The sequence below is a fragment of the Streptomyces sp. 4N124 genome, from assembly GCF_052245395.1.
In the GTDB taxonomy this organism is placed as follows: domain Bacteria; phylum Actinomycetota; class Actinomycetes; order Streptomycetales; family Streptomycetaceae; genus Streptomyces.
This window is the reverse complement of sequence record NZ_JBQQBS010000073.1, coordinates 1-45863: the sequence shown is the minus strand read 5'-3', so window position 1 is coordinate 45863 and position 45863 is coordinate 1. Positions and strand designations below refer to the sequence as shown.

Below are 45863 nucleotides of genomic sequence, written 5' to 3'. Positions count from 1 at the left end.
GAGACGGCGAACGCGCGGAGGCGCGAAGCGCTGAGCACGATCGCCGTCTCGACACCGGCATTCAGCGCCCCCGAAGGCGACCGAGCAATCAGATCAGCACGGTGATGTTGCCGCGTGTGGCCTTCGAGTACGGACACACGAGGTGGGCCTTCTCAACCAGAGACCTGGCCGTGGCGGCATCAACATTAGGAATGTCCGCCAAGATCTCCACGATGATCCCGAACCCGTCCGCGTTCTTCCCGATCCCCACCTTCGCGGTGACCGTAGAGCCAGAAATGTCAGCATTCTCCTGCCGAGCAACAACACCCAGCGCCCCCTGAAAACAAGCGCTGTACCCAGCGGCGAACAACTGCTCCGGATTGGTGCCAGAGCCACTCCCGCCCATCTCCTTGGGCGGGTTGACGACGACATCGAGCTTGCCGTCGTCGGTGGCGACGCGGCCGTCGCGGCCGTTCTCGGCGGTGGCGACGGCGGTGTACAGGACCTCGGACTGCTGGATGGGCATGCGGTTGTCTTCCTCCTCGTCCGCCGCGACTCGCGCCCACGATTGACGGCGGTTTCGGAAAGAAGTTATCGCATGCCGAAAACCAAGCATAGGGCTCAGGGTTCAGGGGTCTCCCGTAGATCCTGAGGACTACGGCGGATCACCACGCAGAGTGACGCGGTCTACACTCCGGGCCTCCTAGCCTCATCAGCATGAATCGTCTGCCTCGCGGCGCCACGGCCGCGTTACTCGGCCTGTCCTTGACCCTCCTCGGCACAGGCACAGGCACAGCCATGGCCGCGCCCACGCACACGCCCGCACCTACCGACCTCTCCACCCCCACCCAGAGCGACCAAGTGCGCCTGGAACTCCCCCGCCCCACAGGCCAGTCGCCCATAGGCCGCGACACCCTGCACCTGGTCGACAAGACCCGCCCCGACCCATGGGTCCCAGAGGCAGGCGCCCGAGAGCTGATGGTGTCGCTGTACTACCCGGCCCGCCCCGGACACGGCAGGACAGCCCCGTACATGACCACCGGCGAGGCGCGAGCCTTTCTGGAGGACCGCGACCTGGCCGACACCGTGCCCGCCGAGACGCTCAGCGGCACCCGCACCCACGCCCGCCCCGGCGCCCGCCCCGCCCAGGGGAAGTTCCCGCTGGTCGTGCTGTCGCCCGGGTTCACCGTCAACCGCTCGACCCTGACTCTGCTCGCCGAGGAGCTGGCGAGCCATGGGTATGTGGTGGCCTCCGTCGACCACGCCTATGAGTCGGTGGGTACGGCGTTCCCCGGCAACCGGCTGCTGACCTGCGTCGCATGTGAGAAGGCGCCCGAAGTCGGTTACAAGACCGTCGCCACCGGCCGCGCCCAGGACGTCTCCTTCCTGCTCGACCGGCTGGCCTCCCGCCATCCGGCCTGGCGCCACGCCGAGTTGATCGACCGCACCAGGATCGGCATGGCCGGTCACTCCATAGGCGGCGCTTCCACCGCGTCCACCATGGCCGGCGACCAGCGGGTCCGGGCCGGCGTCAATCTGGACGGCTCGCTGTTCGACCCCGTGCCCGCGAGCGGCTTGGACGGGCGGCCGTTCATGCTGCTGGGCACCGAAGGGGACGACGCCTCCTGGGTGCGCGACTGGCCGCACCTCGACGGCTGGAAACGCTGGCTGGCCGTGAAGGGCTCCGGGCACTTCACCTTCACCGACACACCGGTGCTCGCCGACCAGTTGGGGCTCCTGCCCCCGGAGGAGCCCCTGTCGGGCGAGCAGTCGCAGCGAATGACGCGCCGCTACGTCACGGCCTTCTTCGACCTCCACCTCAAGGGCGTCAGCCAGCCCTTGCTGGACGGCCCGTCAGCGGAGTTCCCGGAAGTGATCTTCCACAAATGATCTCCAGGTGACCGTCGACAACTGACCATGACCTACGGGTGATCGTCGACTCAGAGCTTGACGATCATCTTCCCGGTGTTGTCGCCGCGCAGGACGCCGAGGAAGGCCTCCAGGTTGTTCTCGATGCCCTCGACGACCGTCTCGCGGTACTTGAGCGCACCCGAGGCGACCCAGGGGCCGACCTCCTGGACGAACTGCGGCTGGAGGTCGTAGTGGTCGCCGACCAGGAAGCCCTCGATGCGGCCGCGGGTCTGGATGAGGCGGGCGAGATTGCGCGGGCCGGGGGCAGGCTCGGTGTTGTTGTAGACCGAGATCATTCCGCAGACGGCGATCCGGCCGTCCCGGTTCAGCTGGCCGATCGCCGCCTCCAGGTGATCACCGCCGACGTTGTCGAAGTAGACGTCGATCCCGTCCGGGGCGGCCTCCCGGAGCTGTTCACTGACCTTGCCGTTCTTGTAGTTGAACGCGGCGTCGAAGCCGTACTCCTCGACCAGCAGCTTGACCTTCTCGTCCGAACCCGCGGACCCGATGACCCGGGAGGCACCCTTCAGCTTCGCGATCTGCCCGACCTGGCTGCCGACAGCGCCGGCCGCACCCGACACGAACACGACGTCGCCCTCCTTGAAGGAGGCGGTGCGCAGCAGACCGGCGTAGGCCGTGAGGCCGGTCATGCCGAGCACACCGAGGTACGTGGACAGCGGCGCGGCGTCCGGGTCGACCTTGACGGCGTTCTTCGCGTCCACAGCGGCGTACTCGCGCCAGCCGAGGAAGTGCAGGACGTGGTCGCCGACGGCGATGCCCTCGGCGTTGGAGGCGACGACCTCGCCGACGGCGCCGCCCTGCATGACCTTGCCGACCTCGAAGGGGGCGACGTAGGACTTGGCCGCCGACATGCGTCCGCGCATGTACGGGTCGACGGAGAGGTACTTGTTCCGGACGAGGACCTGGCCTTCGCCCGGCGTCGGGACCTCACTCTCGACCAGGGCGAAGTCCTCGGGCTTGGGCCAGCCGACGGGGCGGGAGAGGAGGTGCCATTCGCGGTTGATCATGAGGGGGTGCCTTTCCGAGCGAGCGAGAAATACTTCAGTGCCAATACTTCAGCACCTGAAACAACCATGCTCCTGAATATTTCATGATGTCAAGTAACGGGGTACGCTGGATCGCATGGCCACTGACCAGAAGACCCGCCGTCCCGACGCCCTCACCATGGAAGTGGTCGAGCTGATCGGTGACGTCGTGGCCCGCTACCACGAGGACTTCGACGTCGCCGCCGCCGACCACGCCCTGACCGGCGCGCAGGCGAGGCTGCTCAGCCTGCTGTCCCTGGAGCCGCTGCCGATGCGCAAGCTGGCCCAGAAGCTGAAGTGCGAGCCGTCGAATGTGACCGGGATAGTGGACCGGCTGGAGTCCCGGGGACTGGTGGAGCGCCGCCCGGACCCGAAGGACCGGCGGGTGAAGCTCGCGGCCACCACGGACGAGGGCCAGCGTGTGGCGCGCGGACTGCGGGAGTCGCTGCGGTTCGCGCGTGAGCCGCTGGCGGGGCTTTCCGAGGACGAGCGACTGGCGTTGCGGGATTTGCTACGGCGGATGCTGGAACCGAGCTGAGCGCTTCGCTGGATGATGCGGGGACTGGATGGTGCCGGGATGTGTTGTCGTTCGGCTGCGGCGCCGTCGTGGCTGGTCGCGCCCACGCGGCGGAGCCGCATATGTCACAGCCCCGCGCCCCTTCGGGGCGCTCAGGCGCACCACCACAGGAAACGCTCGCACGTTTCCGAAGGCGTGGGATCCGGTGTCGGGTCCGAGGTGGGCGGGTTCGCGCTGGGGGCCGGGGTTTCGGCCGGGGCCGACGGGGCGGGGTCCGCGGTGGTCGGGTCCGGCGCCGGGGGCGCCGTCGCGGACTGGGAGTCCTGCTCGGTCTCTTCCTTTGTCGGCTTGTCGTCCTTGGCGGACTTGGACGCCGAGGGGGAGGTGGAGCCGGACGGACTCGCGGAATCCGCCGTTCCGGCGGTGCCCTCCGCGTCGCCTATCGGCTCGGCCGTCTCGCCCGCCTCCTTCGACGTGCCGCCGTCGGCGGACGCGTCGCCTCCCGCGGCGGCCGGTTTCGAAGGCGAACCCGGGGCATCTATGCCGAGCTCCGCGAGGCTCAGGCCGGCGGCAGCGAGGATGAAGCCCGCGGATATCAGCACGGTCCGGCGACGGCGGCGCCGGTGGGCCGCGGCCTTGCGATCGCGACGGCTCGCGCCCTCGGCGGCCGGGTCCTCGTCGTCGGCACCGTGGGGGTCGGCCTCGTCGTCGGGCTCGTCGTCGACACCCACCGCACCCACGGCGACCGTGACATCCCGCGCACGGCCCCGGCCCCGACGCCGACCACGACGCCGGGCTGCACGTCCGCGGGGCTCGTCCTCGTCGTCGTAATCGTCGTCATGAGCGTCGCCGTAGTCGTCGTCCCGACCCTCGGCGCGACCATTGCCGTACTCGCCATCGCGTCCGTCGTCGTGCCCCGCGCCGCGATCATCGCCGTGGGCGTCGCCCTCGCCGGCGCGTGGCGCCTCGTAAGACCCGCCGGACACCTCGTACGACCCGCCGGGCGCCTCATAGGACCCCCCGGGAGCGTCAAAGCCTCCCGATCCCCCGTACGCCCCCTGCGGAGCGCCGTACGCCCCGCTCGGAGCCTCGTACGCCCCCGCGTACGTCGCGCTCGCGCCCTCGCCGCGCGAGGCGGCCGGTGCGCCGCACCCCGGGCAGGCCAGGGCGCCGTTCAGGTGCCTTTGGCACGGGTGGCAGTAGTCCATGACGCGAGGAGACTAAGTTCCTCAGAGGCAACGTTCATAGTCACAGCTGTGAAAATTGTGTAGGGAACTTCCGCTTCCGGTATGGCGCGTTGACGACGGGGCATGGCGGGGCACCGAAAGCCCTTCTCGAAACTGTCGAAACTGTTATGTGTTCGACCCATTGACACCCAGACCGCCCCGTCCTTACTGTCACGCCAGCATTTCGAACGAGTGACGAAATATCGAACGAGCAGACCGAGCCGACGACGCAGCAAGGGGCAACTGCAGTGCGCATCACCGGAATCAGCACATACGTGGTCGGGACGCCGTGGCGCAATCTGACGTATGTCCAGGTGCACACCGACGAGGGGATCACGGGTGTCGGCGAGACCCGGATGCTGGGCCACACCGACGCGCTGATCGGCTACCTGCGGGAGGCCGAGAACAATCACATTCTCGGCTCCGACCCGTTCGCCACGGAAGACCTCGTACGCCGCATGAAGTACGGGGACTACGGGCGGGCCGGCGAGATCGTGATGTCCGGAATCGCCGTCATCGAGATGGCCTGCTGGGACATCAAGGGCAAGGCGCTCGGCGTGCCCGTGTGGCAGCTGCTCGGCGGCAAGGTCACCGACAAGGTCAAGGCCTACGCCAATGGCTGGTACACGACGGAGCGGACGCCGGAGGCCTACCACAAGGCCGCCCAGGAGGTCATGGCCCGCGGGTACAAGGCGCTCAAGATCGACCCCTTCGGAACCGGTCACTTCGAGCTGGACCACCAGCAGACCCTGTACGCCGTGTCGCTGATCGAGGCCGTGCGCGACGCCATCGGGCCGGACTCCGAGCTGATGCTGGAGATGCACGGCCGGTTCTCCCCCGCCACCGCCGTCCGCCTCGCGCATGAGCTCGCGCCCTTCAAGCCCGCCTGGCTGGAAGAGCCCGTGCCGCCGGAGAACCTGAAGGCTCTCGAAAAGGTTTCGGCGAAGGTGGACATGCCCGTCGCCACCGGTGAGCGCATTCACGACCGCATCGAGTTCCGCGAGCTGTTCGAGAGCCAGGCCGTCGACATCCTGCAGCCCGATGTCGGCCACATCGGCGGCATCTGGGAGACCCGTAAGCTCGCCGCCACCGCCGAGACCCACTACATGCTGGTCGCGCCGCACAACGTCGGCGGCTCCGTGCTGACCGCCGCCTCCCTCCAAGTCGGCTTCTCCACGCCGAACTTCAAGATCCTGGAGCACTTCAACGACTTCGCCGACGCGGAGATCAAGAAGGTCGTCAAGGGGGCGCCCCAGGTCAGGTCGTGGACGGGTACTTCGAGATCTCCGACGCGCCCGGCCTCGGCGTCGAGCTCGACACCGACGCGGCGGCCGAATTCCCGCAGCAGCAGGCCCGGTTCGACCTGTGGGCCGAGGGCTGGGAGCAGCGCAAGCCGAAGGGCAGCGAGCAGTGAGCACCGCCGTCGTCATCGAGGCACCCGGCGAGCACCGGCTCACCGAGCACACCCCGCGTGAGCCCGGTCCCGGCGAGGCGCTCGTCGGCGTGCACGCCGTCGGCATCTGCGGCAGCGACCGCGAGGTCTATCAGGGCAACCGGCCCGAGGGGTACGTCCGTTACCCGCTCACCCCCGGTCACGAGTGGTCCGGCACCGTGCACGCCGTCGGCGCCGGTGTGCCGGAGTCGCTCATCAGCCGCAAGGTCGTCGGCGAGGGCTTCCGCAACTGCCAGGTCTGCGACCGCTGCCACGCCGGCGAGACGACGCTGTGCACGGCCGGCTACGAGGAGACCGGGTTCACCCAGCCGGGTGCCATGGCCGACACGCTCACCCTCCCGGCCCGGCTCCTGCACGTCCTGCCGGACGCCGCCGACCTCACGGCCGCGGCCCTCCTGGAACCCGCCGCCTGTATCGCGGCCGCCGCGCTCAAGGCCAACGCCCGGCCCGGGGAGCGCGTGGCCGTCGTAGGCACCGGCACGCTCGGCATGTTCACCGTGCAGTTCCTGAAGGCGGGCTCCCCGGCCGAGCTGCTGGTCGTCGGCACCCGGGGCGACCGCGAGGCGCTGTCGCGCCAGTACGGCGCCACCGACTTCCGTACGAAGGACCAGCTGCTCCCCGACGACTTCGACGTAGTGATCGAGACCGCCGGGTCCGCGTCCGCCGCGCGCACCGCCGCCTCCCTGCTCAGGCGCGGCGGACGCCTGGTCCTGACGGGCATCCCGGCGCCGGGCGCCGAGGGTCTCGACCCGACCGATCTCGTCGTACGGCAGCTGGAGGTGCACACCGTCTTCGGGGCGCCGCCGGACGCCTGGGCGCACACGGTGCGGGTGTTCGCCGCCGGTCTCCTCGACCCGTTGCCGCTCGTCACGCACGAGCTGCCGCTGGCCGAGTTCGCGCAGGCCATCGAGCTGGTGGGGTCCGGCGATCCGAAGGTCGGCAAAGTGCTCCTGCGCCCCTAGCCGTACGCCGGTACGGGAGCAACCTGACGGCTCCCGTACCGGCGTACACCCAAGCCCCCCGCACCCTGAGCCGCGAACCTCGTCCGACATATCGAACAAGAAGGACAGCTTGTGACCGACGCTTCCGATACGGCAGCCCGTCGACCCGGTGAGCAGGCCCTCACCACGCTCGGCCTGGGTGCGCCCGCCCTCGACCCCGCCGACGCCTCGCCGCACTCCTTCCCCGGCGGTGGCGGCTGGCGCACCGAGGTCCCCTCGTGCGAGGGGCCCGAAGCGCTGGCCGTGATCCTGAAGGAGTCCTCGCGGCTCGATGTGCCGATCCACCGGATCAGCCAGGGCAGCGGCGTGTGGATGCTGACCGACGCCGAAATCACCGAGATGGTCGACGCGACGAACGCACGTGACATCGAGCTCTGCCTGTTCACCGGCCCGCGCGGCACCTGGGACATCGGCGGATCCACCCGGACCGACTCCCGCGGCGGCGGTCTGCGCGCCCGCGGCCATGACGCCGTCGCCGGCTGCGTCGAGGACGCCGTCCGGGCGACCGAGCTGGGCGTCAAGTGCCTGCTGGTCGCCGACGAGGGCGTGCTGTGGACCCTGCACCGGGCCCGTACGGCGGGCATCATCCCCGCCGACACCACCCTCAAGGTCTCCGCGCTGATCGGGCCGGTCAACCCGGCCGCGTACGCGGTCTACGAGAATCTGGGCGCCGACTCGATCAATGTGCCCAGCGATCTGACGCTCGACCATCTCACCGAGATACGGCGGATCTCCGCCGCCCCCATGGACATGTACATCGAGGCCCCCGACGATCTCGGCGGCTATGTGCGCATGTACGAGGTCGCCGAGCTGATCCGGCGCGGCGCACCGCTCTACCTCAAGTTCGGCCTGTCGAAGGCGCCCGGTATCTACCCGTACGGGCACCATCTGCGCGATCTGACCCTCACCACGGCCCGGGAACGGGTGCGGCGCGGCCGGCTCGCCCTGGACCTGCTCGCACGGCACGGAGCGGACGGCGACATGGCGCCGCTCGGCTCCCGGCTGCCGGGCGCGCTCCGTCGTTTCGAAACACCCTCATAACGTTCCGGCCGTCACCTCTTCACAAAAGAAGACGCAGCCGAACACAATCCCACACACCCTCTCTTCGGTCGTACCGCACCACCGACGGGGCCTCACCGCACCGCCAGACCGAGCCCAGACACAGACATCAAGGATGATGATCATGCGTACTCGCCGAGCCGCACTCGCCGCGATAGCCACGGCCGCCTCCCTCTCCCTCACCCTCACTGCCTGCGGTCAGAGCGGCGAGGGTGGCAGCGAGGAGGACTCCGGTAGCACCAAGGGCGCCACCATCGGCATCGCGATGCCCACCAAGTCGTCCGAGCGCTGGATCGCCGACGGCAACAACGTCAAGAAGGAACTGGAGTCCAAGGGGTACAAGACCAAGCTGGTCTACGGCGAGGACGACCCCGACCAGCAGGTCTCCCAGGTCGAGAACCTGATCACGCAGGACGTGAAGGCGCTGATCGTCGCGGCCATCGACAACAAGTCGATGAACAACGTGCTCCAGCAGGCCAAGGACGCGAACATCCCGGTCATCTCCTACGACCGTCTGATCCTCGGCACCGAGAACGTCGACTACTACGCCTCGTTCGACAACGAGAAGGTCGGCGAGCTCCAGGGCAACTACATCGTCGAGAAGCTCGGCCTGAAGGACGGCTCGAAGAAGGGCCCGTTCAACATCGAGCTGTTCGCCGGCTCCAACGACGACAACAACACCCGCTACTTCTTCGGCGGCGCGATGAAGGTCCTGCAGCCCTACATCGACAAGAAGCAGCTCGTCGTCCGCTCCGGCCAGACCAAGCTGACCCAGGTCACCACCCTGCGCTGGGACGGCGGCACCGCCCAGAAGCGCATGGACGACATCCTGACCGGCTCCTACAAGTCCGAGCGGGTCGACGCGGTCCTCTCGCCGTACGACGGCATCTCCATCGGCATCCTGTCGGCCCTGAAGTCCGACGACTACGGCTCCAAGAGCAAGCCGCTGCCGATCGTCACGGGCCAGGACGCCGAGCTTGCCTCGGTGAAGTCGATCATCGCGGACCAGCAGTCGATGACCGTCTTCAAGGACCTCCGCGAACTCGCCAAGGTGGCCTCGAACATGGTCGACTCGGCGCTCAACGACAAGGAGCCCGAGGTCAACGACACCAAGACGTACGACAACGGCTCGAAGGTCGTCCCCGCCTACCTGCTGGAGCCGGTGGCCGTCGACAAGTCCAACTACCAGAAGGAACTGATCGACTCCGGCTTCCTCAAGGCGAGCGACCTCTAAGACAACCGCCGCACCTAGGGATTGGAAGGCACGACCATGGCGGGACCCGTCCTGGAAATGCGCTCGATCGTCAAGACCTTTCCCGGCGTCAAAGCGCTGTCGGACGTCACTCTGACCGTCCAGCAGGGCGAGGTCCACGCCATCTGCGGGGAGAACGGCGCCGGCAAGTCGACCCTGATGAAGGTCCTCTCCGGCCTTCATCCGCACGGGACGTACGACGGTGAAGTCCTCTTCGAGGGAGAGGTCTGCAAGTTCAAGGACATCAAGGCCAGTGAGCATCACGGCATCGTGATCATTCACCAGGAGCTGGCCCTGATCCCCTACCTCTCCATCGCGGAGAACATCTTCCTCGGCAACGAGCACGCCACCCGCGGGATCATCAGCTGGACCGAGACGCTGCGGCACGCCACCGAGCTGCTGCGGCGGGTCGGTCTCAGCGATCACCCGGACACCCGCGTCGCCGACATCGGCGTGGGCAAGCAGCAGCTCGTGGAGATCGCGAAGGCGCTCTCGAAGAAGGTGAAGCTGCTCATCCTGGATGAGCCGACCGCCGCCCTGAACGACGAGGACAGCGGCAAACTCCTCGATCTCATCCTGGAGTTGAAGAAGCAGGGCATCACCTCGATCATCATCTCCCACAAGCTGAACGAGATCCGCAAGGTCGCCGACTCGGTGACCATCCTGCGCGACGGCCGCACCATCGAGACGCTGAACGTGAAGGCCCCGGAGACCACCGAGGACCGGATCATCAGCGGCATGGTCGGCCGGGATCTGGAGCACCGCTTCCCGGAGCGGTCGAAGCACGACGCCGAAGTGGGCGCCGCGGCGGCTCTGGAGATCCGCAACTGGACCGTGTTCCACCCGATCGACCAGCAGCGCAAGGTGGTCGACGATGTGTCGCTGTCCGTGCGGCGCGGGGAGATCGTCGGCATCGCGGGCCTGATGGGCGCCGGCCGCACCGAACTGGCGATGAGCGTCTTCGGGCGCACCTACGGCCGGTATGCGGGCGGTTCGGTCTTCAAGGACGGCCGGGAGATCCGTACGAAGACCGTCGCCGAAGCCGTGAAGCACGGCATCGCGTATGTCACCGAGGACCGCAAGCACTACGGCCTCAACCTCATCGACACCATCGGCCGGAACATCTCGCTCAGCGCCCTGGGCAAGGTCTCCAAGCGCGGGGTCGTCGACGAGCACGAGGAGCGGCAGGTCGCCGAGGGCTTCCGCAAGTCCATGAACATCAAGGCGCCGACCGTCTTCGAGCCGGTGGGCAAGCTGTCCGGCGGCAACCAGCAGAAGGTCGTCCTCAGCAAATGGATCTTCGCGGGTCCGGAGGTGCTGATCCTGGACGAACCGACGCGCGGTATCGACGTCGGCGCCAAGTACGAGATCTACACCGTCATCGACCAACTCGCCGCGCAGGGCAAGGCGGTCGTCTTCATCTCCTCCGAGCTGCCAGAGCTGCTCGGCATGTGCGACCGCATCTACACGATGGCCGCGGGCCGGCTGACCGGTGAGTTCTCGCGGGCCGAGGCCTCACAGGAGACGCTGATGCGTCAGATGACCAAGGACAAAGAGGTAACCCGATGAGCACGGATGTGACCGCCAAGACGCCGGCCCCCGCGCCGGCCGGGAAGGGCGGTTCGAGCACAGGCGACGGCCTGTTGCAGCTGATGCTGGACGGCATGCGCCGCAATATGCGGCAGTACGGCATGCTGTTCGCACTCGGCCTGATCGTGGCGCTGTTCGCCGTGTGGACCGACGGCGACCTGCTGCTGCCGCGCAATGTCTCCAACCTGGTGCTGCAGAACAGCTACATCCTGATCCTCGCGATCGGCATGATGCTCGTCATCATCGCGGGCCATATCGACCTGTCGGTCGGCTCGTTGACGGCGTTCATCGGCTCGATGGCAGCCGTGTTCATGGTCAAGAACGACCTGCCATGGCCGGTCGCGGTGATCCTCTGCCTGGCCATGGGCGCGGTCGCGGGCGCGGCACAAGGGTTCTTCATCGCGTACGGCGGCATACCGAGCTTCATCGTCACCCTCGCGGGCATGTTGATCTTCCGCGGTCTCACCGAGATCTTCCTCGAGGGCCAGACGCTGGGCCCGTTCCCGGAGGGGCTGCAGAAGGTCTCCAACGGCTTCATGCCGGAGGTCGGGCCGGAGACCAACTATCACAACATCACGTTGTTGTTGGGCATCGGGCTGATCGCGTTCGTGGTCCTCCAGGAGTTCCGCGACCGCCGCCGGCAGCAGGAGTTCGACCTCGACGTCCTGCCCACCAAGCTGTTCCTGCTGAAGCTGGTCGCGCTGGGCGCCGCCATCCTCACGGTGACGATGATGCTCGCCAGCTACAAGGGCGCCCCGATCGTGCTGCTCATCCTCGGTGTGCTGCTGGTCGGCTTCGGCTACGTCATGCGCAACGCGATCATCGGCCGCCACATCTACGCGATCGGCGGCAACCTTCCGGCGGCCAAGCTGTCGGGTGTGAGGGACAAGAAGGTCACCTTCCTTGTCTTCATGAACATGGGCATGCTCGCGGCCCTGGCGGGTCTGGTCTTCGCCGCCCGCTTCAACGCGGCCTCGCCCAAGGCCGGCCTCAACTTCGAGCTGGAGGCGATCGCCGCCTCGTTCATCGGCGGAGCGTCGATGAGCGGCGGTGTCGGCACCGTCCTCGGCGCCATCATCGGCGGTCTGGTCCTGGGCGTGCTGAACAACGGTATGAACCTCGTCGGCATCGGCACCGACTGGCAGCAGGTCATCAAGGGCCTGGTCCTGCTGGCGGCGGTCGGCTTCGACGTGTGGAACAAGCGCAAGGTCGGTTCGTAAGTCGTCCCGGGCCCCGCTCACAGAGCGGGGCCCCTCCATTTGCAGGAGCCGCACATGGACATGAACAGACGAACGGTCATCGCCGGAGCCGCGGCGGCGGGCATAGCCGCCACCACGCTCGGCGGCACCGCGCACGCCACGGGAGGCAAGAAGCCGGTGAAGTCGCTCTTCGGCAAGCTCGCCGACGGCACGAAGGTCCACAGCTGGTCGCTGGAGAACGGGGGGACGCGGCTGAAGGTCCTCTCCTACGGCGGCATCGTCCAGTCCCTGGAGATCCCCGACCGGCGCGGGCGCTACACCAACGTGTCGCTGGGCTTCGACAACATCGAGGACTACGTCGCCAACAGCCCGTACTTCGGCGCGCTGATCGGCCGTTACGGCAACCGCATCGCCAAGGGCAAGTTCACCCTGGACGGCAAGAACTACCAGCTCTCCGTCAACGACGGCGAGAACAGCCTGCACGGCGGGACCAAGGGCTTCGACAAGGTCGTCTGGAACGTCGAGCCGTTCACCAAGGGCTCGGACGTCGGCCTGTACCTGTACTACACGAGCGTCGACGGCGAGATGGGCTACCCCGGAACGCTGAAGACCAAGGTGACGTACACCCTCACCCGGCGCGGCGACTGGCGCATCGACTACGAGGCCACCACCGACAAGGCCACCGTCGTCAACCTCACCAGCCACGTCTACTGGAACCTCGCGGGCGAGAGCAGCGGCACCATCTACGACCACGAACTGTCCATCGCCGCCTCCCGCTACACGCCGGTCGACTCGGGGCTGATCCCCACGGGCGAGCTGGCGAAGGTCGCGGGTACCCCCTTCGACTTCCGCTCCACCAAGACCGTCGGCGAGGACATCCGCGTCGCCCACCAGCAGCTGCTGTACGGCAAGGGCATCGACCACAACTGGGCGCTCGACAAGGGCATCACGGCCAGGCCGCAGCACGTCGCCACACTCCGCGACCCGTCCTCCGGCCGCACGATGAAGATCGCGACGACCGAGCCGGGCCTGCAGTTCTACTCGGGCAACTTCCTCGACGGCAGCTTCGCCGGCACCGGCGGCAGCATCTACCGGCAGGGCGACGCGCTGTGCTTGGAGACACAGCACTTCCCGGACTCGCCGAACCAGCCGTCGTTCCCGTCGACAACGCTGCGACCTGGGCAGACGTACCGTTCGACCACGGTTCACTCCTTCGGCAAGTGACCCTGCTTCACAGCAGCTTCACAACTTTCCGTCGAATCCACAGCGGTTGAACAGCGCCTCATAGGCATCCGTATCTAAGGGCGGCCCGCGCTCCCCCGCGCGGGCCGCCCAAAGACGACGGACCCGGTCGTCCCCACCGGGTCCGCCCCATACGGAGGTTCCATGGCTGAGAACGTCACCTCGCTGTTCCGCAGCACGGCGGCGCACAGCCCGTCGATGGCGGCGCTGACCCGCGAGGGCGGCGACGGAGCCGGTCCGATCGACTTCTGTATCCCGTGCAACCCGTACTTCCCCACACCCGCCATGTTCGACGACATGGCGGGCCGGTTGCGCGACATCGTCACGTACTACCCCAGCAGCGCCGACACCATCACGGCCGAGCTGTGCAACCTCCTCCAACTCCCGCCGCAGGCCGTCGCGATGGGCAACGGCTCGACCGAGCTGATCACCTGGATCGACCACCTGATGGTGCGTGAGTCCCTCGCCATCCCCGTCCCCACCTTCGGCCGCTGGACCGACCAGCCGATGGAGACCGGCAAGCGGGTCGACATGTTCCCGCTCCAGGAGTCCAGCGGCTTCGCCCTCGACCTCGCGCAGTACGCCGAGTTCATCCGGGCCCGCGGCACCCGCGTCGCCGTCATCTGCAACCCGAACAACCCCGACGGCGGCTATCTGCACAAGCACGCGCTGGTGCAGTTCATGGACGCGATGGCCGACCGGGACCTGATCGTCATCGACGAGTCCTTCCTGGAGTTCGCGGACGCCGAGCAGGAGCCGTCGGTCGTCCAGGAGGCGATGCTCCGCCCGAACGTGATCGTCCTGCGCAGCCTCGGCAAGAACTTCGGACTGCACGGCATACGGTTCGGCTACCTGGTCGCCAACCCGGCGCTCGCGGGCCGGATCCGCTCGATGCTGCCGAAGTGGAACCTCAACGCCTTCGCCGAGCACGTGGTGTTCATGCTGAAGAACCACGGCCAGGAGTACGCGCAGAGCCTGCACCAGGTGCGCCGCGACCGCCTGGACATGGCCAGCCAGCTCTCCGCCCTGCCCGGCCTCACGGTCTACCCCTCCCAGGGCAACTTCCTCTTCGTGCGCCTCCCCGTGGGCGCCGAAGGCACCGTGGTCCGGGACCGACTGCTCACCGAGCACCGGATCCTGGTCCGCGAGTGCGGCAACAAGATCGGTTCGTCCAGCCGCTTCCTGCGGCTCGTGGTGCGCCCTCAGGTCGACGTGCGTCGCCTGGTGTCCGGCCTGGAACAGGTGCTCTACGGGACCAGGAGGGGAGCCGCCGTGCCCGAGCTGGGTACAGGGACCAACTACAGCTCGGGTACGGCGGCGGTGGACCGGCTGGTCGGGCAGACCAACGGGGCGGGTGTGCAGGGACTCGCGGCGCAGGCGATGGCGTCCGGCGGTATGCCGCAGCCGGCTGCCGCGCAGGCCTACCCACAGCCGGCTGCCGCGCAGGCGTACCCGCAGCCGGTTGCCGCGCAGGCGTATCCGCAGCCGGTGCCTCCGGCGCAGCCGACGCCGGCGCAGATGCCTCAGCCGATCCCGGCGCCGCAGCCCATCCCGGCGCCGCAGCCTGTTCCCGCGCCGCAGCCCGTCCCTGCGCAGTTCCCTGCCGCTGCCGCGTCTGCGGCGCAGCCGACGGGGCCCACGCCGCCCGGCGTTCCGGCACGGGGTGGGCTCACCGCCGCGCAGGTGCGGGGTACCAATGGGCTGACTCCGGCGCCGGCCACGGGGTGGCCCAATGCGGGGAGTTGGCCGAGTGCGGCGGGGCAGGCTGGGTAGCGCCTTTTCGCCGTAGGGGTGCGGGTGCTTTGGCGAGTAACGGTTCGTTGTGGCTGGTCGCGCAGTTCCCCGCGCCCCTATCGGGGCTATGTACTACACCGGGTTCAGGCGCCACTGTTGGCAGGTGTTGCCCAACCAGCTCCACTGGCGTACGTCCGTGCCGTCCGTCGTTCCGCAGTTCGTCGCGTCGGCCACCTTGCCCGTTGCCTGGTTGACGATCCTGACGTAGCCGCCGTCTGTCGCCAGGAACCTGAACCGCTGACAGGTGTTGTTCAGCCACGACCACTGGCGTAGGTCGGCGCCATCGGCGGAGGAGCAGTTCTCGGTGTCGAGGACCTTGCCAGTGGCGGCGTTCACCAGGCGGTGGGTGTCGTCGCCCAGGTCCTCCAGGCGCCACTTCTGGTTGTTGCCGCCGCTGCACGTCCACTGCTGGACATTGGCGCCGTCGGCCGTCGAACCCCCGGTCACGTCCAGGCACTTACCGCTGTTGCGGTTGGTGAGGGTGTACGTCGTGGAGGCGGAGGCCGGTTCGCCCGACGGGCCGGTCATGCTCGCGCCGAGGCGTGCCGGTGTGCCGAGGTTCGGGGTGCCGTCGGAGTTCCAGGTGAACTTCTGGGCGCGGGTGGTGCGGCCGTTGTCGCAGCCCTCGGAGGCCGCGTCGTTGGCGTGGTAGACGATCCAGTTCTCGGTGCCGTCGGGTGAGGTGAAGAAGCCGTTGTGGCCGGGGCCGTAGACGCCCGCGGAGTCGTTGCGCTGGAAGACCGGCGTGGACTTCTTGGTCCAGGAGGACGCGGAGAGCGGGTTGGAGCCGGTGAGGGTGAGCTGGCCGAGCTTGTAGTCGGGGGTCCAGCAGCCGCTGGCCGAGTAGATGAGGTAGGTCCGGCCGCCTCGTTGCAGGATCTCCGGGCCCTCGTTCACCGAACCGCCGGACGTCTCCCAGGCGTTGGTGGGGGTGGAGATGGTGGAGAGGCCGGTGGCGAGGGTGTAGGGGTTGGACATGCGGGCGGCCACCAGGTTCTGGGTGCCTCCGCTCGCGCTGCCGAACAAGTACAGGCTGCCGTTGATCGTGGCGACCGTCGGGTCCAGCATCCAGGCGGAGTTGAGCTGGTTGCGGTAGGTGTACGGGCCCATGGGGTCGGATCCGGCGCTCTCCAGGACGTGAGTGCGTTGGGTCGGGTTGTAGTCGGAGACGTTCTGGCCGGCGACGTAGTACAGATACCAGCGGCCGTCGATGAAGTGGATCTCCGGCGCCCAGATGTTGCAGCAGCGGTTCGCCGCGTCGCCCTTCCACACCTCCACGCTGGGCGCCGTGGCGAGCCCGGCGAGGGTGGTGGACTTGCGCATGGTGATGACGTCGGTCCAACTCGTCGTCACCATGTAGTAGTTGCCGTTGTGGTACGAGATCCAGGGGTCGGCGCCCTTCTGCGCCTTGACCGGGTTGGTGAACGAGGCCGCGCTCGCGGAGGACTGTCCCAGTCCCAGCAGGAAGACCAGCGCGGCCAGCAGGGTCAGTAGGCGACGGGCCATCCGCTGCTCCAGTTCAGAAGGTTGATGCCGAGTTTGGGCGTGCCGTTGTCCTGGCCGTCGTAGTAGTGGTAGACGATCAGGTCCCCGTCGGCGTCGTTCATGATCGACTGCCCGCCGGGTCCGATGTACCGGCCGTGCGACTCGAGAACGGGTGTCCCGCCGTTGTTCATCATCGCCACGCCGTTCTTGTCGTAGTACGGCCCGGTGACGCTCGTGGCACGGCCGACCTTGACCTTGTACGTCGAACTGGTGCCGGCGCAGCAGGTGTCGTACGAGGCGAAGAGGTAGTAGTAGCTCCCGCGCTTGACGATGTACGGCGCCTCGACGGCTTTGGTCCCGGTCGGGCGGGAGGCGAGCGAGTACCGCGTGGTGTTGCTGGAGAGTTGCTTCCCGGTGGACGGGTTGATCTGGATCATCTTGATCCCGGTCCACCAACTGCCGAAGGACAGCCACCACTTGCCGTCGCTGTCGACAAAGAGGTTCGGGTCGATGGCGTTGTAGTCGCTGGACGAGCCGGAGGTGTAGACGGTCCCCTGGTCGGTCCAGCTGCCCGGCTGGCCCGTGCTGGAGGTGGCGAGCCCGATGGCCGAGGTGTTCGAGCCGAACATCGAGACGGAGTAGTACAGCAGGTACTTGCCGCCGTGGTACGAGATGTCCGGCGCCCAGGCCTCCGGCACGGAGGAGTACGTCGACCACCAACTCGGGCGGGAGGAGAAGGCGTCGGCGCCCGCACCGAAGGCGATGCGGTTGCCGGACGTCTTGCTCGCGATGCCGCCGCCGGTGGCGTACAGCAGGTACTGGCCGGACGAGGTGCGGATCATCGTCGGGTCGTGGGTGACGATGGAGCCGGTGACGGTACCGGGGTTGGGGTAGGCCGACGCGCTGGACGGGATGAGGGCCAGCAGGGCTGCGGCGGGGAGGGCGAGAAGAGCGGTTCTGGTGCGGCTCACGTGAACGCTCCTGTTCTGTATCTCGAACAACGATCGTCACTTCGGACGGAACGTAGAATCGAATCACTTGCGCGTCAATGACCCGCGCATGTCACAGGAGCCGACGCCCCACGGCTACCGAAGCTTCCATCAGGGCCTGAGTCGGTCGCCGAACGCCTCCGCTCCGACGATGCGAGAGGTGATGGGGACGTCACCCCAGAAGTCGAGTTCCAGGTCGGGCATCTCCGCCAGCTCACGTAGATCGAGCACCTCGGTGGGGCCGCCATCCACCAGGCCCAGCTCCAGCCTTTTGAGGCGGGGAAAGACCTGGCGCAGCAGACCCAGGTGTGTGTAGTCGCGCACGCCGGTGAATCTGAGGTAGTGGATCCGCGGGTTCGGGGCGAGGGAGATCAGGTCGGCGAGGGAGTCGATGCCCAGGACGACATCGGTGAGCCGGGGTGCGCGCAGAGCGGCGCGGAGGATTCCCGAGGCGTCCCGGTTGTAGCCCGAGACAGTCAGGGTCCGCAGGTCCGCCCAGTCCTCCAGGGTTTCGAGCCCTTCGGCGTAGTCGAACTCCACCGACAGTTCGCGGACGCTCGGTAGCGCGGGGATGTCCCGGAGGGCCGGGCAGCCCCGCGCTTCCAGTCGGTGCAGGTCCGGCCTGCTGCGGAGGAAGGCGAGGCTGTCGATCACGTCGTTGTGGTACAGGCCGAGCGAGACGAGGTGCCGCGTCGGCAGGTGAGCGGCCACTTCTGCCGCCTCGTACGAGCCGGTCAGCGTGAGCTCGGCGACCGACCCCAGCAGGTCCAGTCGTACGAGCTTCTCGGGCCGGTTGACGTTGAGTTGGGGCACGTGCATCCCGGCCAGCACCTCGTCGGCGTACTCCGCCAACGGACGCAGATCCCAGACCTTCGCCACCTCAGTGCGGACGGCCGGGTCGGGATGCGACGCGTACCCCTTGAGCTTCCGGTTCGCCTCGTCGCCGCGGATCAGGCCCAGGAGCCGGACCGTGTGGACGGTCAGGGGACCGTCCGCCTGCTCGGCGTCCGGCTGCACTCCCACGGCCCATTCGCCCAGGCTCGCGAGGTCCTCGGCCTGTCCCACGTGAGCGGGTGGCATCAGCGCGGCCACCCGGATTCGGACAGCCTCCATCAGCACCGGGTCCAACTGCCGCAGACTGACCGCACATCGGGCGGCCAGTACGTGCCGGTCGTACCGCTCAAAGTCGGCGGCGTCCCCGAGGTCGGTGATCTCCCTGATGAGACTCTCGGCGAACGGACGCGTGGTGTGCCCCACGGCCAGCACGATCACATCTCGCCAGGCCTCGTTGTCCACGTGCTTCAGCAGTTCGGGGACGTAGCCGCTCTCGTGGAACTCCTTGGCCGCCAGAAAGTCCTGGAACGTACGGTGGATGAACTGGATCGCGTCGTCCCCGCGTTCCTGGAGCAGTCCGCTGCGGTCCAGCAGAAAGCGCAGGATGCGCTCCGGGTTCCCCTGCTTCGCGACCTGGGGCATGTCCCGTACGGCCAGGTCGAGTTGCTGGACGGCCTGCTCATAGGTCATCTGCTGTTGCCCGGTCCGTACCAGCCAGATGGCGAGCCGCTGGAGCAGCGCGTGCTGGTCGTCGGAGTCCAGGGTGACGGGATCGGCGTGGCGAACGCCGCGACCCATGTCACGCCCGCCGAGGAGCATGGCGAGGGCGGCCCTGAAGAGCGACCAGCGGGTGGTGGGCAGCAGACCGCGACGGCGCCGGTGCAGTGCGCAGATCACGGCGCACAGCAGCGGAGTGCGGGCGAGGTCCCGCAGTGCGTTGTTCTGCTCCAGCTGGTGCAGCAGATCCTCTTCCAGGGAGGCGAGGAGCTGCTTCTCCTCGTCGCTTCGGCGGGTGTCGTAGAAGTGGTCGCATTCGAGGCGGGCAGCCTGGTGCCAGGCGCGCACGAAGGTGCGGATGTCGTCGTCGCTCATGGGCAGCAGCGTGAGTTCGACGAAGTGCTCTTCCTTGAGCCAGTCCTTGTCGACCGCGTTGGGGCGGACGGTCGCCAGGCACCTGGTGCGCGGGTAGCGGTCGAGGAGGGTGGAGAGCCAGCGCCGTGCCTCCTCGCGCTCCGCTGCGGGTACTTCGTCCAGGCCGTCCACCAGGAGCAGTCCCCGGCCCGCCTCCATGACGCGGCGGCACCAGCCGTCGGGCGGGTCGTCCGTGAGGGACCGGCCGGCGCAGAGCAGCTCGGCCACCGACGGGTACCCTCTGCCGCGCGCGTGCACCTCACGCAGCGGGATCACGAAGGGCACCAGCCCGTTCAGCTCGGTGAGCTCCGCGCCCAGGGTGTCGGCGGCGGCATGTGCCGCGAGCCACCACACCAGGGTGGTCTTGCCCGCCCCGGCTTCGCCGCGCAGCAGGGCACGGGGCCGGTTGGCCAGCAGGTTCTCGATGCGCTGAACGGCGTCCCGATCCGAGGCACCGGTCCATGAGTCACCGGACCACGGGTCACCGGACCACGGGTCCGGGACACCGGAACGCACGCCCTTCACGTACGGGGCGGCCTCGGCCCGCAGACTCAGGTAGGCGGTGTCGAGGTCCCAGCGGGACTCGCTCCTGCCGAGTTCCTCGATGCCGAAGATCTCCGTCTTGCGGTACTGGGAGCTGAGATCCTTCGCGTACTGGACCTCGAACCGCTCGTCCTGAGGGTGAACGTCGGTGATCTCCTCCAGCCTGATCCGTTCCCGGAGCGGCGGAAAGCGGTCCCGGTCCCGCCGCGCCACAGCCGTGATCGGTACCGCCTCGATCCTGAGGTGGTGCCGGTCCCGCGGCACCTGGGTCACCACACCGAGCAGCACCCGGCCGGCCAGGACCGGTGCGCCCGAAAGACCGCTCAGGGGAGACGTGGCGCGCCCTCGTTCGTCGGCCGCCGACTGGTCGAGTTCGCAGACCAGGATGTCTCTCATCCGTCCGGCCATCGGCAACACGGTCGCGCGGTACTGGTCGTACTCAAGATCCGTGCCCTGCTCCCCGTATCGCTGGATCTGGGGGAAGCCGACGATCTGGCAGTGCGGCAGCGGGTCACGGGTGCTGACGTCGCCGCACCTGAGGCGGCCCAGGGGCGCGGCGCGCTCCGCGCCGAGCACGTCCGCCGCCAGGGTCAGCACGGCCACGTCCAGTGTCTCGTCCACCCAGTCGACGAAGCACTGCACCGGCTTGCCCGACGAAGGGTGGATCACCTCGACGGACGAACTGCCCGCCACCACATGCCACGACGTGAGCACCTCCCGCCGGTCGAGCAGCACCCCGCTCCCCTGCCCACGACCCCACACCACGACCACCCGGTCCAGGGCGCTCCCCCCGATCACCGCGCGTCATCACCCCCGCCGAACCGCCCGACACTCCCCCTGCTCTCGTTCCGCACCTTCCACGGTTCCCCGGTCCGCGCGTCCAGCGCTTTGAGCGTGAGCGCCACTCGATGCGTCCGGGTCGTACCGCCGCCTCCATCGCCCCCGGCCTCCACCACCCAAGCCTTGACCTTGACGCCGCCCGTGATCTCCTTGCGCAGTTCGACGCTGAACTCCAGCTCGATGTCGCCCACTTCGAAGGCCACGTCGTGGCCGGACGAACGAGCCGCGGCAGTGATCAGTTCATCCCGCACCGCCTGCACGGCGTCGGCCAGTTCGATCCGATGGTCCGTCATGTGCCCAACGCTAGAGAGACCTTGACGTCCGCCGCCATCGGTTCACGCCAACCGCCCCGGCGTCCCGTCGCTCCGGGAGGGGTCCCGGTACGGCGGCAGTAGCCTCCAGCCCGTGATCCGAGCAGATGATGACGCCTGCGCCAGGAACCGCTCAGGCCGGGCCCTGACGTTGGCCGCGGCCGTGCTTCTCGTGTTCTGTGCGGCGAGCGCGTGCGACGCGAACGGGGGGAGTGAGGCGGACCGGGACCCGACCCCGACCGGTGCCGGGAAACCGTCGAGCACCGTGACCAGCGGTCCGCTCACCCTTGCCGAGCTTTCACGGCGTCCCTGCCGCGCGCTCGACGACGAGGACCTCCGTTCCGCCGAGCTGTTCATCTTCACCGAACCCGTCCAGCCGAACTACGACGCCAAGTCCTGCCAGTGGGGGGCGGGGGGCGGGCTGGTGTCGTTCACCCCGTCCGCGTCGACGGATGAGACGAAGGCCGCGAAGTACAGCCATCTGACCAGGAGGAGCATCAGCGGTCACCGGGCGCTGCTGGGCAGCGTCACGGATCACGGCAGAGAGATGTTCGTCCTGCACGTCTCCGTCGGCAAAAACCAGTCCTTCAGGCTCTCGGTCCTCCCCGGGGAAGAGGGCGCCCCGGGCCCGGACGGCCCCACGTTGGCCACCGATTTCGCGAAGGCGATCCTGGCGCACCTCCGGTGAGAGCCGTGCGCCGGGTCATGCCCGACGGTCCTCCCCTGGCGCGAAGTGACGCCCGAACATGACGAACGCGCCGCCACGGTCGTCGTAGGTGTTGGGCACCACCCGGTACTCCGCGCCGAGCAGATGCGCGAGATCCTCCGCGAACAGGAACGCTTCGATGAGCCCCTGGTCGCGGGCGCGCTCGGTGTCGGCGAACCACAGGCCGACGATCTCGCCGTCGCTCGTGCGCACCTTCGCGTAGTCGCCGTCGTCGCGCCGTGCCGGGGCCGGCCCGGGACGCTGCCCGGCGACCAGGTCGTCCTCGCCGACCGGCGCCGAGATGAGCACGCAGCCGTCGTTACCGGCGCTGGCCACCCGGGTCGTGCCGTCCGGGCAGGAGATGCCGACGACGTCGTTGATCCTCGCGCTGCCGAAGGAAGGGTCGCCGAATGCCGAACCGTGTTGGTTGAAGGGCGCGCTGAGGGCGGTCGGGTGCTGCGGGTCCCAGAGTTGGACTCCGCACTCGTCGTACTCGCGAAACGCCGCCGCGATCACCGTCCGCCCGCCCAACGGCACCGGTGCGAGCACATCGTAGGGAGTGTCCAGCTCGCCCCGCGCGGTGCGCTCGCCGGTCTCCAGGTCCCATACGTCGATGCAGCGGCGGAACGGGACCGCGAGCCGGGTGCCGTATGCGGTGAAGTCGCCGGGGCTGGGCGCCATGATCGAGAAGGGCCCTTGGTGCCAGCCGCTCCCGCCCGGCGCCCAGACCTCCAGCCCACCGCCGTACCGGGCGGCGGCGAAGCCCGCTGTGCCGTCGTCCAGGTGGACGCCGACCAGCCGGTGGACCTGATCGCCCACGTGGCCCTTGGGATGCGGCTGACGGAAGTCGAACAGCTGCCGCCCGCTCGCCGGGTCCAGCACCCTGACCGCTTTGGCGTCGGCGAGCACGATGAGGTGCGGCTCACCCGGGATGACCGCCAGCTCCGATGCGCCGGTGTCGAGGAGCCGGCGTGGTTCGTAGTCCGGCCGGCCCATCCGGAGCGGGTCCCACAGCGTGACGCCGTCGGAGCCGGCGCACGCCAGCGCCCAGCCGTCGGCGCCGAGGTCGACCGCGGCCAGGTCCGCCACATGGACGCTGTCGACGGTGACCGGTCCGGCGACGTGCGCACCGGTGCCGGCGTCCCACAGCAGTACGCCGCCGTCGGTGTCGCCGCTGGCCAGCAGGACGCCGTCGGCGGTCGGCAGGGTGGCCAGGCGGTACACGATCGAGCTGTGCCCGCGCAGTTCTTGCTCGCCGCCGGGGCGGGTCGTGCTGCTCGGCTCAGGGCGTCGCGGCGATTGCCGAGATGCCGACGAAGGCCGACGCCGCCGGAACGGGTTGGGTAGCTTCATGTCCGTTTCCTAGCAATGCGTCGACGGGACCGGTCCCGTCGAGGAAGCACGCCACCGGCACAGAAGCCGGCGGCCCGAGCGGTCGCTCGGGGCCGCCCGCAAGCTCACTTACCGGGGCACTCCTTCCAGGCCATGTGATAGGTCGTACTGATGTTGCCGTCGGTCGAGTCCATCGTCATGAAGCTGGAGCTGCCCGGTGTCGACGTCCCCGCGCTCACGCGCAGCTCCGTGTTGATGTTGAAGTTGCGCTCGACCCCGCAGGGCGACCAGACGATCTGGGCGTACTCCGTCTCGTCCGTGGCCTGCCAGTTGTCGTTGTAGAGGCCGCTGAAGGTGTGGGTCTTGGACGCCGTGTTCGACGAGCCCTGGAAGTAGTACGAGGCCTTCTGCATGCCGGTCGCGCCGCGCTGGAGCGAGGCGAAGCCCCGGTAGTCCGCGCTGGCGATGCCGTAGGTGAAGCCGCCGGGGACGTGGACGATCAGGTTGAGCTGGCAGTTCTTGCGGAACGCCGTGGGGTCGGCGTTGCCGCCGACCTTGGCGAGGTAGTCGCTGTAGGTGACGGTGAAGGCGGTGTTGTCCGGGGAGACGGCCACCGCGGCCGTGCCCAGCGGACAGCCCGAGCCGTTCACGGTGGCGATCTTGATGACGACCTTGTCCGTGGGCGGGTCGTCGAACGAGGAGGTCGGGGCGGCGTGCGCGGGCAGTGTGGCCGTGAGGAGAGCGGCCAGCGCGCCGCCGCTCAGCAGGAGTCCACGAGACATGGTCTCTCCAAAGGGTTGGGGGGTGGCTGTGCCTCCAACCTTCGTTGAGTTTTGAAGAAACTGTGAGGTTTCTGTGAAGGCGAGAGGCGTTCGCATCGTACGAGCCGCGCCCCCGGCCGTCATGGGCGAACTCCAGCCATTTACAACCCAGTTGAGCGAGCAGCCCGGGGACTGACCGGCTCGGCGACCTCCGTCGAGAGCTGGGACGGCTCCTACGGGTTCTCCCATGCCGCCGGTTCGGCGGCCAGCTCCTTCACCGCCACCGGCAGGGCGTCCGCCGCGATGTCCGCGATCGTGACGCCCTCCAGGATCCGGCGGACGTTGGCGCGCAGCGCGATCCACAGCGGCAGCAGCGGCTCGGCCGACCCGGCGTAGGACAGGCCGGTCGGGCGGACCCCGCGTACGGACACGATGGGGCCGTCGACGGCCCGGATCACATCGGCGACGGTGATCGCCGTCGCGTCCCGGGACAGCAGGTAGCCGCCGTTGCCGCCGCGCCGGCTGTCGACCAGCCCGGCGCGGCGGAGGTCGCCGAGGATGCCCTCCAGGAACTTGTGCGGGATGTCCTGGGCGGTGGCGATGGTCTCCGCCTTCACCGGGCCGTCGCCATGGCGCACGGCCAGCTCCAGTGCCGCCCGTACCGCGTAGTCCGCCCGTGCCGAGATCCTCATACGACCATTGTCACCGGTCCCGCCCGCCTCAGCGCAGCCGGATCACGTTCCAGGACAGCGGTTCCAGTACGGCGGTGAGGGTGCCGTCCGTGAGCGCCGTGCCCTCGATCAGGTGCGGGAGGACGCGTCCGGGGTCGTCGAGGGTGTTGCGGGCGTCCGGGTCGGCGTCCGCGAGCGCGCTGTGCTCGACGACCGACGTCAAGTCCAGACCGTTCAGGGTGACTTCGAGCGGCAGTGCTTCGGTGCGGCTGCGGTTCACCGCGAACACGGTGACCGAGCCGTCCTCGGCGCGTACGGCGGTGGCGTGCAGCAGGTCGGCCTCGCCGTGCTTCTTCGTCTCGTACCTCGGTGAGTCCACCCGTACGTCCAGGACCTGTCCGCGCCCATACTTCGACGCCTGCGCGAACGGGAAGAACGTCGTCTGCCGCCAGGCCGGGCCGCCCGGCTCGGTCATGATCGGCGCGATGACGTTGACGAGCTGGGCGAGGCAGGCGACGGTGACGCGGTCCGCGTGGCGGAGCAGGGCGATCAGGAGCGAACCGAAGACCACGGCGTCGGTGACGCTGTAGTTGTCCTCCAGGAGGCGGGGCGCCTCCGGCCAGTCGTCCTGCTCGAACGCCTTCGCCTGCGTCTCCCACTCCGGCAGGTACCAGACGTTCCACTCGTCGAAGGACAGGTTGATCCGCTTCTTCGACTTGAGCTGCGCCCCCACGTGGTCGGCGGTCGCGACGACGTTGTCGATGAAGGACTCCATGTCGACGGCGGAGGCGAGGAAGGAGTCGATGTCGCCGTTCTCGGGCCAGTAATAGGCGTGCAGGGAGACGTAGTCGACGAGGTCGTACGTCTCCTTGAGGACCGTCGCCTCCCACTCCGCGAAGGTCGGCATGGACTGGCTGGAGGAACCGCAGGCGACGAGTTCCACGGTGGGGTCCATCTGGCGCATGGCACGGGCCGTTTCGGCGGCGACACGGCCGTATTCCTCGGCCGTCTTGTGGCCCGTCTGCCAGGGGCCGTCCATCTCGTTGCCGAGGCACCAGAGCTTGATGCCGAAGGGGTCCTTGTCGCCGTGGGAGACGCGGAGCTCCGCGAGGGCGGTGCCGGACGTGTGGTTGGCGTATTCCTGGAGCTCCAGGGCTTCAGCCACGCCTCGGGTGCCGAGGTTGACCGCCATCATGGGTTCGGACTGGGGGCCGATCTTGCGGAGGAAGTCGATGTATTCGGAGAGGCCGAATCGGTTGGTCTCGGTGGAGTGCCAGGCGAGGTCGAGGCGGCGGGGGCGGGTTTCGGCGGGGCCGACCGAGTCTTCCCACTTGTAGCCCGATACGAAGTTTCCTCCGGGGTAGCGGATGGTTGTTACGCCGAGTTCGCGGACGAGGTTGAGGACGTCTTGGCGGAGGCCTGCGTCGTCGGCGGTGGGGTGGTCCGGTTCGAAGATGCCGGTGTATACGCAGCGGCCCAGGTGTTCCACGAAGGAGCCGAAGAGGCGGGGGTTTACCTGGCCGACGGTGAATGCGGGGTCCAGGGTGAAGCGGGCGGTTCGCATGGTTTCCTTTCGTCTGCGGGTTTGTGGGGGCTGGTCGCGCCCACGCGGCGGAGCCGCAAATTGATACAGCCCCGCGCCCCTAAAAAGCCTTGGGCCAGCCGTTCTTTGTCCAGATCAGCTTGTTCAGCCCTAGCTTGGGCGTGCCGCTGTCCTCTGCGTCGTAGTAGTGATACGCCAGCCAGTCCTTACCCCTGTCCCTGAACACCGACTGGCCTCCCGTGCCGATGTACCTGCCATGCCCCTCCAGGAGCAGGTCGCCGCCGCCCTCCAGCATGGGCTTGCCTGTGCTGTCGGCGTACGGTCCCGTGATCTTCGTAGCGCGGCCGACCTTGATCTTGTACGTCGAGTTCACGCCCGCGCAGCAGGTGTCGTAGGAGGCGAAGAGGTAGTAGTGGCGGCCGTGTTTGACGATGTACGGGCCCTCTACCGCGTAGGGCGTGTCCGGGCGGGTGGCCAGGTGGTGGACCGGGGTGTTCGCCTCCGCCTTGCCTGTGCTCTCGTCCAGCTCGATCATGCGGATGCCTGTCCAGTACGAGCCGAAGGACATCCAGAGTTTGCCGTCCGACCTGATCAGGGCGGGGTCGATGGCGTTCCAGTGGTCGGTTGTCTCGGAGGTGAAGGCCTTGCCGTGGTCGGTCCAGGTGCCCGGGAGGCCGGAGGGGGAGGTGGCGACGCCGATCGCGGAGTGGTTGGTGCCCCAGCTCGACACGGCGTAGTAGAGCCAGTAGCGGCCGGCGCGGTAGGAGATGTCGGGGGCCCAGGGGTCGCCGGTGTCGTTGTACTCGTACCACCAACTCGGGGGCTCGGCGAAGGCGTTGCCCGCGTCCGTCCAGTGGATGCGGTCCTTGGACACGCGGGCGCCGATCACGCCGCCGGTCGAATAGGCGACGTAACCGACCGACTTGAGGCGGATGACGGTCGGGTCGTGGATGATCTGCTGGCCGGTGATCGGCTGGGGGTCGGGGTAACTCTCCGCCGCCTGCGCCGTGTTGGGGAGGAAGGCCAGGAGAACCGCCGCCAGTACGGCCGTCACCGCTCTGTGCACTCTCACTGCCCCGCCAATCCCGTGTGGGCGACGCCCGCGACGATCTGCCGTTGGAAGAAGATGAAGACGACGATCAGGGGCAGGCCCGCCATGAGGCCGCCGGCCATGAGCTGGGCCCACTGGATGCCGTAGGAGTTCATGACGGTCGCGATGCCGTTGGGCATGGTCATCAGGTCGGGGTTGTTGGTCACCATGTACGGCCAGAGGAAGTTGTTCCAGGACGCGATGAAGGTGAAGATGCCGACCGCCGCCAGGGAGGGGCGGGCGAGGGGGACGACGATGGTGAAGAAGACGCGCCAGCGGCCCGCGCCGTCGATGAACGCGGCTTCCTCCAGCTCGCGCGGGATGCCCTGGAAGAACTTGTAGAGGATGTAGACCATCGCGGCGGGCGCGCACTGCGGCAGGATCATGCCCCAGTACGTGTCGACCATCCCCATCTGCTGGACCGTGGTGAAGAGGGGCACGCCGAGGACCGCGGGAGAGATCATCAGGCCCGCCATGACGACGGCCATGAGAACACCCTTGCCGCGGAACTCCGTGCGGGCGAAGCCGTATCCGGCGAGGGCGCTCACGAGCAGGACGACCGAGGTCACGCAGACGGAGACGACCAGGGAGTTCACGAACCAGTTGGTGATGTTGCCGGTCTCGAACAGGGCCGTCCACGCCTGGCCCGTCCAGTCCTTCGGGAGCCAGTGCGGGGGTACCTCGACGGCCTCGGTCTCCGACTTGAGGGAGGTGAACAGGCCCCAGGCGAACGGCGCGAGGAAGACGATGGAGACGGCCGTGCCGAGGAGGGTGAGGATGATCTGGCTGGGGGTCCACGCCTTGCGCGGCTTCATCGGTACGGCGGTCGTCATCGGGCCGCGCCCTCCTCACGGTTGCGCAGCAGCCACATCCGGGCGAGGGCGACGGCCGCGATGATCACGAAGAAGATGATGGAGATGGCGGAGGCGTAGCCCACGCGGTAGCTGGTGAAGCCCTCTTCGAGGGTGTACTGGACGAAGGTGCGGGTCGCGCCCTCGGGGCCGGGAGTGAAGTCCATCATCACGACGGCCTGGTCGAAGACCTGGAGCGAGGCCAGGATCTGGAGCGCGATGACGAGGCCGGTGATGTTGCGGAGCATGGGGAGCGTGATGTGGATCATGCGGTGCCACGCGTTCGCGCCGTCCAGCTTCGCCGCCTCGTAGAGGTGATCCGGGATCGACTGGAGCGCGGCCAAGTAGAGCAGGAAGCTGAAGCCGACCGTCCACCACAGGGTGGTGATGACGATGGCGAGCATGGCGTACGACTTGTCGGTCAGCCAGGGTGTCTCGATGCCGAAGACGTGGTTGATCATGCCGGTGCCGGGGTTGAACAGCCACTGCCACAGGTTGCCCGCGACGGTGGAGGGGAGGAGGAAGGGCGCGAAGAAGCACAGGCGCCACAGCCATGGGGCGCGTTCGATGTGGTGGGCGAGCATCGCGAGGAGGAAGGCGAGGACCGTGATGCAGGGCACGACCAGGAGCGTGAAGTACGCGCTGTGGCCGAGCGTGTCCCACATCAGGGGGTTCTGGAGGGCCTCCCGGTAGTTGTCGAGGCCGACGAAGTTCGCGCTGTCGCCGGAGATGTTGGCGTCGGTGAAGCTGAGGTAGACGCCGCGGAGAAGCGGCCAGATGACGAAGAGGGCGAAGAGGACCAGGAACGGGGCCACGAACCAGCCGCCGTGCTGGAAGCCCTGCTTGCGGCGGACGGTGGCGCTGTCGGCGGCGGTCTTCGCCCGCGCCGGTGCGATGACGGTCTGAGCGCTGGTGGTCATGCGACCGCACCTCCCTGCGCGGCGGTCCTGCCGTCCATGGGGTTCTTCGTCGCCAGCAGCCTGGTGAGCTCGCTCTTCATCCGGCGGGAGACGGCGTCCGGCTTGGCGGAGCCCGTCGTCGAGGACACGACGATCGGGCCGATGCGCTGGGCGAGGATGCCGGTGGAGCCCGCGAACCACACCTTGGGCTCGGTGGCCTGGTGGTCCATGGCGGAGACGTACTCGTTCTGCGGGGTCATCTTCTGGTACGCGGCTGTGGACAGGATCGGCCGGTAGGCGGGGATGTGACCGCCGAGCGCCCACTGCCGGGCGTCCTTGACGATGTAGGCGGCGAGTTCGTGGGCGGCCTCGTTGGCGGCGCCGCCGCGGCCGGACTGGTGCGGCAGGACGAAGGCGTGCGACTCGGCGTGGGTGGCCTGCTTGCCGAAGACGGGCGGCAGCGGGGTCGCGCCGTACTCGACTTTCGCGGTGTCGAAGACCGGTACCGACCAGTTGCCCTCCCAGACGAAGGGGGAGCCGTTGACGAACTGTTCGGCGCCCGCGCCACCTCCGAAGTTCGGGTTGGCGTATCCGTCGGTGATGTGCCGGCGCAGGAACTCCAGGACCTGAGTGGCCTTGTCGGTGTCGAAGGTGACCTCGGTGTTGGCGTCGTTGAACCAGGTGCCGCCGAGTTGGGTGTAGAAGGCGACGAAGAACCACCACTGGAAGTTCTGGTCGCTGTGCCAGAAGCCGAAGGTCTGCAGGCCCTTCTTCGTGGCCCCCTTGGCCTCCTTCAGCACGTCGAACCACTCGTCGGCGGAGGTGACCGGGACCATCCGGCCGTCGTCCCCGAGCAGCCCCGCCTGCTTCAGCACATCCCTGCGGTAGAAGCAGAGCTGGACGTGGATGTCGAGCGGGACGGCGTAGAGCTTGCCGTCGATGACACCGCGATTCCACAGCTGGGGGTTGAAGTCCCGCTGCCGTACGCCGTACTTGGCGAGCAGGTCGACGTCCCAGGCGTCCAGGAGGCGGCCGGGCGAGAACCCGGTGACCCGGCCCATGTGCATGACGCCGAGATCGGGTGCGCGGTTGCCCGCGGCCGCCATGGCGAGCTTGGTGTAGAAGGGGCTGCCCCACTGGAGGGTGGAGTCCTTCACGGCGATGTCCGGGTTGGCCTTACGGAAGGCGTCCAGCATCGCGATCATGTTGTAGCCGTCGCCGCCGCTGAAGAGGTTCCAGTAGCGCACCCGGGTGTCCGCGCCGGAGGCGAGCGCGTCGGCGCCCGTGCCGAGTGCGGCGAAGCCGAAGCTGCCCGCGACCGCCAATCCGCCTGCTGTGGCCAGAAGTTGCCTGCGATTCAGGCCGGGTTGTCCCATACGCCCTGCCCTCACTGTTCGATATTTCGAATTCTGCTCGTAACTTCGAACGGGACCGTAAAATGGAAGCGCTTGCACGTCAATGGGCCGCACAGGACTTTCGGTCGGCGCCGGTCGTTTCCCGTTGGACAACGGCCGGCCGATCGCATGACGTGGACAGTTCCGGGCGCGTAATCTCGGACCGGCTGCCGAACGGCGGTGAGAAGGGGGTCCGATGGGCATCGCGGGCGGCGCGCGCAACAGTGCGGGGCGGATCACCGCGGCGCTGCGGCGCGCGAGAACCAGCTCCGTGATGCGCGAACTCGCGGGCGGCCTCGGTGCCGCGGTCCGGGCCAGGCCACGCCCCCCGGCCGGGGTGCGCGACGTGTGCCGGGCGCTGTGCGAGGAGATGAGCGTCCGCCGCGGCGGACGGCCCCTCGAGCTGCGCTTCGAACGGTTCCCCGAAGAGATCGAAGTCACCGGTCTGTGCGTGGAGTTCCAGGACTTCGACCTGGTCATCGTGGAGGAGCGGGCCGAGGCGGTGCAGCAACTGGTCATCCTGGGCCATGAGTTGTGGCACCTGCACGCCGGGCACCGCCACCACCACGGCATCGGCACGGCCGCCGCCCATGCCCTGGCCGGGCCCCGGGGCTGGGACGACATCGCCCTCACGGTCGCGGCCCGCAACGGCTCCCGGCAGACGGACGAGGCGGAGGCGGACGACTTCGGGCACCGGCTGGCGGCGATGTTCCGGCCGTATCTGTCGGCGCAGGGCGGCAGGCCGTCCCTCGATCCGCTGGAGCGGTCCATGGGCTACCGCGGGCGCAGAGGCACGAAGCGGTGACGCACGTCTCCGCACCGGTGGGCGACAGCCTGGCGGCGGAAAACGTCCTCAGCGGGCTGTACATCTCCTTCTGGCTCCCGACCGCCGTGCTGACCGCCGCCCTGGCGATCAAACTGCCCAGCATCCTCAGGCTGTGGCGGGACCCGCTGCTGCGCGCCGTCGGCGGACTGCTGCTGTTCGCCTGCGCGGTGTTCGTCTTCGCGGCCCCGAGCACGATCGCCTGGACCAACCGGGTCACCGGCGTGCCGAACATCGCCGCGCCCTGGGTGTACTCCCTGCTCACCGCACTGTCCGCGTCCTGGCTGCTGCTGGTCGTGCACTGGCGCAACGGCCGCAGCGACCGCCGTGCGCAGACCCGGCGCGCGACCCGGTGGGTGGTGTCCGTCTACGCGGGTGTCGTCGTCGCGCTGTGGGTGCTGTTCGCGCTCGCCGACGTGCCCGTGGAGCGGCCCCGGGACCTGGACACGTACTACGCCACCACGCCGTTCATGCGCGAGGAGATCCTGCTCTACCTGATCGCGCACACTGTGGCCTGCTCGGTCACGGCCCGCCTCGTCTGGAACTGGATCCGCACCGACGGCCTGGACGGCTGGCTGCGCTGGGGACTGAGGTTCCTGGGGGTCGGCTATGCGACGAACCTGCTCTTCAGCGCCGCCAAGCTCACGGCCGTCGTCGCCCGGTGGACCGGCCACGACCTGGACTGGCTGAACACCAACGTCGCGCCGTCGGCCGCCTGTGTCGCCGCCACCCTGGTGGCGACCGGCTTCATCGTCCCGCACGCCGGCCAGTACCTCCAGGAACACTGGCTGGTGCGCCGCCGCCACCGCAGCCTGAAGCCCCTGGCCCGCCTGATGCGGACGGTCTCGGGCAGCCGCGAGCCCTTCGCCCTGCGCGCGACCCCCGAGATGCGCCTGATCCGCCGCGAGACCTTCATCCGCGATGCGCTTCTCCAGCTCTCCCGGCACCTCGACGAGAACCTGCGCGGACGGTCCTACGACGCGGCCCTCGCCCTCGGTTTCGAACCCGGCCGGGCGCAGTCCCTGGCCGCCGCCGTGACGATCCTGGACGCCATGGAGGCCGAGCGGCGCTCCCCGGACAGCGACGGCACGGCCACCCCCGACACCACGTACCTGCTGCAGGAGATCCAGGCCGTGTCCGAGGCTCTGCGCAAACCCGAGGAGATCAAGGCGGTGCGCGCCCGCGCGGCCGTCCCGGCAGAGAGCATGTCCGCGCATGAGTACAGCGTCTTCCCGGGGGACACCCCCCGGACCTCCGGCAGAAAAGCAGGTCGGCAAGGATGACCGCCGTGGACATCGCGAGGCAAGCTTGAGTGAACGCCCCTCCCCCGCCAGAGTCGCCGTAGTCCTGGGGGGATCCCACACAGGCATGCTCGCGGCCCGGGCCCTGGCCGGACTCGCCGACCGGGTCGTGGTCGTGGAACGCGACGAGTTGCCCGAGCAGTCCGCGCCCCGCAAGGGGCTGCCGCAGGCACGGCACGCCCACATGCTGTGGTCGGGCGGCGTCCGGGCGCTGGAGGAACTGGTGCCGGGCGTCACCGGTGCGCTCCGGAAAGCCGGGGCACGGCGGGCGCCGGTCACCACGGACATGGTCGCCTACTCAGCGCACGGCTGGTTCCGCCGCTGGCCGGAGTCCCACCACGTCATCCTGGCCGGGCGGGACCTCCTCGACGCGACGATCCGGGCCCAGGTCCGCACGGACGAGCGGATCGAGGTGCTCGGCGGCACGGAGGTGCTGGGGCTCCTGGGCGGCCCGGCGGCCGTCACCGGGGTCCGGGTGCGCGGGCGTGACGGCCGGGAACGCACCGTCGAGGCCGGCCTGGTCGTCGACGCCACCGGCCGGGGTTCCGGGGCGCCCCGCTGGCTGACGGCCCTCGGGCTGCCCGCACCGCAGCGGCGCGAGGTCGACCCCGGCCTGGCGTACGCCAGCCGGCTCTATCTCGCTCCCGAGCAGGCCCGCGGCGGCTTCCCCGTCATCAATGTGCAGCCCGACGCGCGGGACGGCGGCCCCGGCCGGGCGGGCTTCCTCCTGCCCATCGAGAACGGCCGCTGGATCGTCACCCTGAACGGCACCCGCGGCGGCGAACCCTCCCCCGCTGACGAGGACTTCGTCCGCTTCGCCCGCGAGGAACTGCGGCATCCGCTCATCGGCGACCTGCTCGCGCGGGCCGAGCCGCTGTCCGACGTGGCGTTCACCCGCACCACCGTCAATCGGCGCCACTTCTACGAGCGGATGCCGGCCTGGCCCGAGAACTTCCTGGTCCTCGGCGACGCGCTGGCCGCGTACAACCCGGTCTACGGCCACGGCCTCGCCGTCGGTGCCCAAAGTGCCCTGATCCTGCGCGATATGACACGCCGTCACGGATGGGCGGCACCCGGACTGTCCCGTCGTATCCAGAAGGCGGTGGCCCGGCCGGTCGGGGCTGCGTGGGATCTGGCGACGGGGCAGGACGTGTTCTATCCGGGGGCGACGGAGAACGGGCCGACAGTGCGGGACCGTGTGCTGACCGCGTATGTCAACCGGCTCATGTACACGGCCACGGGCAATGGACGGATCGCCCGCCGCGTGACCGACGTGACGTCGCTGGAGCGGCGGGCGGAGGTGTTGCTCGCTCCGTCGGTTCTGCTGGCGGCGGCGGTGGGGCCGTTGAAACCGCCCCTGAGCGAACCGCCGTTGACCGGGGACGAGTTGAAGCGGGCGGGCCTGCGATGAGGGCGCGAGCGACAGGCGTCAGCCGGCGAACGCCGGCTGTGCCAGCCCCTTTCCGGCCCCCGGCACCACCAGCAGCGAACCCGCCACCGGGTGCGGGGACTCCAGGCCCACCCGCGCCGTCGTGACGTACAGGTCGGTCAGGTCCGCACCCCCGAACGCGCAGGCCGTGACCCGCGGGGTCGGAAGGGTGATCACCCGGTCCAGCTCGCCGTCCGGCGTGTAGCGGCGTACCGCTCCGCCGTCCCACAGCGCCACCCACACACAGCCGTCGGCGTCGACGGTCAGGCCGTCGGGGAAGCCCGCGCCCTCCTCGATCTCGGCGAACCGGCGGCGCCCGGAGATCCGCCCCGCCTCATGGTCGAAGACGTCGACACAGCGGGTCGGCGAGTCGATGTAGTACATCCGGCGTCCGTCGGGGCTCCACCCGATGCCGTTGCTGACGGCCACGTCGTCGAGGACGGCCTCGACGGTTCCGTCACCGGAGACACGGGACAGGGTGCCGCCGCCCGGCGCCTCGTCGTACCGCATGGTGCCCGCCCAGAGCGAGCCGTCGGGCGCGACGGCGGCGTCGTTGGCGCGGCGGCCCGGGACGCGTTCGCGGTGCAGCCAGCGGAAGCCTCCGTCCGCGTCCAGAAGTCCCACTCCGTCCACGAGATTGAGGACGAGCCCGCCGCCGACGCGCGGCTTGGCGGCGCCCACGTGCTGGTCGGTGACACGGATGGACCGCCGGCCGGTCGCGGGATCGTACATGTGCACCCGCCCCCCAAGGATGTCGACCCAGATCAGCCGCCCTGCCGCCGTGTCCCAGGTCGGGCCCTCGCCGAGGGCCGCCTCGGCCCGTACCGCCACTTCGTACCTGTACGTCATCCCACGCTCCGGTGACCCAGCCGCTCGGACAGTTCGGCCGCGCCCTTGGCGGCCAGCTGCTCCAGCTCACCACGCCGCTCGTCGCTCCAGCGGATCATCGGCACGGAGATGGACAGCGCGGCGACGACCTGCCCGGTACGGTCCCGGACGGGCGCGGCGACGCAGGAGACGTCGGGGTTGGACTCCCGGCTCTCGACGGCGACGCCGCGCTCCCGGATCTCGTCCAGGGTCTCGCGCAGGGCGGCCGGGTCGGTGATGCTGTTCGGGGTCATCGCGACCAGCTCGGCGTCGTCCGGGATGCGCGCGGTGAGTTCCTTGTCGGGAAGGGAGGCCAGCAGCATCTTGCCGACGGAGGTGCAGTGCGCGGGCAGCCGGCGTCCGGCGGCGGAGACCATCCGCACGGCGTGCGTCGAGTCGACCTTGGCGATGTAGATGACGTCGGTGCCCTCGAGGATCGCCACATGCACGGTCTCGTCGCAGGTCTCGGCGACGGACCGGGCGACCTGCTGTCCCTCGGCGGCGAGGTCCAGCTGCTCGGCGTACCGGCTGCCGAGCTGGTACGGGCGCACGCCGAGCCGGTACCGTCCCGGCTGGCCCGGTACCTGGACGATGTACGACCGGGCGGCGAGCGTGGTGACCAGCTCGTGCACGGTGGTGCGCGGCAGCTGCAGCTTGCGCACGATGTCGGGGGCGGAGAGCGTGCCGTCCCCGTCGAGGAAGAGCTCGAGAATGTCGAGAGCCCGGGTCACGGCAGGTACGAGACGTCCCACGTCCGGCCCCCTCCCTTGGTATGTGTTCGAGATTTCAACAGGCGATCGGAATAACGAACACAGGCTACTCAAGGTCTGTTTGCCTGGGCAATGGGCAGGCACCCATCACCCCTGTACCTCCCCCAGCCTCCCCCGCAACCGCTGTGCCCGCAGCACCAGCTCCAGCTCGAAACGGCGGTCCGGGTCGTCGATCTCGTCGCCCCACAGTTCCCGGATCTGGCGGAGGCGGTAGCGGACGGTCTGGGGGTGGACGCCGAGGCGGGCGGCCACCTCGGGGGCTCCGCCGCGGGTCTCCAGCCAGGCCAGCAGGGTCTGGGCGAGACGGCGGCCGTGGGTGGGGCCGCAATGGGCGAGGGGGGCGAGGCAGCGCAGGGCGAGGTCGTCGAGGAGTTCCTCGGGCTGGAGGAGGACCAGCGCCTCGGTGTGCTCGGTGCAGTACAGGACGTCGCCGGCGGGGAGCAGACGGCGTTCCATCAGGCGTACGGCCGCCTCCGCCCAGCGCAGTGACTTCGCGGCGTCCGCCAGGGGGACCGGAGGGCCGATGGCGCCGGACCAGCCGGTCAGCGCGCGGTGCAGCAGTTCGGGGCGGCCGGCGGCGTCCGGTTCGGGGACGACCATGCGGGGCTGCTCGTACTCCATGTCGAGCAGGACGCCCTGGCCCACCGCGGGGGCGACCGCCTCCCGGGCGGGGCGCAGCAGTACGCCCACCGCGACCTTCTCCGGCAGCGGCCAGCCGATCCGGGCGGCCCGTTCGGTGAGCGCGTCGGCCGGGTCACCGCGGTGGTGCTCGGCGAGCAGGAGTTCCATCAGCCGGCGTTGCAGCCTCAGCCGTTCTCCGGCCTGCCGCGCCGCCGCCTCCGCATAGCCCCGTACCGACTGGTCGACCAGGCCGTCGAGGTACTCGTAGCCCGCGTCGACCAGCTCGTACATCGCCGGGGGCGGGATGTCCACGCGCTGGCCGATCTCGGCGAAGCGGCGCCAGGCCAGTCGTACGCCCATCCGGTAGATCGCCTGCAGCGAGTCCAGGCTGCGGCCGTTGAGGCCCTCGCCGCGGCCGAACTCCTGGAAGACGCCCGGCGGTACGGTCGGGCGGCCCTCCGCGGTCTCCAGGTGCTGGACGAAGACCTCGATCGCGCGGCGGATGCCGACCAGGGCCATCGGCTCGCCGGACTCGTCGAGGACGACCGGCAGATGGGGATACTCGCGGCGGATCTCGCGCAGGATCTCCTCGGCCAGGTCGGGCGCCTCGGACATGGCGATCGCGGCGAAGCGGCGGACCTGGAGGCGCGGGACGTCGAGCCAGGCCGAGCGGGTGGACAGTGCCGGAGAGCGGGCAGACACGGTCAGCTCCCCTGGCCGGCTTGCTCGTAGGTGATCAGGGGAGTGTTCGGTTGGTCGGGGGTCGCCTCCAGGAGCGCGACGATGCCGAGTGCGGCTCCTACGGCCAGTGCGGCGGCGGCCGCCACCGTGAGCGCTGCGGCGAGCAGTCTGGACATCTCGGGTCAGCCTTTCCGGACATTTCTAGACGCATCTGGACACATCTAGAGGTACTCGAAAGGTCGCCCTCACCCTTGCGCCGGCCCCGTCCGGCAAAGGTTCAGTCTTGACTTTCCATTGACACTCCGTCAAGGGTGCGCCTACGGTTCCCGGCGCAGACGGGTTCGCGCGCACTGTTCCCCCAGCACGTCCCAAGCCTTTGGAGTGCCAGGATGCGCCGTACTGCCTCACCTCTCTCGCTGATCCTGCTGGGCCTCGGCACGTTCCTGCTGGTGCTGGCGCCCCTGCTGGCCTGGTACGTGGAGCCGCGGGCCGCCGTGAATCCGATCGACATCGACCAGACCGCCGTCTACGAGGGCACGGGTTCCGTCTTCGACGTGGAGAAGGTCGAGACCGTCCCCGATCAGGCCATCACCATCACCCAGCGCGTCCGCGGCGACGTCGCCGAGAGCGAACGCAGCGGGCGGGCCGCGGTCTGGGACGTGACGACCACCGTCGACACGGACAAGTCCCTGCCGGCCGCCGATCCGCACGACGCGCTGGACTTCGTACCGCACCGCTGGGTCAGCGACCGCCGGACCAACCGGCCCGTGCACTGCTGCGGCGAGACGCCGTACATCGAGGGCGAGGCGTATCTGAAGTTCCCCTTCGACGTGCAGAAACGCGACTACCAGTGGTGGGACAACACCGGCGGGCGCACGGTCACGCTGCGGTACCGGGGCGAGAAGAAGATCCAGGGGTACGAGGGTTATCGGTTCACCGGAACCGTTCCGGCCACCAAGACCGGAACGCGACTCGTGCCCGGCGCCATCATCGACCAGCCCGAGCGCTCCCAGGTCTTCGCCGAGGAGTGGTACGCCAACCACGGCATCGAGCTGGTCGTCGACCAGGCCACCGGCCGGGTGCTCTACGCCCAGACCGGCCCGCGCCGGACGCTGCGCGCGCCGGGCGGGAACGAGGACGCGGCGGTACTCCTGGACAGCCCGAAGATCGCGTTCACGGACGAGACACAGGAGTTCGCGGTCGAGCGGGCCAAGGAGGACAGCGGGCAGCTGCGCCTCGTGGGGCGGACCCTGCCGGTGGGGGCGGCCGTGGCCGGATTCGTACTCGCGGCGGTGGGTGCCGTTCTGGTGATACGTGGGCGGAAAAGTCCGGAAAACACCGAGGAATCCGAACAATACCCACCGACCCTCACGATGTGATGTGGCGTCAGCTCCACAAAGCCCGGAAATTGTCACGCCGGTGAGTAGCAGCTTCGAACCACTGGGCGAAAACTGTCCACCCCCACAACTGAACACAGTGCGCCCACACCCTGTTCACAGGACAGCCCGCCCCATTCACAGGAGGAGTCCACGCCCTCACAGGCGAAAATCCACCTCACCCCCACAAGCACCACCCCCACCCCATGTGCCACTCCCCCCACTGAGTTCCGCACCCTGAGACGAGTTGGAGCACCGATGCCCCAGCACGTGCCTTCCCGGCTGCGCGCCGCACTCCCCCGGGCGCCGCAGCACCCCCCGGCGCTCCCCCCACCTCCGCGCCGAATCGTTTTCCTCGCCCATCGGGACCTGGGCAATCCTGCCGCCGGCGGTTCCGAGCTGCTCGTCGACCGGCTCGCCGACGGACTGACCCGCCTGGGCCACCAGGTGACCCTGCTGTGCGGCGGCCCGGCCGCCTTCCGTGACTACCGGGTCGTGTCGGCCGGCGGTGAGTACGGCCATTTCCTGCGCGCCCGTTCCGCCTTCACCCGGCAGGTCGGCGACTGCGATCTGCTGGTCGAGGTGTGCAACGGCATGCCGTACTTCGCGCCGATGTGGCATCGCGGACCGACGATGTGCCTGGTCAACCATGTCCACACGGATCTCTGGAAGATGCGGTTCGGCGGCGGGCCACTGGCGCCGGCTGCCCGGATCGGGCGAAGACTCGAACACTGGGCGCTGACCGGTGCGCAGCACCGGAGTCTGATGGTCGCCGTCTCCCCCTCGACGGCCCACGCCCTGCGTGCGATCGGCGTCGAACGGGACCGGATCCGTGTCGTCCACAACGGGGTCGAGGACCCCGGCCCACGCGCCGACCGCTCGCCCGAGCCGCTGTTCGTGGCGGTGGGGCGGCTCGTCGAGTACAAGCGGATCGATCTGCTGCTGCGGCTGTGGGAGCGGGTGCGGCCGGTGACGGGTGGGCGGCTGGTGATCGTCGGCGACGGGCCCGAACGCGGGCGGCTGGAGCGACTCGCCGGTGCGGGCGTGGAGTTCACCGGGCATGTCAGCGAGGCCGAGAAGCACCGGCTGCTGTGTGCGGCGTGGCTGCTCGTGCATCCCTCCGCGGTGGAGGGGTGGGGGCTGGTCGTCACGGAAGCGGCGGCGCGGGAGACGCCGACGGTCGCCTTTGATGTGCCGGGGCTTCGTGACTCCGTCGTGGACGGGGAGACGGGGGTTCTCGCGCATGGGGAGTCCTCGTTCGCGGCGGCATGGTGCACGCTTGCGCTCTCGGAGCATCGGCGGGAGCTGATGGGGAAGGCGGCGCGGGACCGGGCGGCACGGTATCGCTGGGATCGGACGGTTCGGCAGTTCCGTGCGGTTGCCGCTGAGGCGGTGCGGGGCTGGGCGCCGTGACTGGGCTGCGGGTTCGTCGTGGCTGGTCGCGCAGTTCCCCGCGCCCCTACCGGGGCGCCCCACAGGGCCAGCGTCCAAAAGATCCCTCGCTTCGGCGGTCCCTCACCCTCTTCCGTGCCTTTCTCCACGAGCAGGACGACCCCGACGCCTGCTACTCGCTGCTTGCCCGGGATGCCGTCGATCAGGTCGAGGCCTACGGCGGTCCTGTCGTCGGGCGTACCGTCGTCGACGTCGGTGGGGGCAGCGGGTACTTCACCGAGGAGTTCCGCAGACGTGGCGCCCGTGCGCACCTCTTCGAGCCCGACGTGCGTGAGCTGGGTGAGAAACCGCCTGATGGGGCCGTGGTGGCGGACGGTTATCTGCTGCCGTTGTACGACGGCGTCGCGGATGTGGCTTTCTCGTCCAATGTGCTTGAGCATGTGGCCGATCCGCAGACGTTCCTGAGTGAGCTGGTGCGCGTGACTCGGCCCGGTGGGCTGATCTACGTGTCGTTCACCAACTGGCTGTCCCCGTGGGGCGGTCATGAGTGGGCGCCCTGGCACTACTTCGGTGCGGAGTGGGCCCGGGCCCGCTATCGGCGCCGTACGGGGAAGCCCGCGAAGCACACCCTCGGCGAGAACCTGTTCGCCGTGCACATCGGCCCGACCCTGCGGCAGGTGCGTGCCCGGGACGACGTCATGGTCGTCTCGGCGCGTTCCCGCTACTGGCCGTTCCTCGCGGAGACCGTCGTCAAGGCGCCGGGCATCCGTGAGGTGGCCACCTGGAATCTCCTCCTCGTCCTCCGGCGGTGTCCTCCATGACGACCACGGTCCAGGCTCCTCCTCCGGCAGCCGTCCCCACCACCACGACCACGTCGGGCCCGCCGCACGGCCCCCGGTCGCGGCGCTGGCTGCTGGGATTCTGGGCCGTGGTCTTCGTGCTGCTGCTCGCGGTGCACCCCGGGCGGCAGACCTTCGACACGAAGCTGGGCGTGACCGTCGACCCCGGTCAATTCCTCGCCGATCTGGGCCAGTTGTGGCACGACCGGGGTTCCTTCGGCGGGATATCGGACCAGTACGTCGGCTACCTGTGGCCGATGCTGCCGTACTACTGGCTGTGCGATCTGGTGCGGTTGCCGGTGTGGCTGGCCGAGCGGCTGTGGCTGTCGCTGATCGTGTCCGTCGCCTTCTGGGGTGCGCTGCGGCTGGCCGAGCGGCTGGGGATCGGCAGCGGCGGGTCCCGGCTGGTCGGGGCGGTGGCGTATGCGCTGTGGCCGACCTTCACGATCGTCGTCGGATCCACGTCGGCGGCGGCCCTGCCCGGTGCCTTCCTGCCGTGGGTGCTGCTGCCACTGACGAACGAGCGGTACGCCGCACGGGTCGCCGCCCTCCGCTCGGCGCTGATCGTGCCGTTCATGGGCGGGGTCAACGCGGCGGCGACGCTGGCGTCCCTGCTGCCCGTGGGTCTCTACCTTCTGTCCCGCCCACCGGGACCACGGCAGCGCAAGCTGATCGCCTGGTGGGTGCCCGGCGTGATCCTGGCGACCGCCTGGTGGTGGATCCCGCTGCTGCTGCTCGGCTTCTACGGCGAGAACTTCCTTCCGTACGTGGAGACTTCGCAGACCACGACGGACACGATGGCGGCGACGGAGGCCCTGCGCGGCGCCGGGAACTGGGTCGCCTATCTGCACTTCGGTGAGGCCTGGCTGCCCGCCGGGTGGACCGTCGTGTCCTCGGTCGTCGTGATCGTCTGCTCGACGCTGGCGGCAGGACTCGGCCTCGCGGGACTGGCCCGGCGTGATCTGCCGGAGCGGCGCTGGCTGGTGCTGACCGTGCTGACGGTGGTGCTGGTCGTGCTCGCCGGGTACGGCGGGGCGTTCGGGGCGCCGTTCCACGGGGTGGTGCAGGACTGGCTGAACGGCGGTCTGGCCCCCTTCCGCAACATCTACAAGTTCCTGCCGGGCCTCGCCCTCGCGCTCGTCCTGGGCCTGGCGCATCTGGTGGGCGTGGCCGCCGAGCAGCGCGGCGCCCGCCCGGTCCGGGGCCGTCGTCTCGCGCCGCTGATCGCGGCGGTGCTGGTGCTGCCGGGGCTGATGTGGCCGTATCTCAACGGGTCGATCCTGAACCCGGGTTCCTTCCAGGAGATCCCCAAGTACTGGACGGCGACGGCGGATTGGCTGGAGGAGTACTCGCCGGATTCGCGTGCCCTGGTGGTCCCGGCGACCGCGCACGGCATCTACACCTGGGGCTCGACGATCGACCAACCGTTGGACGTGGTGGCCGAGTCGCGGTGGGCGCAGCGGGATTACGTCCCGATGGGGACTCCCGGCAACCGGCGTGCGATGGACGCCGTGGAGCAGGCGCTGATGTCGGGCGGTGAAGTCCCGGGGCTGGCCGACTACTTGAGCCGGGCCGGCATCCATTACGTCGTCGTCCGCAACGACCTCGATCCCGACCAGATCGGCTACGTACCGACCACGACGGTCAAGCGCACCCTGGAACAGTCCGGGTATGAGCGGGTGAAGGGCCTGGGTCCGGTCATGACGGGCGGCCGGATCGCCGAGGGCACCCCGCTGGAGATCGAGGGCATCTATCCGAGGCAGCGGGCGGTGGAGATCTACCAGCCGCCGGGGGACGAGGGCGTGCCGCGTCCCGGGCAGGCTTCCCTGCTGCCGGTGTCCGACACAGCTGTGGTGTCCGGCGGCCCCGAGTCGCTGCTGCCGCTTGCTTCCGAACTCCGGGGCCGGGCAACGGTGTTGACCGGGGACAACCATCCTGGGCTCGGCACGCCACCCGTGCAGGTGGTGGGCGACGGACTGCGCCGCGCGGACACACGGTTCGGGCTGGTCAACGCCAACACGTCGTACACGTACACCCGCGACGAACGCAACGCGCCGGACGCCGCCCAGGACGCCGGCGAGAAACCCCACCAGATCCTGCCCACCGAGGGCCTCGGCCATCAGACGGTCGCCGAACTGCGCGGCGCCCGCTCGGTCACGGCCTCCTCGTACGGCAACTGGCTCTTCCACCTCCCGCAGTACGACCCGGTGAACGCCTTCGACGGCAACCCGGACACCGCCTGGGCGGAGGGCGCGGCGGGCTCGGCTGACGGGCAGTGGCTGCGGATCGGGTTCAGCGAGGCGTACGACATGCCGTCGTCGTTCAGGGTTTCGCCGTTGCCGCAGGAGAGTGTGCGGTCGGCGGCGACGCGGGTGCGGGTGGAGACGCAGAAGGGGGTGCGGACCAGCGTCCTGCGCCCGGACGGGACGGTGCAGAGCATCAAGGCGCCCGCGGGTGAGACCAGTTGGATGCGGCTGACGATCGTCGACTCGGTGGCGCGGCACACGGGTCTGACGGGCGCGGGCTTCTCCGAGATCTCGCTGCCGGACGTGCAGGTCACGCGCATGCTGCGGCTGCCGACGGACGCGCAGGACGCCGGTGCCACCGCGGAGATCGTCTCCCTGCATCGCACCGCCGACCCGACCGGTCTCTCGGCGACGGGCACGGAGGCGGGCCTGCATCGCCGCTTCTCCACGGGCACGGCAGGGACGTACGAGGTGACGGCGAGCGCGGTGCCGGTGCCGGGCGCGGAACTCGACCAGCTGCTGTACGACGTCGCCCCCGACCAGCAGAGCCGCATCGTCGCCACCGCCGACTCCACGGCACGACTCGGCGCGGGCCTGGCGGCACGCAATCTCACCGACGGCGACCTGACCACGGCCTGGATCGCGGGCGACCGCCCCACCATCCACCTCCGCTGGGACGGCGAACAGCCCGTCGGCGAACTGGTCCTGGCCCCCGCGGGCGGCCTCTCCACCCGCCCCACCGAGGTGCAGATCAGCTCCCCGAACGGCGCCGCCCTCGCGGGCGTCGACGAGAACGGCTGGGTCCGCTTCCCGCCGATCACCACGGACCGCCTGGACATCACGGTCACGGCGACGGCTCCGCTGACCCTCCACAACCCGGTCGTCGACGAGGACCTGCGACTGCCGGTGGGCCTCACGGAGGCGTACATCCCGGCCCTCGACCGCTACCGCACGCCCCAGCCGGCGGCCACGCGCGCCTTCTCGCTGCCGTGCGGGCAGGGGCCGGTGATGGCGGTGGACGGGGAGTTGTACGAGACGAGTGTGCGGGGGACGGTACGGGACCTGACCGAACGGCGGCCTGTACAGGTGACGCTCTGTCAGGAGGGTCGTGCGAACACCGAGTTGGACCTGACCTCCGGCCCGCACCGGGTCGAGGGCGGGGACGCCGGGCCGCTCGCGCTCACCGATGTCACCCTGACGCGCGGCGGGGCGCTCGCCGAGCCCACGTCCGCGGACCGCAACCTGCAGATACGTGACTGGCTCGGCGACCAGCGCCAGGTGACGGTCGGGTCGGGCGCGGCCACGTACCTGACGACGTACGAGAACTACAACGACGGCTGGAAAGCCACCCTGAACGGGGATGAGTTGTCCCCGGTCCGCCTCGACGGCTGGCAGCAGGGCTGGCGTATCCCGGCCGGGGCCGGCGGCACGGTCAAGCTGTCGTACGAACCCGCGACGACGTACGACGGCGCGCTGATCGGCGGGGGCGTCGCGGTGGCGGCCCTGGTGGGGCTGGTGCTGTGGCGCCGGCGCTCCCCGAACCCCGACGACCCGCAGCCGGTGCCCCCGCCGCCGGGCCTGTGGCTCGGGACGGTGGCGCTGACGCTGGTGGGCGCTGTGATCGCCGGGTGGTTCGCGCTGCTGGTACCGGCGCTGGCGCTACTCGCTTACCGGCGGCACGCGCTGCTCGTACCGATCGCGTTCGTAGCGCTCACGGGGGCGGGGATCGCGGCGGCGGTGGGGGCCGGGGAGCCGGTGGGCGCGGAGGAGGGGGCCTTCGGTCCGGCGGCTCAACTCCTGGCGCTGATCGGGTTGTTCGCGGGGTTGGTGAGCGTGCGGGAGCGGGACTCGACGGCGGTGCCGCCACCGGTCGGAGGACCGCCCGCCTCGGAAGCACCGACGCAGCAGTTGCCGCAACGGCAGCGGGGCGCGACCCCTCTCGGAGCCGAGCCCTCGCCGCCTGCCCGCCCGGACTCCGGCCCGACCGTCTCGGCGCGGGGTCCCGGCGGCCCGGCGCCCGATCCGCCCACCGTGCGCCGCTCGTTCCGCAAACCGAGGCTCAGGGCCACACCCCAGGCCGACCTGAGGGGGGACGGCGCATGACCACGCTGGAGCACCGCGCAGAAGGCCCCGTACGGCCTCCCGAGCGCATCCCGTTCCCGGTGGTCGACGAGATCGCCCGCCACTGCCTCCAGGAGGAGGAGCCGGAAACGGTCCACATCGAGGTCCACCTCCCGGGCCACCTGGACCGCGACCGTCTGCGGTCCGCCTTCAACGAGGCCCTCCACCGCCACCCCCGCATCCTCATGCGAGAGGCGGCGGGGCGGTGGTACCGGCGACGGTACGAGTGGGAACTGACGGCGGACCCGGATGTGGAGGTGGTGACATTTCTGCCGGCGGGTCGGGATGCGCTACGGGAAGCGCGGACGCGTGCGCTGGTGGAGGCCCCGCCGCTGACGGCTTCCCCGCCGATACGGCTGGAGGTGGTGGAGGGGGCGGGACCGGTGGAGGGGAGCGAGGCGACGGATGCGGTGGGCGAGCCGGCTGCGGGCAGCGGTGCGGGCCGGGGTGGCGCCCACACGACCGCCGCCGCTGCGGGCAGTCGTGCCGCTGGGGCGGCACGGGTGGGCGCAGCGGCACCCGGCCAGCACCGGCCAGCGCCCCCACCCCCCAGCAGCAACGCCAGTCACAGCAAAGGCACCGTCCTCTTCCTCACCATCAACCACACCGCCCTCGACGGCCCCGCCTGCCTCCGCGTCCTAGCCACCGCCGCAGAGCTGTACAGCGGCCAGGACAACTCCCCCGCAGCCTCACCCATCCGCGCGCCCCAACCCCCATCCCATCCCGGAGAAACTCCCTCCAACTGGTC

At 69.4% G+C, this 45863-nt stretch carries 36 protein-coding genes and 2 pseudogenes; 19 read left to right on the top strand and 19 right to left on the bottom strand.

Annotated elements, in window-relative coordinates; translation table 11 throughout:
• Positions 1–88: 88 nt before the first annotated feature.
• On the bottom strand, positions 89–505 hold the full coding sequence (locus ACTWQO_RS42795; RefSeq protein WP_443242786.1) for an organic hydroperoxide resistance protein: 417 nt from the start codon (positions 503–505) through the stop codon (positions 89–91).
• 191 nt (positions 506–696) lie between these two features.
• Between ACTWQO_RS42795 and ACTWQO_RS42790 the strand changes: the two genes are divergently transcribed.
• Positions 697–1869: an alpha/beta hydrolase family protein gene (locus ACTWQO_RS42790; protein WP_443242785.1), complete on the top strand. Its 1173-nt coding sequence runs from the start codon at positions 697–699 to the stop codon at positions 1867–1869.
• A 50-nt stretch (positions 1870–1919) separates the two neighbouring features.
• Here ACTWQO_RS42790 and ACTWQO_RS42785 read toward each other — a convergent pair whose 3' ends face one another.
• On the bottom strand, positions 1920–2918 hold the full coding sequence (locus ACTWQO_RS42785) for an NADP-dependent oxidoreductase (RefSeq protein ID WP_443242784.1): 999 nt from the start codon (positions 2916–2918) through the stop codon (positions 1920–1922).
• Positions 2919–3033: 115 nt separating this feature from the next.
• Here ACTWQO_RS42785 and ACTWQO_RS42780 point away from each other — a divergent pair, with 115 nt between their 5' ends.
• Positions 3034–3474 (top strand): MarR family winged helix-turn-helix transcriptional regulator, encoded by a 441-nt coding sequence (locus ACTWQO_RS42780; protein ID WP_443242783.1) that lies wholly within the window; start codon positions 3034–3036, stop codon positions 3472–3474.
• 131 nt (positions 3475–3605) lie between these two features.
• On the opposite strand, the gene ACTWQO_RS42775 is transcribed toward ACTWQO_RS42780, so the two are convergent.
• The gene (locus ACTWQO_RS42775) at positions 3606–4661 is read right to left on the bottom strand and encodes an SCO2400 family protein (RefSeq protein ID WP_443242782.1); all 1056 of its coding nucleotides are present in this window, start codon (positions 4659–4661) and stop codon (positions 3606–3608) included.
• 266 nt (positions 4662–4927) lie between these two features.
• Between ACTWQO_RS42775 and ACTWQO_RS42770 the strand changes: the two are divergent.
• The 8 genes and pseudogenes from ACTWQO_RS42770 (at position 4928) to ACTWQO_RS42735 (ending at position 15248) form a co-directional block, all read left to right on the top strand.
• A pseudogene (locus ACTWQO_RS42770) lies at positions 4928–6093 on the top strand (mandelate racemase/muconate lactonizing enzyme family protein).
• On the top strand, positions 6090–7094 hold the full coding sequence (locus ACTWQO_RS42765; RefSeq protein WP_443242781.1) for a zinc-dependent alcohol dehydrogenase: 1005 nt from the start codon (positions 6090–6092) through the stop codon (positions 7092–7094). Before ACTWQO_RS42770 ends, ACTWQO_RS42765 begins: the two are co-directional and overlap by 4 nt.
• A 111-nt stretch (positions 7095–7205) precedes the next feature.
• Positions 7206–8174, top strand: coding sequence for a hypothetical protein (locus tag ACTWQO_RS42760; protein ID WP_443242780.1), 969 nt, complete (start codon positions 7206–7208; stop codon positions 8172–8174).
• A 142-nt stretch (positions 8175–8316) separates the two neighbouring features.
• Positions 8317–9426, top strand: coding sequence for a multiple monosaccharide ABC transporter substrate-binding protein (chvE, locus tag ACTWQO_RS42755; protein ID WP_443242779.1), 1110 nt, complete (start codon positions 8317–8319; stop codon positions 9424–9426).
• A gap of 36 nt (positions 9427–9462) precedes the next feature.
• Complete coding sequence (gene mmsA / locus ACTWQO_RS42750; RefSeq protein WP_443242778.1) at positions 9463–11013, top strand: multiple monosaccharide ABC transporter ATP-binding protein; 1551 nt, start codon at positions 9463–9465, stop codon at positions 11011–11013.
• Positions 11010–12254, top strand: a complete 1245-nt coding sequence (gene mmsB, locus ACTWQO_RS42745; protein WP_443242777.1) for a multiple monosaccharide ABC transporter permease — start codon at positions 11010–11012, stop codon at positions 12252–12254. The genes mmsA and mmsB overlap by 4 nt, the downstream gene beginning before the upstream one ends.
• Positions 12255–12308: 54 nt before the next feature.
• Positions 12309–13457 carry an aldose epimerase family protein gene (locus tag ACTWQO_RS42740; RefSeq protein ID WP_443242776.1) on the top strand — a complete coding sequence of 383 codons (1149 nt, stop codon included), beginning with the start codon at positions 12309–12311 and terminating at the stop codon, positions 13455–13457.
• Positions 13458–13619: 162 nt separating this feature from the next.
• A complete protein-coding gene (locus ACTWQO_RS42735; RefSeq protein ID WP_443242775.1) occupies positions 13620–15248 on the top strand; it encodes a pyridoxal phosphate-dependent aminotransferase in 1629 nt (542 codons plus the stop codon).
• Positions 15249–15341: 93 nt separating this feature from the next.
• Here ACTWQO_RS42735 and ACTWQO_RS42730 read toward each other — a convergent pair whose 3' ends face one another.
• The 4 genes from ACTWQO_RS42730 to ACTWQO_RS42715 all read right to left on the bottom strand — a co-directional run bounded on the left by ACTWQO_RS42730 (position 15342) and on the right by ACTWQO_RS42715 (position 21384).
• Positions 15342–16775: a family 43 glycosylhydrolase gene (locus ACTWQO_RS42730; RefSeq protein ID WP_443242774.1), complete on the bottom strand. Its 1434-nt coding sequence runs from the start codon at positions 16773–16775 to the stop codon at positions 15342–15344.
• Positions 16757–17725 carry an arabinan endo-1,5-alpha-L-arabinosidase gene (locus tag ACTWQO_RS42725; RefSeq protein ID WP_443242773.1) on the bottom strand — a complete coding sequence of 323 codons (969 nt, stop codon included), beginning with the start codon at positions 17723–17725 and terminating at the stop codon, positions 16757–16759. The genes ACTWQO_RS42730 and ACTWQO_RS42725 overlap by 19 nt, the downstream gene beginning before the upstream one ends.
• A 129-nt stretch (positions 17726–17854) precedes the next feature.
• Positions 17855–21049: an NACHT domain-containing protein gene (locus ACTWQO_RS42720; protein WP_443242772.1), complete on the bottom strand. Its 3195-nt coding sequence runs from the start codon at positions 21047–21049 to the stop codon at positions 17855–17857.
• Positions 21046–21384 (bottom strand): trypco2 family protein, encoded by a 339-nt coding sequence (locus tag ACTWQO_RS42715; protein WP_443242771.1) that lies wholly within the window; start codon positions 21382–21384, stop codon positions 21046–21048. The genes ACTWQO_RS42720 and ACTWQO_RS42715 overlap by 4 nt, the downstream gene beginning before the upstream one ends.
• A 112-nt stretch (positions 21385–21496) precedes the next feature.
• Between ACTWQO_RS42715 and ACTWQO_RS42710 the strand changes: the two genes are divergently transcribed.
• Positions 21497–22090 carry a DUF3558 family protein gene (locus ACTWQO_RS42710; RefSeq protein ID WP_443242770.1) on the top strand — a complete coding sequence of 198 codons (594 nt, stop codon included), beginning with the start codon at positions 21497–21499 and terminating at the stop codon, positions 22088–22090.
• A gap of 15 nt (positions 22091–22105) precedes the next feature.
• On the opposite strand, the gene ACTWQO_RS42705 is transcribed toward ACTWQO_RS42710, so the two are convergent.
• From ACTWQO_RS42705 to ACTWQO_RS42670, 8 genes are all read right to left on the bottom strand, one after another.
• Entirely contained in the window at positions 22106–23332 is a 1227-nt protein-coding gene (locus tag ACTWQO_RS42705) for a WD40 repeat domain-containing protein (RefSeq protein ID WP_443242769.1), read from the bottom strand.
• Between the two features lie 233 nt (positions 23333–23565).
• Positions 23566–24222, bottom strand: coding sequence for a DUF4360 domain-containing protein (locus ACTWQO_RS42700; protein WP_443242768.1), 657 nt, complete (start codon positions 24220–24222; stop codon positions 23566–23568).
• 212 nt (positions 24223–24434) lie between these two features.
• Positions 24435–24893, bottom strand: coding sequence for an RrF2 family transcriptional regulator (locus ACTWQO_RS42695; protein ID WP_443242767.1), 459 nt, complete (start codon positions 24891–24893; stop codon positions 24435–24437).
• Between the two features lie 28 nt (positions 24894–24921).
• Positions 24922–26436 (bottom strand): arabinosylfuranosidase ArfA, encoded by a 1515-nt coding sequence (gene arfA / locus ACTWQO_RS42690; RefSeq protein WP_443242766.1) that lies wholly within the window; start codon positions 26434–26436, stop codon positions 24922–24924.
• Positions 26437–26515: 79 nt separating this feature from the next.
• Complete coding sequence (locus ACTWQO_RS42685) at positions 26516–27487, bottom strand: arabinan endo-1,5-alpha-L-arabinosidase (RefSeq protein WP_443242765.1); 972 nt, start codon at positions 27485–27487, stop codon at positions 26516–26518.
• Positions 27484–28338, bottom strand: coding sequence for a carbohydrate ABC transporter permease (locus ACTWQO_RS42680; RefSeq protein WP_443242764.1), 855 nt, complete (start codon positions 28336–28338; stop codon positions 27484–27486). The genes ACTWQO_RS42685 and ACTWQO_RS42680 overlap by 4 nt, the downstream gene beginning before the upstream one ends.
• Positions 28335–29276, bottom strand: a complete 942-nt coding sequence (locus tag ACTWQO_RS42675) for a carbohydrate ABC transporter permease (protein ID WP_443242763.1) — start codon at positions 29274–29276, stop codon at positions 28335–28337. Before ACTWQO_RS42675 ends, ACTWQO_RS42680 begins: the two co-directional genes overlap by 4 nt.
• The gene (locus ACTWQO_RS42670; RefSeq protein ID WP_443242762.1) at positions 29273–30631 is read right to left on the bottom strand and encodes an extracellular solute-binding protein; all 1359 of its coding nucleotides are present in this window, start codon (positions 30629–30631) and stop codon (positions 29273–29275) included. The genes ACTWQO_RS42675 and ACTWQO_RS42670 overlap by 4 nt, the downstream gene beginning before the upstream one ends.
• Positions 30632–30845: 214 nt before the next feature.
• On the opposite strand from ACTWQO_RS42670, the gene ACTWQO_RS42665 reads away from it, so the two are divergent.
• The 3 genes from ACTWQO_RS42665 to ACTWQO_RS42655 all read left to right on the top strand — a co-directional run bounded on the left by ACTWQO_RS42665 (position 30846) and on the right by ACTWQO_RS42655 (position 34184).
• A complete protein-coding gene (locus tag ACTWQO_RS42665; RefSeq protein WP_443242761.1) occupies positions 30846–31454 on the top strand; it encodes a toxin-antitoxin system, toxin component family protein in 609 nt (202 codons plus the stop codon).
• Positions 31451–32755 carry an MAB_1171c family putative transporter gene (locus ACTWQO_RS42660; RefSeq protein ID WP_443242760.1) on the top strand — a complete coding sequence of 435 codons (1305 nt, stop codon included), beginning with the start codon at positions 31451–31453 and terminating at the stop codon, positions 32753–32755. The genes ACTWQO_RS42665 and ACTWQO_RS42660 overlap by 4 nt, the downstream gene beginning before the upstream one ends.
• An 85-nt stretch (positions 32756–32840) precedes the next feature.
• A complete protein-coding gene (locus ACTWQO_RS42655) occupies positions 32841–34184 on the top strand; it encodes an NAD(P)/FAD-dependent oxidoreductase (RefSeq protein ID WP_443242759.1) in 1344 nt (447 codons plus the stop codon).
• 18 nt (positions 34185–34202) lie between these two features.
• On the opposite strand, the gene ACTWQO_RS42650 is transcribed toward ACTWQO_RS42655, so the two are convergent.
• From ACTWQO_RS42650 to ACTWQO_RS42635, 4 genes are all read right to left on the bottom strand, one after another.
• The gene (locus ACTWQO_RS42650) at positions 34203–35051 is read right to left on the bottom strand and encodes an SMP-30/gluconolactonase/LRE family protein (protein WP_443242758.1); all 849 of its coding nucleotides are present in this window, start codon (positions 35049–35051) and stop codon (positions 34203–34205) included.
• Complete coding sequence (locus tag ACTWQO_RS42645) at positions 35048–35821, bottom strand: IclR family transcriptional regulator (protein WP_443242757.1); 774 nt, start codon at positions 35819–35821, stop codon at positions 35048–35050. The genes ACTWQO_RS42650 and ACTWQO_RS42645 overlap by 4 nt, the downstream gene beginning before the upstream one ends.
• A gap of 105 nt (positions 35822–35926) precedes the next feature.
• Positions 35927–37162: a PucR family transcriptional regulator gene (locus tag ACTWQO_RS42640; protein WP_443242756.1), complete on the bottom strand. Its 1236-nt coding sequence runs from the start codon at positions 37160–37162 to the stop codon at positions 35927–35929.
• A 2-nt stretch (positions 37163–37164) separates the two neighbouring features.
• Positions 37165–37317, bottom strand: coding sequence for a hypothetical protein (locus tag ACTWQO_RS42635; RefSeq protein WP_210574061.1), 153 nt, complete (start codon positions 37315–37317; stop codon positions 37165–37167).
• A 213-nt stretch (positions 37318–37530) separates the two neighbouring features.
• Here ACTWQO_RS42635 and ACTWQO_RS42630 point away from each other — a divergent pair, with 213 nt between their 5' ends.
• The 5 genes and pseudogenes from ACTWQO_RS42630 to ACTWQO_RS42610 all read left to right on the top strand — a co-directional run.
• The gene (locus ACTWQO_RS42630) at positions 37531–38520 is read left to right on the top strand and encodes a DUF3068 domain-containing protein (protein ID WP_443242755.1); all 990 of its coding nucleotides are present in this window, start codon (positions 37531–37533) and stop codon (positions 38518–38520) included.
• Between the two features lie 255 nt (positions 38521–38775).
• Positions 38776–39930: a glycosyltransferase family 4 protein gene (locus tag ACTWQO_RS42625; protein ID WP_443242754.1), complete on the top strand. Its 1155-nt coding sequence runs from the start codon at positions 38776–38778 to the stop codon at positions 39928–39930.
• Between the two features lie 5 nt (positions 39931–39935).
• Entirely contained in the window at positions 39936–40730 is a 795-nt protein-coding gene (locus ACTWQO_RS42620; protein ID WP_443242787.1) for a class I SAM-dependent methyltransferase, read from the top strand.
• Positions 40727–45097: an alpha-(1->3)-arabinofuranosyltransferase domain-containing protein gene (locus tag ACTWQO_RS42615; protein ID WP_443242753.1), complete on the top strand. Its 4371-nt coding sequence runs from the start codon at positions 40727–40729 to the stop codon at positions 45095–45097. Before ACTWQO_RS42620 ends, ACTWQO_RS42615 begins: the two co-directional genes overlap by 4 nt.
• Positions 45094–45863: pseudogene (locus ACTWQO_RS42610) on the top strand (condensation protein); the annotation flags it as partial. The gene ACTWQO_RS42615 and the pseudogene ACTWQO_RS42610, both read left to right, overlap by 4 nt.

Coding starts and splice junctions, on each gene's coding strand:
- ACTWQO_RS42795 (WP_443242786.1), bottom strand. CDS start 505: ATGCCCATCCAGCAGTCCGAGGTCCTGTACACCGCCGTCGCCACCGCC.
- ACTWQO_RS42790 (WP_443242785.1), top strand. CDS start 697: ATGAATCGTCTGCCTCGCGGCGCCACGGCCGCGTTACTCGGCCTGTCC.
- ACTWQO_RS42785 (WP_443242784.1), bottom strand. CDS start 2,918: ATGATCAACCGCGAATGGCACCTCCTCTCCCGCCCCGTCGGCTGGCCC.
- ACTWQO_RS42780 (WP_443242783.1), top strand. CDS start 3,034: ATGGCCACTGACCAGAAGACCCGCCGTCCCGACGCCCTCACCATGGAA.
- ACTWQO_RS42775 (WP_443242782.1), bottom strand. CDS start 4,661: ATGGACTACTGCCACCCGTGCCAAAGGCACCTGAACGGCGCCCTGGCC.
- chvE (WP_443242779.1), top strand. CDS start 8,317: ATGCGTACTCGCCGAGCCGCACTCGCCGCGATAGCCACGGCCGCCTCC.
- mmsA (WP_443242778.1), top strand. CDS start 9,463: ATGGCGGGACCCGTCCTGGAAATGCGCTCGATCGTCAAGACCTTTCCC.
- mmsB (WP_443242777.1), top strand. CDS start 11,010: ATGAGCACGGATGTGACCGCCAAGACGCCGGCCCCCGCGCCGGCCGGG.
- ACTWQO_RS42740 (WP_443242776.1), top strand. CDS start 12,309: ATGGACATGAACAGACGAACGGTCATCGCCGGAGCCGCGGCGGCGGGC.
- ACTWQO_RS42735 (WP_443242775.1), top strand. CDS start 13,620: ATGGCTGAGAACGTCACCTCGCTGTTCCGCAGCACGGCGGCGCACAGC.
- ACTWQO_RS42730 (WP_443242774.1), bottom strand. CDS start 16,775: ATGGCCCGTCGCCTACTGACCCTGCTGGCCGCGCTGGTCTTCCTGCTG.
- ACTWQO_RS42715 (WP_443242771.1), bottom strand. CDS start 21,384: ATGACGGACCATCGGATCGAACTGGCCGACGCCGTGCAGGCGGTGCGG.
- ACTWQO_RS42700 (WP_443242768.1), bottom strand. CDS start 24,222: ATGTCTCGTGGACTCCTGCTGAGCGGCGGCGCGCTGGCCGCTCTCCTC.
- ACTWQO_RS42695 (WP_443242767.1), bottom strand. CDS start 24,893: ATGAGGATCTCGGCACGGGCGGACTACGCGGTACGGGCGGCACTGGAG.
- arfA (WP_443242766.1), bottom strand. CDS start 26,436: ATGCGAACCGCCCGCTTCACCCTGGACCCCGCATTCACCGTCGGCCAG.
- ACTWQO_RS42680 (WP_443242764.1), bottom strand. CDS start 28,338: ATGACGACCGCCGTACCGATGAAGCCGCGCAAGGCGTGGACCCCCAGC.
- ACTWQO_RS42675 (WP_443242763.1), bottom strand. CDS start 29,276: ATGACCACCAGCGCTCAGACCGTCATCGCACCGGCGCGGGCGAAGACC.
- ACTWQO_RS42670 (WP_443242762.1), bottom strand. CDS start 30,631: ATGGGACAACCCGGCCTGAATCGCAGGCAACTTCTGGCCACAGCAGGC.
- ACTWQO_RS42665 (WP_443242761.1), top strand. CDS start 30,846: ATGGGCATCGCGGGCGGCGCGCGCAACAGTGCGGGGCGGATCACCGCG.
- ACTWQO_RS42655 (WP_443242759.1), top strand. CDS start 32,841: ATGCTCGCGGCCCGGGCCCTGGCCGGACTCGCCGACCGGGTCGTGGTC.
- ACTWQO_RS42650 (WP_443242758.1), bottom strand. CDS start 35,051: ATGACGTACAGGTACGAAGTGGCGGTACGGGCCGAGGCGGCCCTCGGC.
- ACTWQO_RS42635 (WP_210574061.1), bottom strand. CDS start 37,317: ATGTCCAGACTGCTCGCCGCAGCGCTCACGGTGGCGGCCGCCGCCGCA.
- ACTWQO_RS42630 (WP_443242755.1), top strand. CDS start 37,531: ATGCGCCGTACTGCCTCACCTCTCTCGCTGATCCTGCTGGGCCTCGGC.
- ACTWQO_RS42625 (WP_443242754.1), top strand. CDS start 38,776: ATGCCCCAGCACGTGCCTTCCCGGCTGCGCGCCGCACTCCCCCGGGCG.
- ACTWQO_RS42615 (WP_443242753.1), top strand. CDS start 40,727: ATGACGACCACGGTCCAGGCTCCTCCTCCGGCAGCCGTCCCCACCACC.